The 55426-nt window shown below is 68.8% G+C and carries 57 protein-coding genes and 1 tRNA gene (2 of these 58 cut by a window edge); 28 read left to right on the top strand and 30 right to left on the bottom strand.

The features are described 5' to 3' along the window. A protein-coding gene (locus tag ACFFGH_RS19580) for a response regulator transcription factor (RefSeq protein ID WP_386671434.1) crosses the window boundary here: on the top strand, window positions 1–323 show its final stretch. The gene continues 394 nt to the left of window position 1, outside the view; 323 of the gene's 717 nt are visible here — the last part of the coding sequence; its start codon lies off the left edge, out of view; it ends in the stop codon at window positions 321–323. A 69-nt stretch (window positions 324–392) separates the two neighbouring features. Here the strand turns inward: ACFFGH_RS19580 and ACFFGH_RS19585 are convergent, their stop codons facing one another. Beyond that, window positions 393–1409, bottom strand: a complete 1017-nt coding sequence (locus tag ACFFGH_RS19585) for a PHP domain-containing protein (RefSeq protein WP_386671436.1) — start codon at window positions 1407–1409, stop codon at window positions 393–395. 302 nt (window positions 1410–1711) lie between these two features. Here ACFFGH_RS19585 and ACFFGH_RS19590 point away from each other — a divergent pair, with 302 nt between their 5' ends. Continuing rightward, window positions 1712–2275, top strand: a complete 564-nt coding sequence (locus tag ACFFGH_RS19590) for a universal stress protein (protein WP_386671438.1) — start codon at window positions 1712–1714, stop codon at window positions 2273–2275. 9 nt (window positions 2276–2284) lie between these two features. On the opposite strand, the gene ACFFGH_RS19595 is transcribed toward ACFFGH_RS19590, so the two are convergent. Continuing rightward, window positions 2285–3109 carry a PPK2 family polyphosphate kinase gene (locus ACFFGH_RS19595; protein ID WP_386671440.1) on the bottom strand — a complete coding sequence of 275 codons (825 nt, stop codon included), beginning with the start codon at window positions 3107–3109 and terminating at the stop codon, window positions 2285–2287. Between the two features lie 565 nt (window positions 3110–3674). Between ACFFGH_RS19595 and ACFFGH_RS19600 the strand changes: the two genes are divergently transcribed. Continuing rightward, entirely contained in the window at window positions 3675–3851 is a 177-nt protein-coding gene (locus ACFFGH_RS19600) for a hypothetical protein (protein WP_386671442.1), read from the top strand. 60 nt (window positions 3852–3911) lie between these two features. Here the strand turns inward: ACFFGH_RS19600 and ACFFGH_RS19605 are convergent, their stop codons facing one another. Continuing rightward, a complete protein-coding gene (locus ACFFGH_RS19605) occupies window positions 3912–4634 on the bottom strand; it encodes a ThuA domain-containing protein (protein WP_386671443.1) in 723 nt (240 codons plus the stop codon). Window positions 4635–4888: 254 nt separating this feature from the next. On the opposite strand from ACFFGH_RS19605, the gene ACFFGH_RS19610 reads away from it, so the two are divergent. The 6 genes from ACFFGH_RS19610 to ACFFGH_RS19635 all read left to right on the top strand — a co-directional run bounded on the left by ACFFGH_RS19610 (window position 4889) and on the right by ACFFGH_RS19635 (window position 11683). Beyond that, entirely contained in the window at window positions 4889–6502 is a 1614-nt protein-coding gene (locus ACFFGH_RS19610; protein WP_386671445.1) for an ABC-F family ATP-binding cassette domain-containing protein, read from the top strand. An 81-nt stretch (window positions 6503–6583) separates the two neighbouring features. After that, window positions 6584–6898, top strand: coding sequence for a cupin domain-containing protein (locus ACFFGH_RS19615; RefSeq protein WP_386672417.1), 315 nt, complete (start codon window positions 6584–6586; stop codon window positions 6896–6898). Between the two features lie 342 nt (window positions 6899–7240). Further along, window positions 7241–8365, top strand: coding sequence for a glycoside hydrolase family 183 protein (locus tag ACFFGH_RS19620; RefSeq protein WP_386671447.1), 1125 nt, complete (start codon window positions 7241–7243; stop codon window positions 8363–8365). 49 nt (window positions 8366–8414) lie between these two features. Beyond that, complete coding sequence (locus tag ACFFGH_RS19625; RefSeq protein WP_386671448.1) at window positions 8415–9758, top strand: ABC transporter substrate-binding protein; 1344 nt, start codon at window positions 8415–8417, stop codon at window positions 9756–9758. Between the two features lie 69 nt (window positions 9759–9827). Next, on the top strand, window positions 9828–10817 hold the full coding sequence (locus ACFFGH_RS19630; protein ID WP_386671450.1) for a carbohydrate ABC transporter permease: 990 nt from the start codon (window positions 9828–9830) through the stop codon (window positions 10815–10817). Further along, on the top strand, window positions 10817–11683 hold the full coding sequence (locus ACFFGH_RS19635; protein WP_386671453.1) for a carbohydrate ABC transporter permease: 867 nt from the start codon (window positions 10817–10819) through the stop codon (window positions 11681–11683). The genes ACFFGH_RS19630 and ACFFGH_RS19635 overlap by 1 nt, the downstream gene beginning before the upstream one ends. Before the next feature lie 104 nt (window positions 11684–11787). On the opposite strand, the gene ACFFGH_RS19640 is transcribed toward ACFFGH_RS19635, so the two are convergent. From ACFFGH_RS19640 to ACFFGH_RS19650, 3 genes are read right to left on the bottom strand one after another with little or no spacing between them, the layout of a single operon-like run. Beyond that, a complete protein-coding gene (locus tag ACFFGH_RS19640; protein ID WP_386671455.1) occupies window positions 11788–12927 on the bottom strand; it encodes a DUF4185 domain-containing protein in 1140 nt (379 codons plus the stop codon). 20 nt (window positions 12928–12947) lie between these two features. Beyond that, complete coding sequence (locus ACFFGH_RS19645) at window positions 12948–13433, bottom strand: GNAT family N-acetyltransferase (protein ID WP_386671457.1); 486 nt, start codon at window positions 13431–13433, stop codon at window positions 12948–12950. Between the two features lie 2 nt (window positions 13434–13435). Then, window positions 13436–14569 carry a glycoside hydrolase family 172 protein gene (locus tag ACFFGH_RS19650; protein ID WP_386671459.1) on the bottom strand — a complete coding sequence of 378 codons (1134 nt, stop codon included), beginning with the start codon at window positions 14567–14569 and terminating at the stop codon, window positions 13436–13438. 172 nt (window positions 14570–14741) lie between these two features. Between ACFFGH_RS19650 and ACFFGH_RS19655 the strand changes: the two genes are divergently transcribed. The 3 genes from ACFFGH_RS19655 to ACFFGH_RS19665 all read left to right on the top strand — a co-directional run bounded on the left by ACFFGH_RS19655 (window position 14742) and on the right by ACFFGH_RS19665 (window position 20012). Next, window positions 14742–15740, top strand: a complete 999-nt coding sequence (locus tag ACFFGH_RS19655) for a LacI family DNA-binding transcriptional regulator (RefSeq protein ID WP_386671460.1) — start codon at window positions 14742–14744, stop codon at window positions 15738–15740. Between the two features lie 141 nt (window positions 15741–15881). Next, window positions 15882–18362: a GH116 family glycosyl-hydrolase gene (locus ACFFGH_RS19660; RefSeq protein ID WP_386671462.1), complete on the top strand. Its 2481-nt coding sequence runs from the start codon at window positions 15882–15884 to the stop codon at window positions 18360–18362. Between the two features lie 12 nt (window positions 18363–18374). After that, window positions 18375–20012, top strand: a complete 1638-nt coding sequence (locus ACFFGH_RS19665) for a hypothetical protein (protein ID WP_386671464.1) — start codon at window positions 18375–18377, stop codon at window positions 20010–20012. Between the two features lie 3 nt (window positions 20013–20015). Here ACFFGH_RS19665 and ACFFGH_RS19670 read toward each other — a convergent pair whose 3' ends face one another. From ACFFGH_RS19670 to pdxR, 4 genes are all read right to left on the bottom strand, one after another. Continuing rightward, on the bottom strand, window positions 20016–21107 hold the full coding sequence (locus tag ACFFGH_RS19670) for a Gfo/Idh/MocA family protein (protein ID WP_386671466.1): 1092 nt from the start codon (window positions 21105–21107) through the stop codon (window positions 20016–20018). 43 nt (window positions 21108–21150) lie between these two features. Further along, the gene (locus ACFFGH_RS19675; protein ID WP_386671467.1) at window positions 21151–22161 is read right to left on the bottom strand and encodes a hypothetical protein; all 1011 of its coding nucleotides are present in this window, start codon (window positions 22159–22161) and stop codon (window positions 21151–21153) included. 98 nt (window positions 22162–22259) lie between these two features. Beyond that, the gene (locus tag ACFFGH_RS19680) at window positions 22260–23750 is read right to left on the bottom strand and encodes a mannitol dehydrogenase family protein (protein ID WP_386671469.1); all 1491 of its coding nucleotides are present in this window, start codon (window positions 23748–23750) and stop codon (window positions 22260–22262) included. 112 nt (window positions 23751–23862) lie between these two features. Continuing rightward, entirely contained in the window at window positions 23863–25290 is a 1428-nt protein-coding gene (gene pdxR / locus ACFFGH_RS19685) for a MocR-like pyridoxine biosynthesis transcription factor PdxR (protein ID WP_386671470.1), read from the bottom strand. Window positions 25291–25372: 82 nt separating this feature from the next. Between pdxR and ACFFGH_RS19690 the strand changes: the two genes are divergently transcribed. Next, the gene (locus ACFFGH_RS19690; RefSeq protein WP_386671472.1) at window positions 25373–25537 is read left to right on the top strand and encodes a hypothetical protein; all 165 of its coding nucleotides are present in this window, start codon (window positions 25373–25375) and stop codon (window positions 25535–25537) included. 96 nt (window positions 25538–25633) lie between these two features. Further along, complete coding sequence (locus tag ACFFGH_RS19695) at window positions 25634–26512, top strand: serine hydrolase domain-containing protein (protein WP_386671474.1); 879 nt, start codon at window positions 25634–25636, stop codon at window positions 26510–26512. Window positions 26513–26526: 14 nt separating this feature from the next. Here the strand turns inward: ACFFGH_RS19695 and ACFFGH_RS19700 are convergent, their stop codons facing one another. Further along, window positions 26527–27279, bottom strand: a complete 753-nt coding sequence (locus tag ACFFGH_RS19700) for a CPBP family intramembrane glutamic endopeptidase (RefSeq protein ID WP_386671476.1) — start codon at window positions 27277–27279, stop codon at window positions 26527–26529. Between the two features lie 92 nt (window positions 27280–27371). Here ACFFGH_RS19700 and ACFFGH_RS19705 point away from each other — a divergent pair, with 92 nt between their 5' ends. The 6 genes from ACFFGH_RS19705 to ACFFGH_RS19730 all read left to right on the top strand — a co-directional run bounded on the left by ACFFGH_RS19705 (window position 27372) and on the right by ACFFGH_RS19730 (window position 30395). Next, window positions 27372–28007: a hypothetical protein gene (locus ACFFGH_RS19705; RefSeq protein ID WP_386671478.1), complete on the top strand. Its 636-nt coding sequence runs from the start codon at window positions 27372–27374 to the stop codon at window positions 28005–28007. Further along, window positions 28004–28876: an LLM class flavin-dependent oxidoreductase gene (locus ACFFGH_RS19710; RefSeq protein WP_386671480.1), complete on the top strand. Its 873-nt coding sequence runs from the start codon at window positions 28004–28006 to the stop codon at window positions 28874–28876. The genes ACFFGH_RS19705 and ACFFGH_RS19710 overlap by 4 nt, the downstream gene beginning before the upstream one ends. A 64-nt stretch (window positions 28877–28940) precedes the next feature. After that, on the top strand, window positions 28941–29297 hold the full coding sequence (locus ACFFGH_RS19715; RefSeq protein WP_386671482.1) for a VOC family protein: 357 nt from the start codon (window positions 28941–28943) through the stop codon (window positions 29295–29297). Then, window positions 29294–29623 carry an ArsR/SmtB family transcription factor gene (locus ACFFGH_RS19720; protein WP_386671484.1) on the top strand — a complete coding sequence of 110 codons (330 nt, stop codon included), beginning with the start codon at window positions 29294–29296 and terminating at the stop codon, window positions 29621–29623. The genes ACFFGH_RS19715 and ACFFGH_RS19720 overlap by 4 nt, the downstream gene beginning before the upstream one ends. Further along, window positions 29620–30105, top strand: coding sequence for an SRPBCC domain-containing protein (locus tag ACFFGH_RS19725; protein WP_386671486.1), 486 nt, complete (start codon window positions 29620–29622; stop codon window positions 30103–30105). Before ACFFGH_RS19720 ends, ACFFGH_RS19725 begins: the two co-directional genes overlap by 4 nt. After that, a complete protein-coding gene (locus ACFFGH_RS19730; protein ID WP_386671488.1) occupies window positions 30102–30395 on the top strand; it encodes a YciI family protein in 294 nt (97 codons plus the stop codon). Before ACFFGH_RS19725 ends, ACFFGH_RS19730 begins: the two co-directional genes overlap by 4 nt. 74 nt (window positions 30396–30469) lie before the next feature. Here the strand turns inward: ACFFGH_RS19730 and ACFFGH_RS19735 are convergent, their stop codons facing one another. Next, on the bottom strand, window positions 30470–30844 hold the full coding sequence (locus ACFFGH_RS19735) for a MarR family winged helix-turn-helix transcriptional regulator (protein WP_386671490.1): 375 nt from the start codon (window positions 30842–30844) through the stop codon (window positions 30470–30472). A gap of 103 nt (window positions 30845–30947) precedes the next feature. Between ACFFGH_RS19735 and ACFFGH_RS19740 the strand changes: the two genes are divergently transcribed. Continuing rightward, window positions 30948–32405, top strand: coding sequence for an MFS transporter (locus ACFFGH_RS19740; RefSeq protein ID WP_386671492.1), 1458 nt, complete (start codon window positions 30948–30950; stop codon window positions 32403–32405). An 89-nt stretch (window positions 32406–32494) separates the two neighbouring features. On the opposite strand, the gene ACFFGH_RS19745 is transcribed toward ACFFGH_RS19740, so the two are convergent. Next, window positions 32495–32567: transfer RNA gene (locus ACFFGH_RS19745), tRNA-Arg, on the bottom strand. 162 nt (window positions 32568–32729) lie between these two features. On the opposite strand from ACFFGH_RS19745, the gene ACFFGH_RS19750 reads away from it, so the two are divergent. Continuing rightward, window positions 32730–33005, top strand: coding sequence for a hypothetical protein (locus ACFFGH_RS19750; RefSeq protein WP_386671494.1), 276 nt, complete (start codon window positions 32730–32732; stop codon window positions 33003–33005). 362 nt (window positions 33006–33367) lie between these two features. Here ACFFGH_RS19750 and ACFFGH_RS19755 read toward each other — a convergent pair whose 3' ends face one another. After that, complete coding sequence (locus ACFFGH_RS19755; protein ID WP_386671496.1) at window positions 33368–33520, bottom strand: hypothetical protein; 153 nt, start codon at window positions 33518–33520, stop codon at window positions 33368–33370. 233 nt (window positions 33521–33753) lie between these two features. Here ACFFGH_RS19755 and ACFFGH_RS19760 point away from each other — a divergent pair, with 233 nt between their 5' ends. Next, window positions 33754–33912, top strand: a complete 159-nt coding sequence (locus tag ACFFGH_RS19760; protein WP_386671497.1) for a hypothetical protein — start codon at window positions 33754–33756, stop codon at window positions 33910–33912. 16 nt (window positions 33913–33928) lie between these two features. Here ACFFGH_RS19760 and ACFFGH_RS19765 read toward each other — a convergent pair whose 3' ends face one another. The 11 genes from ACFFGH_RS19765 to ACFFGH_RS19815 all read right to left on the bottom strand — a co-directional run bounded on the left by ACFFGH_RS19765 (window position 33929) and on the right by ACFFGH_RS19815 (window position 43070). Further along, window positions 33929–34078: a hypothetical protein gene (locus tag ACFFGH_RS19765; protein ID WP_386671499.1), complete on the bottom strand. Its 150-nt coding sequence runs from the start codon at window positions 34076–34078 to the stop codon at window positions 33929–33931. A gap of 97 nt (window positions 34079–34175) precedes the next feature. Further along, window positions 34176–35489: an L-fuconate dehydratase gene (locus ACFFGH_RS19770; RefSeq protein WP_386671501.1), complete on the bottom strand. Its 1314-nt coding sequence runs from the start codon at window positions 35487–35489 to the stop codon at window positions 34176–34178. A 157-nt stretch (window positions 35490–35646) separates the two neighbouring features. Then, a complete protein-coding gene (locus ACFFGH_RS19775; protein ID WP_386671503.1) occupies window positions 35647–36261 on the bottom strand; it encodes a GNAT family N-acetyltransferase in 615 nt (204 codons plus the stop codon). A gap of 150 nt (window positions 36262–36411) precedes the next feature. Next, the gene (locus tag ACFFGH_RS19780; protein WP_386671505.1) at window positions 36412–37059 is read right to left on the bottom strand and encodes a response regulator; all 648 of its coding nucleotides are present in this window, start codon (window positions 37057–37059) and stop codon (window positions 36412–36414) included. After that, on the bottom strand, window positions 37056–38240 hold the full coding sequence (locus tag ACFFGH_RS19785) for a sensor histidine kinase (protein ID WP_386671507.1): 1185 nt from the start codon (window positions 38238–38240) through the stop codon (window positions 37056–37058). The genes ACFFGH_RS19780 and ACFFGH_RS19785 overlap by 4 nt, the downstream gene beginning before the upstream one ends. A gap of 89 nt (window positions 38241–38329) precedes the next feature. Beyond that, on the bottom strand, window positions 38330–39838 hold the full coding sequence (locus ACFFGH_RS19790) for a multicopper oxidase family protein (protein ID WP_386671509.1): 1509 nt from the start codon (window positions 39836–39838) through the stop codon (window positions 38330–38332). 1 nt (window position 39839) lies between these two features. Continuing rightward, window positions 39840–40280 carry a hypothetical protein gene (locus ACFFGH_RS19795; protein ID WP_386671511.1) on the bottom strand — a complete coding sequence of 147 codons (441 nt, stop codon included), beginning with the start codon at window positions 40278–40280 and terminating at the stop codon, window positions 39840–39842. Window positions 40281–40423: 143 nt separating this feature from the next. Further along, window positions 40424–41458, bottom strand: a complete 1035-nt coding sequence (locus tag ACFFGH_RS19800) for an FAD-dependent oxidoreductase (protein WP_386671513.1) — start codon at window positions 41456–41458, stop codon at window positions 40424–40426. 27 nt (window positions 41459–41485) lie between these two features. Further along, complete coding sequence (locus ACFFGH_RS19805; RefSeq protein ID WP_386671515.1) at window positions 41486–41929, bottom strand: hypothetical protein; 444 nt, start codon at window positions 41927–41929, stop codon at window positions 41486–41488. Between the two features lie 161 nt (window positions 41930–42090). Continuing rightward, window positions 42091–42606: an MGH1-like glycoside hydrolase domain-containing protein gene (locus tag ACFFGH_RS19810; protein WP_386671517.1), complete on the bottom strand. Its 516-nt coding sequence runs from the start codon at window positions 42604–42606 to the stop codon at window positions 42091–42093. After that, complete coding sequence (locus tag ACFFGH_RS19815) at window positions 42591–43070, bottom strand: Gfo/Idh/MocA family protein (protein ID WP_386671518.1); 480 nt, start codon at window positions 43068–43070, stop codon at window positions 42591–42593. Before ACFFGH_RS19815 ends, ACFFGH_RS19810 begins: the two co-directional genes overlap by 16 nt. 78 nt (window positions 43071–43148) lie before the next feature. Here ACFFGH_RS19815 and ACFFGH_RS19820 point away from each other — a divergent pair, with 78 nt between their 5' ends. Together ACFFGH_RS19820 and ACFFGH_RS19825 are read left to right on the top strand one after the other, a co-directional pair. Next, entirely contained in the window at window positions 43149–44000 is an 852-nt protein-coding gene (locus ACFFGH_RS19820) for a helix-turn-helix transcriptional regulator (protein ID WP_386671520.1), read from the top strand. Further along, window positions 43997–44869: an NAD-dependent epimerase/dehydratase family protein gene (locus ACFFGH_RS19825; protein WP_386671522.1), complete on the top strand. Its 873-nt coding sequence runs from the start codon at window positions 43997–43999 to the stop codon at window positions 44867–44869. Before ACFFGH_RS19820 ends, ACFFGH_RS19825 begins: the two co-directional genes overlap by 4 nt. Window positions 44870–44910: 41 nt before the next feature. On the opposite strand, the gene ACFFGH_RS19830 is transcribed toward ACFFGH_RS19825, so the two are convergent. The 3 genes from ACFFGH_RS19830 to ACFFGH_RS19840 form a co-directional block, all read right to left on the bottom strand. Further along, complete coding sequence (locus tag ACFFGH_RS19830) at window positions 44911–47436, bottom strand: glycoside hydrolase family 2 protein (RefSeq protein WP_386671524.1); 2526 nt, start codon at window positions 47434–47436, stop codon at window positions 44911–44913. Window positions 47437–47513: 77 nt separating this feature from the next. After that, on the bottom strand, window positions 47514–48503 hold the full coding sequence (locus ACFFGH_RS19835) for a class I mannose-6-phosphate isomerase (protein ID WP_386671526.1): 990 nt from the start codon (window positions 48501–48503) through the stop codon (window positions 47514–47516). A gap of 32 nt (window positions 48504–48535) precedes the next feature. Next, window positions 48536–49573: a carbohydrate kinase family protein gene (locus tag ACFFGH_RS19840; RefSeq protein ID WP_386671528.1), complete on the bottom strand. Its 1038-nt coding sequence runs from the start codon at window positions 49571–49573 to the stop codon at window positions 48536–48538. A gap of 145 nt (window positions 49574–49718) precedes the next feature. On the opposite strand from ACFFGH_RS19840, the gene ACFFGH_RS19845 reads away from it, so the two are divergent. Further along, a complete protein-coding gene (locus tag ACFFGH_RS19845; protein ID WP_386671530.1) occupies window positions 49719–50564 on the top strand; it encodes a class I fructose-bisphosphate aldolase in 846 nt (281 codons plus the stop codon). Continuing rightward, on the top strand, window positions 50561–51709 hold the full coding sequence (locus tag ACFFGH_RS19850) for a Gfo/Idh/MocA family protein (RefSeq protein ID WP_386671532.1): 1149 nt from the start codon (window positions 50561–50563) through the stop codon (window positions 51707–51709). Before ACFFGH_RS19845 ends, ACFFGH_RS19850 begins: the two co-directional genes overlap by 4 nt. Window positions 51710–51716: 7 nt before the next feature. Here the strand turns inward: ACFFGH_RS19850 and ACFFGH_RS19855 are convergent, their stop codons facing one another. Together ACFFGH_RS19855 and ACFFGH_RS19860 are read right to left on the bottom strand one after the other, a co-directional pair. Beyond that, window positions 51717–52709 (bottom strand): LacI family DNA-binding transcriptional regulator, encoded by a 993-nt coding sequence (locus tag ACFFGH_RS19855; RefSeq protein ID WP_386671534.1) that lies wholly within the window; start codon window positions 52707–52709, stop codon window positions 51717–51719. 187 nt (window positions 52710–52896) lie between these two features. Continuing rightward, the gene (locus tag ACFFGH_RS19860; RefSeq protein ID WP_386671536.1) at window positions 52897–54078 is read right to left on the bottom strand and encodes an MFS transporter; all 1182 of its coding nucleotides are present in this window, start codon (window positions 54076–54078) and stop codon (window positions 52897–52899) included. A gap of 237 nt (window positions 54079–54315) precedes the next feature. Between ACFFGH_RS19860 and ACFFGH_RS19865 the strand changes: the two genes are divergently transcribed. Beyond that, window positions 54316–55426: the 5' portion of a DUF4185 domain-containing protein gene (locus ACFFGH_RS19865; protein WP_386671538.1), read on the top strand. 29 nt of this gene lie beyond the right edge of the window; the window shows 1111 of its 1140 coding nt (coding positions 1–1111); its start codon is at window positions 54316–54318; the stop codon falls past the right edge of the window.

Consider the following 55426-nt stretch of genomic DNA (forward strand, 5'->3'; position numbering starts at 1 on the left):
CCGTCGTCGAGCCGCGCGTGACCAGGCGGCTGCTCGAGCTCTTCGGCACGCAGCTGCCGGTCGGGTCCGCGGCCGAGGCGGCACGCCCGGGTGGCCGCCTGGACAGCCGGCTGGCGCCGCTCACCGACCGGGAGCTGGAGGTGTTCACCGCCATCGCGCGGGGCTATTCGAATGCGGACATCGGCCGCGAGTTCCACCTGTCCGAGTCGACGGTCAAGACCCACGTGGGGCGCATCCTGCTGAAGCTCGACCTGCGCGACCGGGTGCACGCCGTGATCCTCGGCTACGAGACCGGCATCGTGGCGCCGGGCGACGCGGGCTGACCCGCTGAAGACGGGCCCGATCGGCAGATGCGGCGGCGGGCCCGCTCCCGAGTTCGCCGACGGGGGCGTTCAGCGCTTCGCGGTGGTCCACTCCAGCAGCCGGTCGACCGGCCAGGTGGTGACGATGCGGTCGGCCGGAACGCCGTTCGCCGCCGCGCGCTCAGCGCCGAGGGCCAGGAAGTCGAGCTGTCCCGGTGCGTGAGCGTCGGTGTCGATGCTGAACAGGCAGCCGGCCTCGAGGGCCATGGCGATCAGCCGGTCGGGTGGGTCCTGGCGCTCCGGACGAGAGTTGATCTCCACGGCCACGTCGTTGGCGGCGCAGGCGGCGAAGATCCGCTCGGCGTCGAACTCCGACTCCGGGCGGGTGCCCCGGGAGCCGGTGACCAGGCGGCCGGTGCAGTGGCCGAGCACGTTGGTGTGGCGGGCCTGGATGCCGCCCAGCATCCGCTCGGTCATCGTCGCGGAGTCCGCACGGAGCTTCGAGTGGACGCTCGCCACCACGACGTCCAGCCGGTCCAGCATCTCCGACGTCTGATCCAGCTCGCCCGTCTCGAGGATGTCGACCTCGATACCGGTGAGCAGCCGGAAGTCGTCGAAGCGGTCGTTGATCCCCGCGACGACCCCGAGCTGCTCGGTCAGCCGCTCGGCGCTCAGGCCATTGGCGACCGTGAGATTCGGCGAGTGATCCGTCAGGGCGAGATACTCCCGCCCGAGCGCTCGGGCCGCATCCACCATCAGCTCGATCGGCGTCGTCCCGTCCGACCACTCGCTGTGGCTGTGCAAGTCGCCCTTGAGCGCCGCGCGAAGTTCCGCGCCGCCCGGGGCGTTCGCCTCGGCCCGCTCCCGGAGATCGGCTAGATAGTCCGGAACCCCACCGTCGAGCGACTGCCGGATGACCTCGAACGTGCGGCCGCCGATCCCCTTCATCGCCTTGAGCCGGCCATCCGCGACACGCGCTGCCAGCTCCTCCCGAGACAGGTCCCCGATGGTCACGGCGGCCTTGCGGAATGCCTGGAACTTGAACGACGGAGCCAGCTCCCGCTCGAGGCGGAAGGCGATCTCGTTCAGCGCTGCGACGGGGTCCATTCCCCCATCTTGCCGCCGCCTCAGAACCGGGCGGGAGGCGTTCGGGACTTCGGAAGGCGCGTCGCCGCCGCCAGCGCCACCCCGCGGCGGCCGTCCGTGCGCCGTTCAGCCAGCAAACGAGACCCGCGCGGGACACACGGCAGCTCGAACTCCTCATGTGCTCTGGATGGGCAGGATGCGTTTCCTCCGCTCGCGTGCTCGCCACCGCAGCAGGCACCAAAACGGGGTGATTGCGGGATGAAGCGGTGACCGGGAGACTCTGAACTGACCCGTCGACCCGGTGAAGTGGCGAGGAGCGCACCATGAACAGCAGCGGCACCAAGTACGTGATTGTCGGGGTGCGCCCCGACGACGAGGTGAGCCTCGTATCCAGGGCGGCACGGTTCGCCGAGCGTTTCGACGCCGAACTGGTCTGCGCGAACGTCGACACCTCACGCCGTGTGGTGGAGGAACGGCCCGACGGCACGGTGGTGACCCTCCCCGATCCCGCACACGGCCTTGCGACGCCGGACGTCGTGTACGTCGCGGAGTACTCGGAGAGCGACCTGCGGGTTGAGGACTTCGACGAGGAGCTCCGCGCTCGCATCGCGGGCGAGCTCGATCCACTCCCGGTGCGCTGGAGCACCCGAGCGCTCGCCGGAGGGCACCCCGCCGATGCACTCGGCCGGCTCGCCGAGAAGCTCGACGCGGAGATGATCATCGTCGGCACCCGAAGGCCGAACTTCGCGGGCACCCTCCGCGAGTTCATCAACGGATCGGTGGCGACCCGGCTGGCGCACCGCCAGCATCGCCCGGTGGTGGTGCTGCCGCGCCGTCCGGTGCAGGACGGGGAGCGGCTGCCGTGGGAGAACGGAATGCCGGAGTGAGGTGCCGGCTCAGGTCGCGGCGAGCCGCCGGCGCTCCACGTCGACGTCGAAATCCGCCTTCGGCCAGTCCTGACCCAGCGATCGGAGCGCACCCAGCAGCAGCCGGTGCACGGCCAGCCGGGCGTACCACTTGCGGTCCGCCGGCACAACATGCCAGGGCGCCTCTTCGGTGCTGGTCCGCTCGATCGCGATCTGGTACGCGGTCATGTAGTCGTCCCAGCAGGCCCGCTCGGTGATGTCGCCGGGATTGAACTTCCAGTGCTTGTCGGGGCGCTTGAGCCGCTCGGCGAGGCGCTTCTTCTGCTCTTTGGGCGAGATGTGCAGCATCACTTTGATCAGCGTGGTGCCGGATGCGACGACTTCACGTTCGAAGTCGACGATCTGCCCATAGCGGGCATCGATCTCGTCGGGCTGCGAGAGTCCGTGCACGCGGTGGATCAGCACGTCCTCGTAGTGCGAACGGTCGAACACGCCGATCATGCCGGCCTCCGGAAGTCGCTTCCGAACCCGCCAGAGGAAGTCGTGCGCCTGCTCCTCCGCCGTCGGAGCCTTGAACGCGGCGATGTCGACCCCCTGCGGATCGACGGAGCCGACGACGTGCTTGAGGATCCCGCCCTTGCCCGCGGTGTCCATCGCCTGCAGCACCAGGAGCACGCGCCGCTCGTCGCCGAACCGGCCAGCGGCGAACAGCTTCTCCTGCAGCTCCGCCAGCTCGTCTCGCTCCTTGCTCAGGACCGTCTCCCCGGCCGCCTTGTCGCCCTGGAATCCAGGGGTCGACCGGGTGTCGAGCGAGCGCAGATCGATGCTCGATGCGACTCGCAGCTGTTGCTCCATGCGAAAGACCGTAGACCGCCGGGGGTCGCCTCGGGAGGTTTCATCCGTTCCTCTCAGACGTCGTCGCCGGGTCGGTGCCCCGTGTTCGTCCCAGGTTTGTCCCGAGTTCACTCGACTTGCGGAAAATCAGTTGCGACGCTGACGCCCGAGCCGATACTGTCTGGAGGCACGCCGAACACGAAAGGAGGCCGGACTCAACATGATCACCCCAATCACGGGCATCGCCCGCACCGCCGGCTTCGTCGGCGTCCTCCTCGCCTGACCTGGTGACTCTCCGTCACCCGTTCACGCGGTGACGACGCTGAAGAAGCCAGAGCCTGAGCGCACGACTGCGCCCGCGAGAGGCTCGCCCGTCCCGTTCACGACTCGTCGCCCGCCGACTTGGTCGAATCCCACCGCCGCCACGAGCGGCACCGAATTCGCACGCCCGGACGCAATCCCGTCCCGGCGCACATCCAGTGAGGTCACCACCATGTCCACCACTCTGTCGACTCGCCCGAGTCGTCAAGACCACCCGCCCAGACACCGGCACGTCGCGGAGCGGCCGGCTCGCCCGGTCCGCCGCGTGAGCCTGGTCGACCAGGCAGCGCTCCGTCTCGGTCTGCTCCTCGTCACCTGGGGCCGCCGCGCGAACCACTATTCGCGCGCGCAGCTCTCGGCACGGTACGAGCAGCAGGCCGCACGCGAACAGCGCGAGCTGCACGCTGAGCGGATGCTGCGCATGAGCACGCCACGGCTGTAGTCGTGGACGCTGCACGAAGGGCCTGGGATCGGATCCCAGGCCCTTCTTCCGTCTCAGCGGTCAGACCTCCGGGCCGGGCCCGGGAAGGCGCATGCACCAGCGGGCCGCGTTGACGAGAAAGTCGTGGACGATCGACTGCCGGAGGTCGGACGGGTGCCCCATGTTCGTGTACACGGTCCGTTGCCCGCTGCGCTCCCAGGTCCAGGCCACCGGGGAGGGCGCCGGCTCGTCCTCCGGGTCGACGGGCTCGCCCCAGAGGATCGGCGTGCAGCCGTCACTGAGCTTCTGCCGGTAGAGCCAGCCGCGCAGATGGAACGACCGCGGGACGCCGGAGAGGACCGGATGTCCGCCGTCGCTCGCCCAGCGGACGTCGGTGCTCGACGAGTGACCGTGGTGGCTGATCCAGGGTGACCCGAGCACATCCCTGCCGAACCCGTCGTTCCATGTCTCCCAGCGGCTGCCCTCCGGGTAGGAGAAGGCGTGGTTGGCGGTGCGGAGGCCGAGCACGCTGCCGCCCCGGTCGCAATAGTCCGCGATCTGCTGCATCTCGGCGTCCGGAAGACGGCGCCAGCGGGTGTAGACCACGAGCAGGTCCGCGTCGGCGAGCGCGGACAGGTCGCCGTAGCTTTGCTCCGGGAAGTGCGGCATGTCGTCGAGCACGTCAGGCGTCTTGTAGACCACCTCGGCGTCGAGCGCCGACTCCATCCGGTCGGCGACCGGCCGCATGGTGCGGTGCGACTCGTACTCGCCCTCGCCGACGAGGAACACGATTCTCGGGCTCACTGGCTCTCCCTGGGTATGGACGCTCGCGACCGAACGGCGCCGGCATCCATCGTCGCACCTGCAAGCGCAGCACACATCGGAACGGTTGCGCTCCCCCGGCCGGCTGTGGCACACTCTCCAGGTCCTCGTCCCCGACGATTGGTCTCCTCCGGTGAAGTTCTTCGACGGTTTCGCGCAGTCCGCGCGCTGATCTCCGTCGATTCGCCGCATCGCGGCTCCGGGTTCAGCGCATCAGCTGAATCACAAGGAGACGCATGTTCCACGTCAAGAACGCATCCATAACCCTGACCGACGTCGGCCTCGACTGGCCCGACGGCTCGACGGCCCTGCGCGACATCACCGGCACGTTCGGCGCCGGCCGCACCGGGCTCGTCGGCGCCAACGGCTCGGGCAAGTCGACGCTGCTGCGGCTGATCGCAGGCGAGCTCACGCCCACGTCCGGACGTGTCGGCGTGACCGGGAACGTCGACTACCTGCCCCAGTCGCTCACTCTCAGCGTCGACACCACGGTGGGCGATCTGCTCGGCATCGCCGGCAAGGTCGCCGCGCTCCGCGCGATCGAGCGCGGCGACGTTGCGGAGGAGCATTTCGAGATCCTCGGCGACGACTGGGACATCGAGACGCGCGCCGACGAGGCACTCCGCGGGATCGGACTCGACGCGGCGGACCTCGACCGACGGGTGAGCGAGGTGTCGGGCGGCGAGGCCATGCTGATCGCAATCGCCGGCATACGGCTGCGGCGAGCGCCGGTGACTCTGCTCGACGAGCCCACCAACAACCTCGACCGCGACGCCCGCGCACGGCTCGCGGACCTGGTCCGTTCCTGGCCGGGCGCGCTCGTCATCGTCAGCCACGACACCGCGCTGCTCGAGCTGATGGACGAGACGGCTGAGCTCTACGACGGTCGGCTCAGCTTCTTCGGCGGCCCGTACAGCGAATGGCGGGCGCATCTCGAGCAGGAGCAGACCGCGGCGGCTCACGCAGCGCGGGCCGCCGAGCAGGTGGTGCGGACCGAGAAGCGGCAGCGCATCGAGGCGGAGACCAAGATCGCGCGCAGGGAGCGCTCTGGTCTGAAGGCCCGGGAGAACAAGGTCGCTCCGAAGATCGTGATGAACCAGTGGCGCTCCGATTCGCAGGTCTCATCCGGGAAGATCCGCAGTTCGTTCGACGACAGGGTGCGGACGGCCAAGGCGGTGCTCGATCAGGCTGAGGCACGCGTCCGCGACGATGCGCACATCCACGTCGACCTGCCCGATCCGGATGTCGCGGCGGGGAGGCGGATCGCGGAGCTGCGGGGCACCGACCGGACTCATGTGATCCAGGGGCCGGAGCGCGTCGCGATCGTCGGGCCCAACGGAGTCGGCAAGACGACGCTGCTGGAGTCCCTGCTCGCCGGTCGCGATCCGGAGGAAGGCAGGGCAGGCGGAATACTGCTCACCGATCGGGTCGGCTATCTGCCGCAGCGGCTCGACGGGCTGGACGACGCGCTCTCCGTGCTGGAGAACGTGCGGGAATCGGCGCCGAATGTGCCCCCGGGCACGGTGCGGAACCGGCTCGCCCGGTTCCTGCTCCGCGGGGCGACGGTGGAGCGCCCGGTCGGATCGCTGTCCGGCGGCGAGCGGTTCCGGGTCGCGCTCGCGAGGCTGCTGCTCGCCGATCCACCGCCGCAGCTGCTGATCCTCGACGAGCCGACGAACAACCTCGACCTCACGAGCGTGGATCAGCTGGTGGACGCGTTGCGGGCCTACCGGGGTGCGCTGCTCGTGGTGAGCCACGACGACGGGTTCCTCGCGCGGCTGGACATCGACACCACCCTCCAGTTGGATGACATCGGATCGATTCCCGAGATCCGTACGGGGAGCCGATGATCGACGAGGACGGAGCGATGGCGGACGAGTCTGGGACAGCCGCGCGCGGCGGGCTGACGCGTGCGGGTGAGGTGACGGTCGATCCGCAATCGTGGGGGCGACTCGAGTGGATGGTGTCCGGAGCATTGGAGAACTCCGATGCGCTCACGGTCGGAAAGTGCCATCGATCCGGGGAACAACAACCCGCCCCACTCGCACCCGAACTGCGACGAGGTGCTGCATGTGATCCGCGGGACCATCCGGCACAGAGTCGGAGACGACTACGTCGAGATGGGGCCGGGCGACACGATCTCGATCCCGGCGGGCCAGGTGCACAACGCCACGAACACCGGAGACGAGGAGGCGGAATTCCTGATCACCTTCTCCACGGCCTACCGCGAGGTCGTCGGCGAGTGACCTGACGCCTCGCGGGACGCCGGTGCGAGCTCGGCGAGGTAGTCCAGCAGCCGAGCGCCGTGCTGCGGCAGCACCACATCGGGTCCGGCGAGCTCAGGGTGCCATGCGCAACGGGGCCCTCCGTCGCCTCGCCTGCCGTCTCGGGCGACGTGTCCGTCATGCCGCATCTCTGGCACGAGACCGGGCGCCACCGGTCAGTATTCGTGAAATTCCTTGTAATCGGTTTCATTCGCTAACGCGGCGGGTTCACGCCGACTTAACGCCCGGGTTCTGCAACGATTGACGGAATCGATTTCTTGCGGTGTACTAGGTGCCAGAGGTCTTCAACGAGGAAGGAGTCTGATGCGCGCTTCCCGTGCTGCCGCAGCGATCACCATCGTGTGCGCGACGCTCGCAGCCGCCGGCTGCGCCGCATCATCCGCGAACATGCTGACCCTTCCTCCCGAGACTCCGTTCGTGCTGACCGAGGTCACCGGAGTGGAGCCGCTCGGCCAGGTCACCGGCGCCGACGCGGCGAGCGCGACCGACAAGTACGCGGTGCACGGCACGGACCTCGGCTCCATGTTCCAGCACGACGGCAAGACGTGGTTCGTCTTCGGCGACACGTTCGGGGAGCGCCCGCCGGGCTTCACCGGTGGCGGTGGGTCCTTCTGGCGCTCCAACACCATGGGTTACACGACCGACACCGACCCGAGCGACGGGATCACCCTCGATGGGATGATCCTCGACGAGTTCGGCGCCGCGGCGGAGCTGCTGCCGTCGAAGAAGGTCGACAACGACGAGATGACGGTCATTCCGACCCACGGCTTCGCAGCGAACGGGGCGATGTACCTGCACTGGATGTCCGTGCGGCACTGGGGCGACCCCGGGGAGTGGGAGGTCAACGACGCCGGCCTCGCGAAGTCGACCGATGACGGGCAGTCCTGGAAGGTGCTCGACGAGCCTCGCTGGGACGGCGAGAGCCAGTTCGTCCAGGTCAGCCCCGCCCCGATCTCCGAGGGCGGCACCGACTGGACCTATTTCTGGGGCATCACCCACGGCCGCTTCGGCGGCGCCTCAGTGATGAAGGTGGAGACCTCCGAGCTCGAGCGCCAGGACGCGTACCACTACTTCACCGGCACCGACGCCGAGGGGCGGCCGAAGTGGGGCGACTCGGTCGACGAGGCGGCGATCGTCGTCGACGACACGGTGGGCGAGCTCTCCGTGGTCTGGAACGAGTACCTGGATCGTTGGATCATGACCTACCTCCGCGAAGGCACCGGCGTGGTGATGCGAGAGGGGATCACGCCGTGGGGTCCTTGGGGCGAGCCGCTCGACGTGGTGCCGGCTGCCGACCTGCCCGGACTGTACGCGCCGTACATGGCACCGCACTACACCGACGACGGCGGCAAGACGATCTACTTCGCACTGTCGGTGTGGGACCCATACAACGTCTTCTGGTACAAGGCCGAGCTGTCCAAGGACTGATCGGCGAACAGGCTGGCTCGAAGTCGAGTCACATCAAGAGAGGAACGAAATGCACAAGAGGCGCAACAGGATTGCGGCGGTCCTCGCCGCAAGCGTCAGCACCGCACTGGCGCTGACCGCATGCGGGGGTGGCGGCGGCGGAGGCGGCCAGACGGCCGACGGCAAGACCGAGGTCATCTTCTGGCAGCAGCAGTTCGAGGACTACCAGCAGGCCTGGTTCAAGGAGCACGTCGACGCGTTCAACAAGTCGCAGGACGAGGTGGTCGTCAAGCACCAGGTCGTTCCGGCCGACACGTGGGAGCAGAAGATGCAGACGGCTCAGGCCGCCGGCAAGCAGCCCGACGTCATGACGAGCAACTACGGCGACATCGTCCCCGGCTCGCGTGAGGGCCGCTTCCTGCCGCTCGACGAGTTCCTGCCGGAGGAGGCGTTCACCGACATCAAGGACAACGTCGCCGGCTTCGTCACGGTCGACGGCGAGCACATGGCCTACCCGATGCTGGTGGAGCCCTCGACCGTGCTTTACTACCGCACCGACCTGGTGGAGGCTGCGGGACTCGACCCCGACAGCCCCCCGACCGACTGGGACGGCCTGATCGAATGGGCGGAGAAGCTGACCGACGGGGACGTCAAGGGCTTCACGATCGCCTCCACCGCGCCGGACCTGGCGTGGTCGAGTTGGGGACTGCAGCAGAACGCCTGTGGCAGCTTCCCGGTGAACGACGACTGGTCGGAGGCCACCGCCACCGACCCCTGCTACGCGGAGCTCGCGAACTTCTACAAGACGCTCTTCGAGGAGGGCCTGATCCCGCAGCAGCCGAAGGTCGGCTACGCGGACGGCGCACCGTACGGTGACGGCGAGGTGGCCATGATGGCCGGCGGGTCGTGGGTCGTGGGCCAGCTGAAGAACGACTACCCCGACATGGTCGAGAAGACTCAGGTCGCACCATTCCCCTCCATCGACGGCGACCAGACGAAGACCACCGCCACGCTCGGCGGCTGGACCCTGACGCTCGACGCCAAGTCGAAGAACCCGGAGGCGGCGGCGTCGTTCATCGAGTATCTCCTCGCCGGGGACCCGGAGATCATGGCCGACTTCTTCAAGACGAGCGGCTTCTCGAAGTACACGGTCCGCACGTCGGTCGATGAGGCGCTCGCATCCGACCCGGAGGCGAGTGACGACCCGTTCATGGCGGTGATCTCGGAGAAGGTCGTGCCCTACGGCGAGGCGGAGCCCGCGTATCCGTGGGACATCTCCCTCGCGATGGGCACTGCGATCGAGTCGGCGATGAAGGGTGTCACCGATGTCGACTCAGCGCTGCAGACTGCGAATGATCAGATCAACGATGTGATCAAGAAGCAGAAGCTCGAAGGCAAGGCTCCCAGCAACTAGCACCACGCATGTGCCCGGGCGACGTTACGGCGTCGCCCGGGCATCGGCGCAGACAGAGGGGAAACGACGATGTCGATACTCGAAGCACCAGGCACGGCTCGCGGGCAGGCTCCGCAGGTCGGCTCCGTGATCGGCGGGGAGAAGCGGGCGAAACGGAGGCAGAAGCGGCTTCCCGCCTCCAAGCACCTCCGGGACAACCGGACCGCCTACCTGATGATCGCCCCGATGGTGATCCTGCTGTCGATCTTCGTGATCTGGCCGCTGCTCTACGCCTTCTACCTCAGCGGCTTCGAGATCAGCTTCTACCAGGATCCCGTCTTCGTCGGGGCCCAGTTCTACCAGTACGTGCTCGAGGACCCTCGATTCTGGCACTCGATCGGCGTCGGTCTCGCCTTCGCCGCGATGGTCGTGCCGACCGGCATGGTGATCTCGCTGCTCATCGCGAGCTTCATCAAGACGCTGAGTGCCAAGCTCGCCGGGTTCATGAAGACCACGATCTACGTCCCTGCCGTCGTCTCCACGGTGGTCGCATCCGTGCTCTTCCTCTTCATCTACCAGGACCAGGGGCTCGCCAACTGGTTCCTGTCCCTGCTGAACGCCGGCCCAATCGCGTGGCTCAACGACCCGGCGGTCGCGCTGCCCGCGATCGCCGTCCCCGCGATCTGGCTGGGCCTCGGGATCACGACCCTGATCATGCTGGCGGGACTGCTCGACATCCCGACCAGCTACTACGAGTCCGCTGAGCTCGACGGCGCGAACTTCCTACAGCGCACCTGGTACATCACCCTGCCGCTGCTGAAGAACATCCTGCTGTACCTGTTCGTCACGGGGTTCGTCGCCGCCCTCCAGGTGCTCGACCTGCCGCTGGTCATGACGAACGGCGGGCCGGTGAACAGCACCCTCGTGCCGAACCTGTTCATCTTCAATGCGTTCCGGGACGGAACGCCGTATTCGACGAGCTTCTCGCTCACGGCGGCACTGCTGCTGTTCGCCGTCATCGGATCGATCTCCGTGCTGGTGTTCAAGCTCATCAACTCAGACAAGGCGGTGGACGGCTGATGACCGACCAGACAGTGGTGGCGGAGAAGAGCAGGTACCGAGGACTGCGGCGAGGCGACCGCAACCGGCTCGTCAAGTACTTCCTCCTCGCCCTCATCTCGCTGACCGTGCTGTTCCCGCTGGCGTGGATGGTGATGGCGGGCTTCAAGGGCAAGACCGAGGTGCTGTCCAGCCCGTTCCAGTTCTTCCCGGAGATCTGGAATCCGCAGAACTACATCGACATCGCGCAGGATCCGGAGTTCGCGCAGGCGATGTTCATCACGTTCGTCGGAGCGGTGATCTTCACCGTGCTGAGCCTCGCGGTCAACTCGATGGCGGCGTACGCGCTCGCGCGGCTGGAGTTCTCGTTCAAGCGGTTCTGGTGGGTCTTCTGCATCCTGCCGATGTTCATCCCCACGATGGCCATCCTGCTGACGTCGTTCATGGTGGTCTCGGGCCTCGGCATGCTGGACACGCTGGCGGTGCTGATCATCCCCGGGGTTGCGTCCTCGATCCACATGTTCTTCCTGCGGCAGTTCTACCTGAACATCCCGATCGCAGTGGAGGAGGCCGCCCTGATCGACGGCGCCACCCGGTGGCAGATCTTCACCAAGATCTTCCTGCCGCAATCGGCCGCGGTGTTCGTCGTCGTCGGCATCGGGTCGTACATGGCCTACTGGAACGCCTACGTGTGGCCGATCCTGACGGTGTCGAACCCCGATCTGATCCAGATCATGCAGTTCCTCGGGACGTTCCGCTCCAACCGCGGCAACGAGTGGGGCCTGCTGATGGCGGGGTCGACGCTCGCGGCGCTGCCCACCATCGCACTCGTGCTCTTCTTCCAGCGCTACATCGTGGACGGGGTGCGGATCTCGGGCATCAAGTAGCCCGCACGACGGAAACCGCCGGGGACGAGCAGCCGCTCGTCCCCGGCGGTTCGTCGTCGTGCTCGCTCCCTAGCCGGTCGAAGGGACCGGAAGCTCCCACAGGGTCAGCGTTCGACGGTGAGCCGGCGCAGCGCGAAGTCGTAGACCGACATCCCGGCGGGCGCGCACGGGCAGACGTTCGCCTGCAGCCACATCTCCCGGCCGTCGTCGCTGATGAACTTCGAGGGGATCGTGGTGCCGTAGCCACCGTGCTTCTCGAGCGACCACGGGTACGGTCCGAAGTCCTTCGAGAGGAACAGCTCGAACGGCCCCCACGGCGTCGGCGCCTCGTAGAACTCGAAGGTCAGCTCGGTCCACGACGTGTAGATGTACCGGTCGAGCGGCGCGTTGTAGACCACGGAGCCCTGTGAGATCACGCTGAGATCCGCACCGCCGACGGTCGTGGCGTCCCCGCCGTCGCCTTCGGGGTACAGCAGCCGGTCGTCGTGCAGCACCGCCACGCGATCGTCGATGTCGGCGCTCCAGCGCGGATCCGCTCCCTCGGTCCCGGCGAAGAACTCCCAGCTGGACCGGTCCTGGACGCTGGACTTCGGCACGCGCGCCAAGTACAGGTCCACGGGGTCGGGCACGGAGTTGTCGAAGGAGTCACGCCAGTTGTTGTCGAGACCGTACGCGTAGACGTAGTCGTCGGGTGCCCGCTCGGAGTTCTTGCCGTAGTCGAGGAAGAACACCGTCGTGAAGACGTGGCCGTCGAACATCGGAGCGGACGGGTCCCAGGTCCACGTGCGGCCCTTGTCCTCGGACTTCGAGATGGATGCCGCCGGCGCCTCGTTGAAGTCGAGGCGCAGATCTTGCACCGCCAGGTACAGGTCGCCGTCGACGCACAGCATGCCGGTCGGTTTGCGGTTGAAGTTCTCGCCTGACCAGACCGTGCCGACGGCGTCTCCCGCGGCGAGCGTCTCGCCGGCGAGCGACTCCGGGTCGTCCCCGGTGATCACGTTGACGCCGATGTCGGCGAAATCGGCGCCGAACCCGCGCCCGTCACCGTGCGCGGCGTAGATGCTCCCGTCGTCGGCCCAGCAGTTCGGCCACAGGTCGCCGTCGCCGCCCGCGATGGCCTCGATCGATTCGGAGACGGCGGCCTCCCGGAAGAACGCGTTCGACTCGACGACCGCCGACGGTCCCGCCTGCGGAACGGGGGTCGACGTGCATCCGGCGAGCGCTGCTGCAGAAACCGTGGCCATCAGTACCGTCCTTGTCGTTCTCATTCTGCGAGCCGTCGATGGAACCGCGTGTACGTCTCGAAATGATCGATGCGCCGGAAGCCGGTTCGCTCCAGGACCGCGACGCTCTCGACGTTGCCGTGGGTGACGCCGGCGAACACGTCGGACGCCGAGAGCTCCCGCCGCGCGTAGTCGAGGAGGGTGCGGATCGCCGCCGAGGCGATGCCGAGGCCCGATGCCCGCTCGGCCAGCCAGAATCCGCATCCGTAGCGGGGTGGCTCCACCGGAATGAGCGAAACGGCACCGACGAGGCTTCCCTCGGTGAAGACCCCGAAGGCGTGCTCCGGTGACGTCTCAAGGTGCTGCGTCGTGGCATCCAGGTCTCGATCGACCAGCTCGGCGAAGTCCCCGTGCCTGGTGAGATGGGCGCGGTTCTTCTGGACCAGTGCCAATAGGACGCCGGCATCGGCCGGGACGAGTCTTCGTATGGTGACGCCGGGAAGCGAGGTCGCCAGCTCGACGGTCATCCCTATGCCGGCGGACGCTGCGGGCTCGCGCCGAGGTCCGGGACGGCGGACGTGCCCAAGTGGACCTCCAGGTCATCGGCCGATGGCGACTTCGGGCGGCGAGCGGTCGGCCGGTCGAGGTAGAAGAGCGAGGTGGACGCCACGTCGTCCCGGAGGGGGAGGTAGCGCCAGCCGCTCCGCCAGCCGAGCGCCTGGATGTCCACCCGCAGGCGCTTCCGGAAGAAGATCGGGTCGAGCAGATGCCAGCGGTACATGCCGAACCGCTGCTGGCTGACGTACAGGCCATCCGGCCGGATCACCTGCGGCATGCCGAGGTACGGGGTGGAGAACGCGGTGTAGCCCTTCCCGGGCACGTCGAAGTTCCAGGCGCCGCCGAAATAGTCCTCGGTTCCGGTCCCGGCGATGGTCGGATACTCCTCATCGGAGTCGAGGTAGAACTTGATCTCGCCCTCGCCCCACCAGCCGTTCGAGTTCACGCCCCAGGCGAGATACGTGCCGACGTAGTGGCCGCTCCCTTCGATTCCTTCGAGGAGGGTGTGCGGAACGGCGTACTCGGTGGGGTTGCTCCGGCGCCACTGGGCATGGAGGTAGGCCTCCTCCGAGTAATCGCCGCCGATCTCGTACGTGATCTGGTAGTAGACGCGCACGCCGACGGTGGACGTGTTCTCCAGGGTGAGATGGGCGCCCTCCCGGAACGGCATGGGCCAGTAGGAGTTGAAGCCGCCGTGCGGGTTCGCGGCGATGACCTGCGAGTTGACCTGCGCGAACACGCCCCAGCCGTTGCAGAAGAAGTCGCCGTACGGCACCTCGATCGCGGGCTCCTCAGCACCATCCCAGTAGGCGCGCAGCAGCAGGGTGCGCCAGTTGTCGGTGTGGGTGGTGATCCAGATGTGGGTGATCTTGCCCGGTCCCTGGATGCGGGCGAGGTCGAAGGTCTCCCCCGCCGCGATGTCGACGCTGGGGCTGATCTTCCAGCCCGGGCCGAGATCCCGGGCGCTCGCCGCCCCGGTGCCCTCGGTCGCTCGACCCCCGCCGCCGACCGAGCCGTCGAAGTTCTCCGGGCTGATCGACCGCGTCTGGACGGACCGCAGTCTGGAGATGCTGCTCAGGTCGGGGTTGATCACAGCCGGACTCACCTGCCACTTCTTCGTGCGCTGAGCGTTTCGGCCCGCGGCGATGTAAAATCGATTTCAACAATCTATGGCGGGCCTCCGTGGCCTGTCAACACGACGGACCGGCGACCGGATACTCTACGGAAAACGCGCCGCACGGGCGCCGTGTGAGAGCGACCGAGAGGCGAGGACCGGCATGGCGACGATCTATGAGGTCGCGACCCTCGCGGGCGTGTCGCCCGCCACGGTCAGCCGGGTCATGAATGGCCTCCGGGTCTCCCCCGAGAAGGCGGAACTGGTGCGCTCCGCCGCAGCGAAGCTGAAGTTCACGCCGAACCGCACCGCACGCACGCTGCGCCGGCAGAACTCCGAGGTCATCGCACTGCTGCTTCCCGACATCGAGAACCCCTACTTCACCTCGATGGCGCGCGGCGTCGAGGACGCGGCACAGGCGGCCGGCTTTTCGCTCGTGATGTGCAACACCGACGAGGACCCGTCGAAGGAAGCGCGATACCTCGACATCGCCGTCTCGGAGAACATGGCCGGGGTCATTATCGCGCCCGCGTCGGACCACACGGAGCTGACGCAGCTGCTGGAGCGCGGGCGGCCGGTTGTGGCGGTCGACCGGAGCACCCGGTACGACGTCGACGCCGTCATGATGAGCAATCGGCCCGCAGGCCGTGACGCCGCGCAGTCCCTGGTCGACTCGGGCTACCGCAGGATCGCCTGTATCACGGGCCCCGAGGACATCGAGACCGCGATGGAGCGTGCGATCGGGTGGCGCACCGCGGTGGAAGCCGCGGGCGGTTCAGCGACCAGCGACCTGCTTCGCTTCTCGACGTTCCGAGTGGACGGCGGCCGCGCCGCCATGGAGGATCTCCTCGCGTCGGCGGAGCCGCCGGACGCGGTGGTCGCCACGAACAACCTGATGGGCGTCGGTGCGCTCCAGGTGCTCACGGAGCGGGGTCTCACTCCGCCGAGGTTCGGCGTCGCGGTGGTCGGCGACCTGCCGTTCACGACCCTCTCCCCCGCGGCCATCACGATCGTCCGGCTGCCGGCGCGTCACATGGGCACCACTGCGGCTCGCATGCTGCTCGCCAGGATCGAGGGGGACGCCGAGCCCGCCCATACCGTCGTGCTGCGGAACGAAGTCGTGCCTGCGTCGCTGATTTCCGGCGCCACCGCAGGCCGCTGAGCCCTCGGACGCGAGAGCATGTTCCGGAAGCGTTGCGGCGGGCTTGTGTCTGAAATCGATTTCTGTAACAGTAGTCCCAACTGATCGAGGAGGATTCGTGACGCTGCCGCATCGCCGGTGCGTGGCCCGGGACGCCCGCTCGTGACCGGGGATCTCGGCCCGGATGCGAGTGCCGTGGCATTCCCCCTCGGCGGCATCGGCACGGGCAACGTGTCACTCGGCGCACGCGGTGAGCTCAGGGACTGGGAGCTCACCGGGGAACCGGCGAAGGACCGCACCCTCCCATTCAGCTTCTTCGCGATCTGCGCCGACACGGGCGACGGCGCCCCGATCGCACGCGTGCTCCAATCCCGGCTGCAGCCGCCGCACACCGGCGACCAGGGCTACTATGCAGGCGAGCTGGCCGGCCTGCCTCGGCTCGCCTCATCCACCATGCGCGGTGAATACCCGTTCGCGCACATCTCCTTCCGCGACGAGTCGCTCCCCGTGACCGTCGCACTGCGGGCATTCACCCCGCTGGTGCCCCTCGACGCGGACGCCTCGGCATTCCCGGCCACCGTGCTCCGCTACCTGGTCGTCAACCCGACCGCCGAGCCGGTCGAGGTCTCCATCGCCGGGTCGCTCGCCAATCCGGTCGGGATCGCCGGGTACGACCTGTTCCACTTCCCGACCTACGAGGGGCGTCCGCGCAACACCTACCGCGACGCGGGCGTCGTGCGGGGCATCCACTTCGACAGCGACCTTCCCACCGACTCGCTTCTGTTCGGCAGCGCGAGCCTCACGACGCCGGATGCGCAGTCGAGCGCCAAGCCCCAGTGGGTGTACGGGTTCTGGCAGGACGGAGCCCAGCTGTTCTGGGACGAGTTCCGCACGAGCGGCCGCCTGACGGCGGAGGAGCGGGAAACCCTCGAGCCCGGCGTGGGCCCGGAGCGGCTGACGAAGCTGCGGGTCGGATCCCTGGCGGTGACGCACCGGATCGACCCCGGCGAGACATCCGTCTTCGAGTTCCGGCTGTCCTGGTACTTTCCCAACCGGCCGAAGGGCTGGCTCGGCAACATCGTCCATGCCGATCCCAACGCGGGCAGTGTCGTCCGCAAGCACTACGCGACCAGATTCGCCGACGCGTGGGACGTCGCCGTGCGGTTCGACGCGGAGCTGGATCGGCTGGAGACCGCGACGGCGCAGTTCCATGAGGCGCTCTTCGAATCATCCCTGCCCGAGGAGGTGGTCGACGCGGTGAGCTCCACGCTCACCGTCGCCCGCAGCACGACCTGCTTCCGGCTCGAGGACGGCACGTTCGCGGCCTGGGAGGGCTCCTTCGATTCGCACGGCAGCTGCGAAGGCACCTGCACGCACGTCTGGAACTATGCCCAATCGCTCGCGTACCTCTTTCCCGAGCTGGAGCGGGACGCCCGGCGGACGGAGTTCCTGCTGGAGACCCGCCCCGACGGGCACATGAGTTTCCGAACCAACCGGATCTTCGGCGGCCCGCAATGGGACTTCCATCCCGCCGTCGACGGACAGCTGGGCACCGTGATCCGGCTCTACCGGGAGTGGCGCTTCAGCGGCGACGACGCCTTCCTCGCAGAGGTGTGGGAGGGGGCATCCGCCGCGCTCGAGTTCGCGTTCACGCATTGGGACTCCGACGGCGACAACGTGCTCGACAGCCAGAAGCACAACACCTACGACATCGAGTTCCACGGCGCCGACTCGCTCAGCAACTCGGTCTTCTTCGCCGCGCTCCTCGCCGGCGCGGAGATGGCGGAGCGCCTCGGCCACGCCTGCACCGCAGCGCGCTGGCGCGACGCCGCACGCACCGGCGCCGAGCGGATGGATGCACTCCTGTTCAACGGCGAGTATTACGAGCAGCGGCTGGACGGCGCGCCGGACGGCGGCGCGGGGCTGCGTTACCAGTACGGGACCGGCGTGCTCAGCGATCAGCTCCTCGGCCAGTTCCTCGCGCACGTGGTGGGGCTCGGCCACGTGCTGCCCCGCGACCACGTCCGGTCTGCGATCCGAGCGGTGTTCCAGCACAATTTCCGCACCTCGCTCGCGGACCACCACAGCGTCCAGCGAACGTATGCGCTGAACGACGAAGCGGGGCTGCTGCTGTGCTCCTGGCCTCGAGGTGGTCGCCCTCGCATCCCGTTCGTCTACTCCGACGAGGTCTGGACGGGCATCGAGTATCAGGTGGCGAGCCATCTGATCTACGAGGGCCTCGTCGATGAGGGCCTCACCATCGTGCGGGCGGTGCGGGACCGGCACGACGGGCACAACCGCAACCCATGGAACGAAGTGGAATGCGGCAACCACTACGCCCGCTCGCTTGCCAGCTGGGGGCTCCTGCTGGCGCTGAGCGGCTTCCGCTACGACGCGGTGAGCCGGCAGCTGGAGTTCGCGCCGGCACAGCCGGGCCCGTTCAGCTGCTTCTTCAGCACCGGCAGCGCGTGGGGACGCGTCGCCATCGACGAGGAGGTCGTGGAGCTGTCCGTCGACCACGGCTCGCTCGTCCTCGACCGGCTGATCGTCGCCGGGCGCGACGCAGCCCCCACCGGCGCGACCCTGCCCGGTCTCGCCCTCGGGTCCGGCTCACGCTTCCGTTTCTCACTCGCCACGAACTAGGGAGTTCATGCAATGTCCAGCTACACAATCCCGGCCCCCCGGCCACAGCTCGCCGCCCCACCCAAGACGGCGTACCTCATCTCGAGCGGAGATCTGCGGGAGGGCCCGAACCGATCGGGCTGGCCGATCCAGCAGCGCATGGAGAACGCACTCGGCGACGTCTTCGCGGGGATGGGCTGGACGGTGCAGCGGGCGAATCCGGTGGATCCGGAGACCGGCCACGGTTTCATCAGCAGCCAGCGGATGGGACTCGAGGTGTTCAAGGACATCCCGGCCGACGCGCCGATCATCGTGGCTGAGGCGGTCTGGCAGTACAGCCACCACGTGCTCGCGGGCCTGCGCACCCATCGGGGCCCGATCCTGACCGTCGCGAACTTCGAGGGCGACGCGCCGGGCCTCGTCGGCCTCCTCGGCCTGAACGGCGGCCTCACGAAGATGGGCAAGCCCTACTCGACCATCTGGAGCGTCGACTTCACCGACGAGTGGTTCCTCGCCGGCATCCGCGAGTGGACCGAGAGCGGGACGATCACGCACGATGCCAGTCACGTCCGCCCGCTGCCCGAGCTCCCGGAGAGCGACGAGCGGCGGCTTGGCGTCGCCCTTGCGGAGCAGCTGCGCACCGACAAGGCGATCTTCGGGGTCTTCGACGAGGGCTGCATGGGGATGTACAACGCCATCATCGACGACGAGCTGATGAACCCGCTCGGCATCTTCAAGGAGCGGCTGTCGCAGTCGGGGCTCTGGGCGGAGATGCTGCGCACCCCCGACACGGAGGCGGAGGCGGTGCTCGCCTGGCTGGAGAACGCCGGCATGACCTTCCGGTTCGGCACCGACGAGGGGACGGAGCTCACCCGGAACCAGGTGCTGCAGCAGGCGAAGATGTACATCTCGCTGCTCCGGATCAGCGACGACTTCGGTCTCGACGCCGTCGGCATCCAGTATCAGCAGGGCCTCAAGGACATCTGCCCCGCCTCGGACCTCGCCGAGGGGCTGCTCAACAACGCGGAACGCCCGCCGGTGACCAGCCGGGACGGCTCCCGCGTGCTCTGGGATGGGCAGCCGCTGCCCCTCGCCAACGAGGCGGACGAGGGCGTCGGGATCGATGCGCTGGTCACGAACCGGGTGTGGACGGCGATGGGGCTCGACCCCGCCAACACCCTGCACGACATCCGCTGGGGTGAGGACTACGACGGTCGGTTCGTCTGGGTGTTCGAGATCTCCGGCTCCGTCCCGCCCTCCCACCTCGCCGGCGGATACTCCGGCGCCGAAGGATGGCGCCAGAACCCGATGTACTTCCCGCTCGGCGGGTCGACCATCCGCGGGGTTTCGAAGGCGGGGGAGATCGTGTGGTCCCGCGTCTACATCCAGGACGGCGCCCTCCACCTCGACATCGGACGGGGCTCGGCGATCGACCTGCCCATCGAAGAGACGGAGCGCCGCTGGAATGCCACGAACCCGGAGTGGCCGATCATGCACGCGGTGCTGCACGGCGTCAGCCGAGACCAGCTGATGGCGCGGCACAAGGCGAACCACGTGCAGGTCGCCTACGCGCCCGACGCAGGAACGGCCGACAAGGCACTGACCGCAAAGGCAGCGATGTTCGCCGAACTGGGCGTGACGGTCCACATCGCCGGGAACGTCAGCCTCTGACGGTCAGTCCAGGGTGACCGTCGGCAGGGAGACGGTCACCCCGGGCGGTGTGGTGCGATACGCGTCGTAGAGGACGATGATCCGCGCGGCGTCGGCGAGCGTGCCCTTCTGCGGGAAGGTGCCTGCCAGCGCGTTCGCGCAGAAGTGCAGGATCTCGGGCACGTAGCCGAGATAGAAGAGGTTCTTGTTGTACAGCTGGCCGAGCGAGAACTCGGGCTCCCAGAGCAGCGGCGCCACTGCGTCGTCCACGACGAACGAGCTCTCGCGGCCGTAGCCGCGGTCGGCGCCGGGGCGGTAGTAGACGACCCTGACTCCGTTCTCCACGACGACGTTGGCGCCCTGACCGACCACCTCGACGCGCTCCAGGGGGCTGGTGCCCGCCTGCCCGGCGGTCAAGTGCAGCGCTCCGACGGCACCCGACGCGAACAGGAGATTGGTGACGGTCGCGCCGGATCGAGGCTCCCACTCATAGGACATCCGCGTGATCGGCCCCCCGAGGAAGCCGAGGATCGCGGCAGGGTGGTAGATGTGGTCGAGGAACCACAGCATTCGCACCGGGTCGTTCCGCTCCTCGAGCGGCGGCAGGTCCTGCGGATAGCGCACGAAGAGCGAGGTCGGGAACCCGAACTCCTCCGAGGTGATGATCGACTTCACCTTCTCCATGGCCGGCGTGAACATCTTCTTGAGGCCCGTCATCACGAACCGTCCGGTCTCACGCTCCGCCGCGCGCAGCCGCTCGAGTCCGCCGAGACTCGACGCGGTCGGCTTCTCCATCCAGACGTTCAGCCCAGCCCGCAGGCACTGCTCGGCGATCGACGTGGCCTGCACGTCCCCGTCCTGGTCGTATGCGGTGACGAGAAAGACGGCGTCCAGCTCCTCGCTGCGGAGCATCTCGAGGTGGTCGGAGTAGACGGCTCCCGCGCCGAACATCCGCGCGTACTCGGCCGCTCGGCTTGCGTCGAGGTCGCACACCGCGCGCAGGTCGACGGGCGCGTAGAGCAGCGAAGGATAGATGTTCCGGAAGGAGTGGCCCCCGGCGCCCACGAACCCGCACCGCAGCCTCCGCTCGTGCTCGAACTGATAGCGGATCTGCACACTCGTCCCCTCGTCGCCGGTTCGCTGCGCCGACGCTCGGCAGTCAGCGCTCGGTCAGGAGGTCGAGGTCGACGTCGCTGAGGTGCGGTTCCACCCAGAAGACGAACTCCTGTCCATCGCGGAACGGCTCCAGCACCTCGAAGTTCTCGAACGAGACCCCGCCCGGAATCGGTGATGTGCTCGCCCAGTACGCCCAGCGGGCGTTCACGAGCACCTGGAGGTCGGGGCTGGGCTCCTCGACCCGCCAGCCCTGGACCGCGCGGTTGCCGACGTAGTGCCAGTGCACACTCGTGTCGTCCGAGTAGACGGCCTCGTGCGGTGCCTCCTCGTCGGTGGTGGCGAACACGACCACACTGCCGTTCTTTCGGACGAGGTCGTCCACCCCGAATCTCGCGTGCTCGGCGAAGTGGGGCCCCGTGAACTCCGGCCAGAGTTCCGTGGGAGTGACGACGCGGTCCCGCAGGTGCAGCCGGCGCAGGCGCGCGAAGTTCCCCATGGTCGCCGTCAGCACGCAGGTGTCGAGTTCCGCCGAACCCGGCCGGCGGAATCCGGCTACGGCGACCTCGTGCGGCCGGTCCGCCCGGAAGCGGACCCGCACACTGACCTCCGCGCCGTTCTCGAACCGTTCCGAGTGCACCCATACCGTGAGGTGCTCGACACCGTCGAGCTGCTCGAGCACGCCGGCTGCCGCGTCGGTGGGGTCGCGCGGGGCGTCGTCCTCGAAGTGATCCGAGCTCCAGAACCGTTTGCCGGGCGCGTCGTCGAGCGCGCTGTGCTCGAGCTCGGAGAGGCCGCGCCTGGTCTCACCCGCCCGGATGGGCTCCACTGCGACGAAGTTGAGCAGGCGGTCCCGCGGGTGGTCGAGATACGGCGTGTAGATCCTGAGGAGTCCGCGAGGTCCGCGCAGCGGGTGCAGCCCGACCTGGATCCCCTCCGGATGGCCCCACCTCGGCTCGGCGGGACGCTCCGCGGCCGGCCGAAGCCAGCCGCCCGACGCGACGGGCAGCGCGCCGGCTCCGGGCTCACCGGTTGCGGGCTGAACAGGGAGAGTCATGGCGTTTCCGCTCGTCGTCGATGGACCGCTGCGCGACCCACCCTACCGGCGGGCGAAATCGATTTCAAGGCCTGACGCGCACCGCCCCTCGGAGCGACTCAGCCCGTCGCGAGCTCCTGGACCGTTCGGTGCGCACCCACCACCCAGAGCCGCTCGAGCGCCGCGCGGTACGCATCGGTGAATGCCGGGTGCTCCGCGAGCCGCCCGAAGAGGGCGCGGTTGCGAAGGAACGCCAGCGGATCATCGCGCTGGGAGCGCGCGACGGGGATGAGCTGATCGGCGAGCCGGTCGACCACCGCGATCGGCTCGCCCGTTTCGTCGACACCCTCCGCATATCGCGCCCAGCTGGCCACGATCGCGGCGGAGAGCCGCACTGGACCGCCGGTCGCCAGGTTCTCCCGCACCACGGGCACCAGCCACTTCGGAATGCGGTCGGACGACTCCGCACAGAGCCGGGCGAGCGTGTCCCGGATCTCGGGGTTGGCGAATCGCTCGATCAGGGTCGTCTTGTACTCCTCCAGGTCGACGCCGGGCAGGGGCTTCAGAGTTGGCGTCGCCTCCTCGTCCATGTACCTCCGCAGGAAGCCGGCGATCGCCGGGTCCCCGGTCGCCTCGTGCGCGTACCGGTAGCCGCTCAGGTAGCCGAAGTAGCACATACCCTGGTGGCTGGCGTTGAGCAGCCGCAGCTTCATCAGCTCGTACGGTTCGACGTCGCTCACGACCTGAACGCCGGCCTCCTCGTACGGCGGCCGGCCGAGCGGGAAGTGGTCCTCGAGCACCCACTGGAAGAACGGCTCGCACACGACCGGCCAGCCGTCGGCGATCCCGAACCGCTCTGCGATCTCGGTGCGGTCGTCATCGGTGGTGACCGGGGTGATCCGGTCCACCATCGAGTTCGGGAATGCGACGTTCGCACGCATCCACTCGCCGAGGCCAGGCTCTTTCAGATCCGCAAAGGCGCAGAACATCGTTCTGGCGACGTCGCCGTTGCCCTGGATGTTGTCGCACGACATCACCGTGAACGGCGGGATGCCGCGTTCCCGCCGCCGCTGCAGGCCCTCCGCGACGAGGCCGAAGACGGTGCCAGGCACAGCCAGATCCTCCAGGTCCGCACGAACCGCACGGTCGGCCGCATCGAACTCCCCCGTCACCTGGTCGAAGTTGTAGCCGCCTTCGGTGATCGTGAGCGACACGATCCGCGTGGCGGGATCCGCCAGCTTCTCGAGAACCGTCTCGGGATCATCCGGGGCGTAGAGATACTCGAGGATGCTGCCGATCACCCGGGCCTCCCGGCTGCCATCCGGGTGCTTCTCGACGAGCGTGTACAGACAATCCTGTTCGCGCATCACGTCCCGCATCCTCGCGTCGACGGGCAGCACGCCGACGCCGCAGATCCCCCAGTCGAGCGCCAAGCCCGCGCGCATCAGGTCGTCGAGCACCATCGCCTGGTGCGCCCGATGGAAGCCGCCGACCCCGAAGTGCACGATTCCGGTCGAGGCCGCCGAGCGGTCATACGCCGGAAGCTCGACCCCCTCGATGCCGCCGGCGAGCGATTCGGAGTTCAGCGGATGGGGACCCGATGCTGGCATCTCGGCGCCTTTCTGACGGACGTTGTCGGTGCGATCCTAAGCCCGGAATCGATTGCAGGCGGGTCCGGCGGACGTCGAGCGGGCCAAGGAACGCTTGCCGGCCTGCACAGCCTCAGCCGCCGCCGAGGACGTCGTCCAACGCGCGTCTGACGATTCCCACACCCCGACGGATCATGTCCTCCTGCAGCTTGGCGTAGCCGAGGAGAAGACCACCGCGGTCTTCGGTGCCGTGCCGGTAGTCGTGGATTCCGGCGACCATCAGCCCCCGCCTCCGCGCCGCAGCGATCACCTCGACCTCCGGAAGGTCCGGTGGGAGCCAGGCGAAGATATGCAGGCCCGCGGCGATCCCCACCGGGTCGAGTTCGGGCACTTGCTCGTTCATGGCGTCGATGAGCACGTCACGACGGCGCCGGTAGATGGGCCGCATCCTGCGGAGGTGCCGGTCGAAGTCGCCGTTGCGGAGGAACTCCGCGAACGCGAGCTGGTCGATCACGGGGGAACCCCGGTCGACCTCGACCTTCAGCGCCGCGATGGCGTCCACGAGCCGGTCGGGCACCACCATCCATCCGAGCCGCAGCCCTGGTGCGAGCGTCTTGCTGGCGGTGCCGGCGTAGAGCACCCGGTCTGGCGCCAGACCGTGCAGCGCACCCACCGGCGTCTCGTCGTAGCGATACTCGGCGTCGTAATCGTCTTCGAGAATGAGGGCGTTCCGGTCGTTGGCCCACGCCAGCAGCCGCGTGCGCGCCTCCGAGGAGAGGACGCACCCGGTTGGGAACTGGTGTGCTGGGGTCACCAGGATGGCGTCCGCCTCCGAACGCGCCAGCGCGGCGACGTCGATCCCGTCCGGCGTGACCGGGATGCCGACAACCTCCAGACCGGCCGCCCGGGCGATGCGCACGGCGTCGCCGTCGGAGGGATCCTCCACCGCGAGCCGGCGGACTCCGTTGCTGGCGATCACCGGCATGATGAGCGCGACCGCCTGCGCGAAGCCGTTGCAGGCGACGACGTTATCGGGGGTCGCCCATGTTCCGCGAACCCGGTTCAGGTAGTCGGCGAGTGCAGCGCGCAACTCCGGAGCTCCGCGGCCGTCGAGGTAGTTCAGGCGGTCGTGCGGGCTCTCAGTGAGCACCTTCCGCAAGGATCTCAGCCATGCCGCCCGGGGGAACTGGGTGACGTCCGGCCTGCCGTAGCGGAAGTCGAGGAGATGCTTCTCCTCGGTCGAAGCTGGCTGCGCCGCTCCCTTGCCCGGCGAAGCTCCGGCACGGGTCACGCCGCTGGCGACCCGGGTGTACCCGCCGGCCTGACTGATCAGGTACCCCTCTGCGGTGAGCTGCTGATAGGCCTCCACGACGACCCCACGCGACAGGCCGAGGTCCTGCGCGAGCCGACGGGAGGATGGTACGACGCTCTCACCCTTCAGACGGCCGGTGCGGATCCCATCGCGGATGGCGACCTCGAGCTGCACGTGCGCCGGGATGGAGGACTCCCGGTCGAGCTCCACGAAGAGCCCCCAGCCGACCGTATTGGTCCTGCTTTCCATCATGGAATTGGATCTTATCGACAGGTCCAGCCGGGAGGACAGTGGTGGTCACCACCTCACCTCCACGGAAGGGAACCACATCATGATCGGTCTGCTCCTGCTGCTGGCCCTCGCGGCCACTGCGGTCGTGTCCACGTTCGTGGCCGCTGCGCGGGACGGCTACGGCGCCCGCCCCGCCGACATGGCGAACTCCATGCTCGTCCGCCCAGCGCCGGCCGCCCCGACGCTCACCGACCGGCTGGTCTGAGGCCGGCTGTGAGAACGCATCGTCCTGTCGACTCAGCCGCCATGCGGTCGTACACCGTCGAGGTCGAGTGAGTGCGCCACGGCTACCGTTGCAGGGATGGAACGTCCGGAGGTCGACTCGATATTCGCCGCGTGCGTCGCAGCGCTCGGGAACCGTGAGTTCGCGCACCTGCTCGGCGTCGGCATCGCGATCGGCGAGGAAGTGCGGCTGGGGGGACCGGCGCCCGGCGTGCCGACCGATGTCTTCTCGGTGAGCAAGGCGGTCGTCGCCCAAGGCGTCGGCGAAGCGATCCGGGCCGGCGTCTTCGTCAGCGCGGACGAAACGCTCACCGTGCCCGGCCCATTCGGCTGCCGCCCCACCGTGCGGGACCTGCTGTGGATGACCCAGCCGTGGCGTGCCGATCCGGACATGGACGACGTGGAACGCCTGCCCTACGATCCCCTGCCCGAGATCGTCGCGGCGCTGGCCTGCACTCCGGGCGGATCCGGCAGATATGTGAACGCCGGCATGCACCTCCTGATCCGGGAGCTGCACCATCGCACGGGGAATGCGCGAGCATTCATCGAACAGACCGTGCTCGCGCCGGCGGGTGTCAGCCTGTATGGGTGGGAGGCCGATCCGACCGGAGCGCCGTGGGGTCACGCCCACCTGCACCTGAGCGTGCGAGATGTTCTCCGAATCGGCACGCATTGGCTCGGCGAAGGCACACCCGGCGGGCGTCAGGACCGCCCCACTTCGCCGATGCCGCCGGAGTCCCTTCCCTACGCGGCGGGGATGTGGCTAGGCGAGGGATATGAGCTGGCCGCCGGCTGGGGTGGGCAGTGCCTGATGCTCGTGCCCGCTCGCGACGCCGTGCTGGTCGCCCTCGGCGACACCGGGTGGAATCGCGATACCAACAGCGACTCCCTGCCGCACGGATGGAGCTCCGGTCGCTCGCTGTTCGAGCGGCACGCCCTGCCTGCGCTGCTCCACTGAGCCGGTGGCACGGGTCACCGGGCGAGGATCCCGGAGAGCAAGGCGCTGAACATGCCAAGGTTCACCAGGCAATGGGCGGCCGCGCATGCCGCCGGGCTCGCCCCGAAGCGTGCACGCGCGATCGCGATGGGCAGCGAGAACAGGAAGACGGTGAGTCCTGCGTATGGCTGCCACAGGTGGTAGATCGCGAACAGACCGGCGCTGGCGACGGCTCTGCCCCACGGCCGTGCCGGGATGCGCGGAAGCAGCTCGCCGCGGAAGTACAGCTCCTCGGCGATCGGGCCGAGGAGAACGAGTCCGACGAACCACAGCACGAGGGTGACGATGGCCTCGCTTGCGTTGCTGCCGGCGAGCGAGCCCAGTCCGGTGCTCCACCATTGCGGCAGCCAGCCGAAGAGGTGCGCGCGGATCAGCGGCTCGAGCCACGCTGCGAGGCCGGGCAGGAGCACGGCGGCCACAAGCGACACCGCGAATACCGTCAGCCGCCTGCTTCGCCCCTGCGGTGGTGTCGTGCTCAGTGAGTGCAAGGAGGCCCGGTCGGTGAGCCGGGCACGGAGCAGGAGCAGCAGCGGGACCTGCACCGCGATCGCGCCGCCGAGGAGCGCCCACACCGCCGGCAGCCCCACGGCGTGAAGCAGGGCGCCGCCTGCGATTGCGACGGTGGTCAGGGCTGCACCCGGAAGCAGATGCCAGGCAAGAGCCTGTGGCCACGTCATCCGGACGTCGATCGTGCGGGCGTGGACGGGAATGCGGCTTGATGCGGTCATGCGGGAAGAGTCGCCGGGAAGCTCCTTTCCGCGACAGCGGGAATGTGAAGGAGGTTCACCTCCACCATGAATGCGTGGCTAGCCTCGACCCCATGACGAACGCGGACATCCAGGTGCTTGCGGACGCCGCCGCCGCGCAGATCCTTCTCGACCCGGAAGATCGCCGCTACCTGGTGCCGTTTCTCGGTCAGGAGCGAAGCACCGCGCAGACGGCCGCGCTGCTCGGTGAGACGGTCGAACGCACCGCGTATCGCGTGCGCCGGCTCGCGTCGCGCGGGTTGCTCACCGCCGTCCGGCAGGAGCCGCGAAAGGGCCGGGCAGTGACGATCTATCGCGCCGCGGCCGAGATCCGCGCTCCGCTGGCGCAGCTGCCGATGAGCGACATCACCCGGCTGTTCGACGCCCTCGACACGAGCGGCCGCGAGGCCTTCCTCGCCGCACTGTCACGGCTGGCGGTCCGGTCCGGGGTGTTCGACTGGGCACTCCGGCTTCACCGCGCCGACGACGGCAGCCAGCGGTTCGACCTGACGTCGCACGTCACGGAGGGCGGTGCGCTGCAGGACGATCGTTCGCCGGCGATCGTCTTCAACTGGGTTCCGGCACGACTCGACGACGTCACCGCCAAGCAGCTGCAGCGCGACATGCTGGCGCTCGTTGCCGGGCTTCCCGTCTCCGACACCGCGCCGACGCACCTGGCCGGCTTCTTCCTCACCCCGGTGCGTCCATGAAGTTCGGCGTGCACCTGCCGAATTTCGGGGCGTTCGGTCACGCAGAGGTTCTCGCGGAGGTTGCCGTCGTCGCGGAGCGCGCGGGATGGGACGGAGTCTTCCTCTGGGATCATCTGCTCTTCTGCGAACTCGACCGGAACGATCACGTCGACCCGTGGATCGCGCTCACCGCCATAGCCGCGGCCACCACGACGATCACGCTCGGGACACTGGTCACCCCGATCGCCCGCCGGCGACCGTGGGAGCTCGCACGCCAGGCGGTGTCGCTGCAGAACTTCTCGCACGGACGGTTGATCCTCGGCGTCGGGCTGGGCGAACCGGCTGAGTGGGATTTCCGGTTCTTCGGCGATCCGACAGACCCAATGGTGCGAGCCGAGATGCTGGATGAGGGACTCGAAATTCTCGCCGGCCTCTGGTCCGGCAGACAGTTCGAGTTCGACGGCGCGCATTATCGCCTTGAGCCGATGACGTTCTTGCCGAAGCCCGCCGTTCCGATTCCGATCTGGGTGGGCGGCGCGTGGCCGCACCGTCGCCCGTTCCGGCGAGCGGCACGCCACCACGGCGTCGTTCCGATGGGTGGCGCGGCTGATGGTCCGCACGTGCTCCGTCAGGCCGTGGACTACGTGCGCGCCCATCGCGCAACCGAGGAGGACTTCGACGTCGTCGTGAGTGGGCGGTCCGAGCACGACCGGGAATCGGCAGACACCATCGCCGGGTTCGACGGCATCGCAACCTGGTGGCTCGAGGACATCAGTCCACTCCGGTTCGGGCTGGACTGGCCCGCTCTGGCCGACCCCTGGGACACCGCCGCACTCACCGAGCGAGTCCTTGCCGGGCCAGTCCTCCCGTCATCCCCACCGCGACGGTGAACGCGGTGTTGCGAAGTGTGTCAGCACACGCTAACGTTAGGAATCACTAACGGAAGGAATGGACATGGGACAGCCAGTCGCGATGTTCGAGATTCTCAGCGATGACCACGAAGCACTCGGCCGCTTCTACTCGGAGCTGTTCGGATGGTCGATCAATTCCGACCCCGCGTGGGGGCCCTATGGGCTGATCGACACCGGGTCGGGCGACGACGCGCTGGGCGGCGGGATCGGCCCTGCCGAGAATCCCGGCGAGAAGGGAGTGAAGATCTACGTCAGAGTCGACGACCTCGCCGCGGCCCTCGACCGCGCGGAGCAGCTCGGCGGGACCCGCCTGGTGGAGCCCACAGCCCTGCCCGAAGGATTCGGGACATTCGCGATGTTCGCGGACCCCGACGGCAACGCGGTGGGCCTGTGGGCATGAACGCGTCCGCTCTGACGCAGGACGAGCTCGATCTCCGCTTCCATGCGCTCTCCCAGGCGCGGCGCCGCAGCATCCTGCGCCTCGTCGGCGACCGGGAGGTGGCGGCCGGCGAGATCGCGGCAGCATTCGACGTGACCCGAACCGCCGTCAGTCAGCACTTGACCATCTTGAAGGAGGCGGGGCTCGTGACCGAGCGACGAGAAGGCACCCGACGTCTGTATCGGGCGCGCCGCGAGTCGCTGCCCCAGCTGCACGACGCTCTCGATGCCATCTGGGCCGGCGCCCTCGACCGCGGCAAGGCACTGGCCGAGGGGGAGACCCAGTGACCGCCGAGGTTCTTGCGTTCGGGCGTCCTCCCGTGCGGCAGTCGACCACGGTGGCGGCACCCCGAGCGCGCACGTTCGACACCTTCGCCGGTCGGCTCGCGGAATGGTGGCCGCTCGACCCGTTCTCCTTCGGCGGCGCTGCCCGGATCGCCACCGTCACGCTCGACGCCCGCATCGGCGGGGAAGTGCTCGAGCATTGGCACGACGGCACAACGCGTGCGTGGGGCACCCTGCTCACGTGGGACCCGCCGGCCGAGTTCTCCATGACCTGGAACGTCACGGGTGAACCCACCGAGGTCGAGTTGCGCTTCCTCGAACTCGGGGACCGCCTCACCCGGGTCGAACTCGAGCACCGCGGCTGGGAGCGCCTGACTCCAGAGCAGGTCGCGGCCGCGTGCGCCCTTCCCGGCGGCTACGCCGGCGGAGCGTTCAGGCAGGGGTGGCTCACCATCCTCACCGCATTCAAGGAGCACCTCGCATGACCTGGTACCTGCTTCGCCTTTTCGCAGCCCGGCCCGACTTCGCGTTCACGATGACCGAAGCCGAGCAGGCGACCATGGGCCGCCACGCCGACTACTGGCGCCGGCATCTCGATGACGGCACCGCGCTGATCTTCAGCCCCGTCGCCGACCCCGCCGGACCCTGGGGCTTGTGCATCGCACAGGCGCAGGACCGCGACGCCGCCCAGACGCTCACCGACGCCGACCCCGCGGTGACCGAGGGTGTCGGGCGGTACGAGATCCTGGAGCTGTTCTCACCCGTGCTGCGCTGACGATATTCCCAGCGCCCGTGCTGTTGAGCACGGAGTTCGGGTGATGGCCCAACGCGCCCCAGCCGGTCTATCCCTCAGAGCTCTGATCTCAGGACGCGCTCGTATGACTCCCGCGCTTGAGCGTGCACAGAGGCGCCTTTCGCCGTGAGACCGACGAACATGGCCCTCCGGTCGTCGAAGCACTCCTTGCGATCGACGAGACCGGCCTTCTGCAGCCGGTCCACCACTCGAGACAGTGCGCTCTGCGTCAGAGGAGCGAGCTCGACGAGGTCCCTCATGCGGCACTCGTTCTCACCGGTCTCGGAGACGAGATCGAGGATCTCGAACTCGCTCAGCCCCAGTTCGTGACGCTCCTCCAGCACCCGGTCGAGTGCTGCCGCGGTCGCGAGGTATCGATTCTGAAGTGAGCGCCACTCACTGATCGCTTCCCTGTTCACGGCCGTTCCCATAGCGGCATTCTACCTCATGCAGATTCATATATGTCCTCTGCACTTTATTCACCTTCAACTGATGACGTTGCACTCTATGACGCGACATCTATATGGTGGGCGAATGACCGATACGAAATCCCTGCCGACGGCGATCGCGCCGCGCACACTCAGAGAGCCGTGGCCGACCGGAAGCCGGATGCTTCTGCTCGTTGCGTGCATCGTCATCGCGCTCGACGGCCTGGACGTGTCGATCGTCGGCGTCGCGCTTCCCTCGATCGGCCTGGAGCTCGGGCTCGAGACGGGGGCGCTGCAGTGGCTGGTCTCCGCGTACGTGCTCGGGTACGGGAGTCTGCTGCTGCTGGGCGGCAGGCTCGCCGACCTGCTCGGCAGGCGCCGCATCCTCCTGGTCGCCCTCGGAGTGTTCGCGGCCGCATCGCTCGTCGGCGGCCTCGTCGACGATCCCGCGATCCTGATCGCCTCGCGCTTCCTCAAGGGCGCGGCCGCCGCGTTCACCGCACCGGCGGCGTTCTCGCTGATCACCACGAACTTCGCCGAGGGGGCGGCCCGCAACCGCGCCATCGCGATCTTCACCACCTTCGCGGCGAGTGGCTTCTCGATCGGGCTGGTGGTGGGCGGAGCGATGACCTCCGTGTCGTGGCGCTGGACCTTCCTCTTCTCGGTTCCCTTCGCCGTGGCCGCGATCGTGCTGGGGCTGTTCTTCGTGCCGCGGGACGGACGTCGGGAGCAGGGCGGTCATGATTTCTGGGGCGCGCTGACGCTGGCGGCCGGCATGCTGGGCCTGGTCTACACCGTCGTCTCTGCTCCGGAGTGGGGATGGGCGTCGGCACAGACACTCACCGGCCTGGGCGTCGCGGTGCTGCTGCTCACGGCGTTCGTCGCGATCGAGCGCCGCGTCGCACATCCGCTGATCCGGTTCCGCATCCTGCGGCAGGGCTCCGTCGCCCGAGCGAACATCAGCGCGATCGCACTGTTCGGCTCCTACGTCAGCTTCCAGTTCATCCTGACCATCTACCTGCAGTCGGTGCTTGGGTGGACGCCGCTCAGCATGGCGCTGTCCCTGCTTCCGGCGGGGCTCTTCGTCGTCGCCACCGCGCCGTTCGCCGACCGGCTCATCGCCCGATTCGGTTCCCAGAAGCTGATCGTCGTCGCGCTCGCAGCGCTGTCCCTCGGATACCTCCTGTTCCTCCGGGCGGGGCCCTCACCGAGTTACGTCGTCGACATCCTTCCTTCCGTGCTGCTGCTCGGCGTCGGGTTCGGTATCGGATTCCCGGCGGTGCAGGTGCAGGCGACGAGCGGGGTCGTGAACGCGGAGCAGGGGCTCGCCGCCGGCCTGGTGCAGACCAGTTCCCAGGTCGGCGCGGCCCTCGTGCTCGCCGTCACCACCGCGCTGATCGCAGGCGGCACCCCGGTCGACTCCGCGACGGCCGACCAGCTGCTGGATCAATTCCGGCCGGGCCTGATTCTCAGCACGGCCGTGGCGCTGGGCGGCTTCGCCGTCGCGGCGACCGGCGGCATGCGGCATGCGGCGAAGGGTGCTCTCGGAGAACTGAAGGAGTAGCTTCATCCTTCACGGACGAGCGAAGAGCGGGGAACAGGAAACGGCGCCACCTGAAGGTGGCGCCGTTTCCTGCTCTGTCTCAAGCAGAGTGCGCCCGGAGGGATTCGAACCCCCAACCTTCTGATCCGTAGTCAGATGCTCTATCCGTTGAGCTACGGGCGCGGACGACTCGAAAGCCGACCTAGGAACTATACCAGCGCCCGGGGACCGCCTCATCCGCTCGCCTGCCCAGCGGATTCCCCGGAAATCGGCATTGGCGTGTCGCTGGATCCCGTCATAGAGTGCCGGGTATCGAAAGTATGTTCGATTCTGAGGGTGTGCGAAATGACTCTGCTCAATGAACCGGTCGCGGTGTGGACGACCCCTGCCGGACAGCCCGAGCGCATCGTGTGGCGGAAGCGCCGCTTCCGGGTGAGCGATACGCCGACGCAGCTCAGCGGCGTGCCCGAGCTGTTCTGGGATCCGGCGCTCACGCACCCCCCGGCATGCCCCCCGGCGTGGCGCTTCCAGGGGACCACCGACGACGGCGAGACATGCGTGTTCGACATCCGGCACGACGACCGCCGCGGCGAGTGGCAGGTGCTCCGCACCTACGCCTGAACAGCGAAACCCCCTGAGGCGGGCCCATGCATGGAGGAATGGGGTGGGCCCGCCTACTCGGGGGTATCGGCTCGGGACTTCGGGTCTCCCTCGCCGATGTCCACACTATGGAGGACAGCGATGCCGGCAACAGCACCAGTTCGGGGGACATTCCTGTCCGCACAAGTGCGGACACGCCCGATGCGCCGCGGACAGAGAGAAGCGCCGGTGGGCGGAAGCGGAATGCTTCGGCCCACCGGCGCCGGCAGCCGAGGAGGGATGGGGGAACCGCTCGTCGACTTGATTCGGTCCCGCCGCCGAGGGGGCGTGTGCGGCGGGACCGGGGCCGTCCGGTTTCGGGGGGAGGAACCGGACGGAGCTGGTCAGCCGCTGACGAGGGTGAGGACCGCGTAGGTCCAGACCGTGACGGCGGCGAAGCCGAGCGCGATCTCCTCGACGTGGACGACGCGCTGCGCCGCGCGCTTGATGGTCTCGGGGTGGCGGGGGCGGAAGTGCTCGAGTGCTGGGCTGGTCATCGGGTAGTCCTCAGTCGCAACGGGTTCACCCGTTCCGGCGCTGTTTGGGTAAGCACGCCGTCTCGGGTGTGAAGGAATTCGGGGTTCCTTCGGTGTCCACAATATGGAGGACATGGGCATCGGGACAGCACCAATTCGGGGGGCGCGGGCCGACCCGGAACCTGCGGATTTCCTGTCTGTGTCTAGGGTGCCAGCGCTTGCGCCTACTACCCTCGCCCGCGGGCGGAGGACAAGTGGTTGACATCGAGAACGCCGCGCGCAACGGCCCGCGCTGCGACGAGTGCACTCGCTTCCTCGACATCGAGCTCTGGGTGTTCGACGGCCACGACGTCACACTCGTGCACGTCTGCCCCGATCACGGTCCCGTGGCGGTCAGCCGGCCGATGGACTGAATCGGCCGAGCCGCGCTCAGTCCCCGTCGTCGAACGGCAGACCGGCGGGTGGTGGGGGCTCCGAGGCATGCAGCGGCACTCCGGCTCGGGCTTCATCCGATGCGGGCAGGGATGCCCGTCGCAGTGCACGGTCGATCACAGCGTCGAGATCCTCGTCGTCGTCCATCCCGCGAACGTACCGCGTTCCACACCGCACCCGGGATCTGGATGCGATCTGCTCCGCCGACTCTTCGGTCCCTTCGCCAAGCTCAGGACCGACGCAGTCACGTCCGCTCGGCGATCCGCTGCGCCCAGTAGGTGCCGTCCGGATACGAGAACTCGGCCAGGGAGCTCTCGAACATCTCGGCGGAGTACCCGGGCTGGGCGGGCAGCCGGTAGGCGCCGTCCTCCACGATGCACGGGTCCACGAAATGCTCGTGGAGGTGGTCGACGAACTCGGTGACCCGGTTCTCCAGCGACCCTGAAACGGCGACATAGTCGAAGATCGACAGGTGCTGCACGAGCTCGCAGAGCCCGACACCGCCGGCGTGCGGACAGACCGGCACGTCGAACTTCTTCGCCAACAGGTACACGGCGAGGATCTCGTTGATGCTGGCGAGCCGCGCCGAGTCCAGCTGGCAGAAGTCGAGCGCCTCGGCCTGGAACATCTGCTTGAACAGCACGCGGTTCATGCCGTGCTCCCCCGAGGCGACACCGATGGGCGCGACGGCGCGGCGGATCGCGGCGTGCCCGAGGATGTCGTCGGGGCTCGTCGGCTCTTCGATCCAGAGCGGCTTGAACTCGGCCAGGGCGCCGACCCACTCGATCGCCTGGGGCACATCCCACACCTGGTTCGCGTCGATCATGAGGTGCGCATCGTCGCCGATGACCTCCCGGGCGATGCGGAGCCGGCGGATGTCCTCCTCCAGATCAGCTCCGACCTTCAGCTTGATGTGCCGGTATCCGGCGTCGACCGCTTCTTGACAGAGCCGGCGGAGCTTGTCGTCGGAGTAGCCGAGCCAGCCGGCGCTGGTCGTGTAGCAGGGGTAGCCCGTCTGCTCCAGCTCTGCGATCCGGGCTGCCCTCGTGGGCTCGAGCTCGGTGAGCATCGCGAGCGCCTCATCCCGGGTGATCGCGTCGCTGAGGTACTGCAGGTCCGCCACCTTCACGAGCTGCGTCGGCGTCATGTCGGCGAGCAACCGCCACAGCGGCTTGCCTGCCCGGCGGGCCGCCATGTCCCACACCGCGTTCATGACCGCGGCCATCGCCAGATGCTCGACCCCCTTCTCCGGTCCCAGCCAGCGCAGCTGCGAGTCGGACTTCAGGAACCGGTAGGTGGTGCCAAGGTCGTCCAGCAGCTCGTCCGTGTCGCGGCCGAGAAGCGGCTGGGCGCGCCGGTCCGCGGCGAGCGCGCAGATGTCGTTGCCGCGGCCGATCGTGAACGTGAACCCGTACCCGCTGAGCGCCGGGTCGTCGGTGCGGAGGATGACGTACGCGGCGGAATAGTCGACGTCCTTGTTCATGGCGTCGGAGCCGTCCGCCGTGAGGGACGTGGGAAAGCGGACGTCTACGACGTCGACTGAGGTGATGATGGCCATACTCGGGTCTCCTCGGGGATCGGATGGACTTGACCGCCGGACCACGATAGCCAGCAGGCTCCTGCAACGGCCCATCGTTCCCGCACCGTCAGGGCGCAAGCATGAGTTCACCACAACTCGGCGAGTCTGCTCCTGCGACGCCGCCGTGCCCCGCGGGTCAGGACGCGGCCGGCCGGCGCATGAACCAGCACGGCACGCCGAGCACATCCGCCTGCTCGACCACCACGTATCCGAATCGCTCGTAGAATCCCACAGCGCGGGGCCGGTCCGTCTCGAGGAATCCGACGGCTCCCACCGCGTCGAGCCGCCGGACATGCTCCCGCAGAAGCAGGCCCCCCAGCCCGTGACCACGCAGTCCGGCATCGACCGCGACCGGTCCGAGATGCATGTGCGGCTCCTCCGGATCGTGGCGGGCCCATCCGGCGTTCCACCGGACGAGCCGGGACGCGGTGGCCGGACCGAGGGAGACGGCGGCCGTGAGCAGGCGCAACCGCGCCTTCCCCGTCGGCTGACACGTTCCCGGCGGCGCGCTCCCGGCGACGGCGACGAGCGCGCCGGACCGGGCAGCGCCGAGCAGGTGAAGGCTCGGAGAGGCCGCGACCAACGCGCCGACGACCCGGCCGTGCGCCCGGCGCCGCCACGCCGCGTCGCCTCGATATGCCGCCAGATGGATCGGATTGTCCTCCATCCCGCGGGCGATCACCGCTACCGCCGCTGCTCGGTCCACATGGCCGAGGTCACGCACCTCGACTCCTCTCGAATCGGTCTGCACTCGTCGCTCCGTCTCTCGTCGCCGGGTCCCGGTGCACCCGCGCCGAGCCCGATGGTACGGAGGGGGCGGACCCCGCGACTGCCGGCCGAGGTCGACGATCCGGGTCGATTCTCTCCGGCATCCCGGTCGTCGACGCTCGACAGGGAGATGTCAGGCCAGCCCCGAGCGGTGGGCGAGAACCGCCAGTTCCGTCCTGTCTCGTGCACTGAGCTTCGTGAGGATACGGCTCACGTAGGTCCGCGCCGTCGCGGGACTGATGAAGAGCTTCGCCGCGATCTCGTCGTTGGTGTCCCCGTGGCCGATCCGCTCGAGCACCTCGCGCTCGCGCTCGCTCAGCACCGCCAGCCTTGGGTCCGGCGTCGGCGGGACGGGACTCGCCGCGAGCATCTCCATGACGCGACGTGTGATCGCCGGGGAGAGCAGATTCCCGCCGTCGCCGACGACGTGCACAGCAGCGCGCAGATCAGCGCCGGCCGTGTCCTTGAGGAGGTATCCCGCCGCCCCGACTCGCATCGCCTCCAGCACGTCGGCCTCATCGTCGAATGTGGTCAGGATGACCACACGCGTCTCGGTCAGGTGCGGATCGCCGGTGATCGCCCTCGTGGCTTCCAGCCCGTCCATTCCCGGCATCCGGATGTCCATGAGCACGACGTCTGGCTGGTGACGACGTGCGAGCTGAACACCGCGCCGCCCGTCGCCTGCCTCGTCGACGACCGTGATCGCCGGGTCGGCGGCGAGCAGGGCGCGGAGGCCGGCGCGGACGAGGTCCTGGTCATCCACCAGCAGCACGGTCGTCATGACACCCCTCCGAGCGGGAGGCTCGCGTGGACCTCGAACCCGTCCGCGCCGCGCGCCGCGGTGAGCGCACCGCCGAGCGCCTCGGCGCGCTCGCGCATGCCCGCGATGCCGTGCCCCGCCGCTCCGCCGCGCGGCTGTTGCCCCCCGGATCCTCCGTCGTCCGCCACGGTGACATGGAGGACGCCGTCGGCTTCGCGCACCTCGACGCGCGCGTGCTGCGCACCGGAATGACGCACCACATTGGTCATCGACTCCTGGACGATGCGATAGGCGGCGGCCGCGATGGAGGAGGGCACATCCTCGCCGACCGCCACGGCGGTCTCGACCTCGATGCCCGCCTGCCTGGCCGGCAGGACAGCGCTCTCCAGGTCCGTCAGGTCCGGCACGGCTCGCGGCCCGCGGTCCGGCTGCCGCAGCACGGATACGGTCCGCCGCACATCGGCCAGGGTGGTGGCGGTCGTGGAGGAGATGACGCGCAGGGCGTCCGCCGCGGCGGCGTCGTCCCGTCCCACCGCTTCCTGAGCGACCTGCACGTGCAGGGCGACGATCGTCATGGCGTGACCGACGGAGTCGTGCAGGTCACGGGCGATGGCGAGACGCTCGGCAGCGAGCCTCTCCGCGATCCGTCGTTCGTAGCGCTCGGCGACCAGAGCTGCGACCTCGGCCGCCTGCCGCCGGGCTTCACGCCGCGACCGGACGCTGTCACCGAGCGCGACCGCGGCGGCCAACAGGAGCAGATGGCCAGGAAGCTCGTACGCCAGGAGCAGCGCGGGGTCCTGCCCGACCGCCAGGCGGTACGCCACGGAGACGGCGACCACCGTCACAGCGCCGAGAACGGCCGCTGTCAGCCGCCCGAACTCTGCGGCAGAGAAGACCGCGGCGGCGACCGGAACCGCCACCCCGATCGGCGGATAGCCGACCGCGTAGTACGCGATGAGTCCGGCGACCGAGAGTGCGACGACGAGCACCGGGTACCGGCGCCGGACCAGCATGAGCCCGCCGAGGCCCGCCGCCCACAGATATGTCCCGCCATCAGCGCCGGACCCGTCCACGTCGGCGGCCGCAGCGAGCGTCAGGACCAGCGCCACACCGGCGGCCAGCAGTGCATCGTGGACCCACGGCTCCAGCTCCGGCGCCTGCCGGCTGCGTCCGGCTGTAACCCGCTCGCCGGCGTCGATCATGCCGATATGGTAGGCCCGCCCGGCCGGTCGGCGCAGTCTGCAGGAGGCGACCGCCCGCGTCGACACGGAGCGTACGAGCCGGCCCGGGCTCAATGCGAGCCATGCTCCCCAGCGGGCGGGTCGAACTGCCCTGGCTCCGGGTCGAGTCCGGATCTCGTCACGAGGAACTGCGCCATGAGGCCCTGGTCCTCGTGGAGCAGGAGGTGGCAGTGCATCATGTACGGATGGCGCTCGTCGGCGTAGTCCTCGAAGCGCATGATGAGGCGGTAGAGCCGGCGCGGCTCGAGGTAGACCGTGTCCTTCCGCCCGCCGAGCTCCGGCGGCGGCGGTTCACCATCGATGCTGAGCACCTCGAACTGCACGTCGTGGACGTGCCAGTTGTGCGGGAAGCCGTCCCGGTTGGTGACCTCCCAGATCTCGGTGGTCCCCAGTTCGATGACCTCATCGATCCGGTCCATCGCCATCCGTCGCCCGTTGATCTCCCGGTTCTGCACCTCGAAGGCCCGCGTCCGCGTCGCGTCGAACGAGTCGATGCCGAAGCTGTCGAACGCGTCAGCGACCTGCGCGGATGCTTGCAGGGCCGGTGCGGCCCGGAGGCGGAGCACCTCGAATTCATCCTGCCCCCCGTACGCGCCGGGCAGGAGCACGTCGCCGAGATCCGGCGGCCGGGAGATGAGCATCGCGTCGCTGCCCGGCTCCATGTCCACGACGATCTCGGCCCGTTCGCCTGGTGACAGCCGCACGTGGTCCGTGCGATGCGGCGCCTCCAGCAGCCCGCCGTCCGTCGCGACCAGCGCGACCTCCCGCCCGTCGTCGATCGCGAAGTCGTAGGTGCGAGCGGTGGAGCCGTTCAGCAGCCGAAGCCGCACCCGCTCGGTCGTGACCTCCTGCACCGCGCCGAACGCGCCGTTGGTGAGGATTGTGTCGCCCAGCAGGCCGATCTCGTTGCCCTGCGAGTCCTGCACGAGCCCGCCGTCGGCGTCGAAACGCTTGTCCTGCACGATGACGGGGATGTCGTCCACCCCGTAGCGGTCGGGCAGACCGAACGCGGGGGCCGCCGGGTCATCGAGGATGAACATCCCCGCGAGGCCGCGGTAGACGTGCTTCTCGGTCGCGCCGTGCGGGTGGGGGTGGTACCAGAGTGTTGCCGCCGGCTGATCGATGGTCCAGGCCGGGCGCCACGACGCCCCTGCCTGGATCGGCTGGTGAGGTCCGCCGTCCATCGCCGGGGGAAGGTGCATTCCGTGCCAGTGCACCGTGGTGGTCTCAGGAAGGCGATTCGTGACTTCGACCGCGACCGCTTCACCTCGCGCAGCACGTAGCGTCGGACCGAGATGGTCGCCGTTGAACCCCCAGGTCGGCGTCTGGATGCCGGGGAGGAGCTCCGCGCTGCCTTCCTGGGCGTCGAGTGAGAACACGCGGACACCGTCGACGAGCCGTGACTCCGCGAGCGGCGGAATCGGAAGGGGCGTGTCGAACGATCCCGGGTCCTTCACCGGGAGGGAACCGGGGAAGCGCAGGCCGAAGTCACTCCCACACCCGGTGGACGTGACGAGCGCGAGCACGGCGGCCGCCAGAACGGGGATGCGACGCCTCATGTCAGGCCCGCCGCGCACGCTGGAGCAGCATGGCGAGGACGCCCGCGAGCGCCCCGAGCGCAGCCGACCGGCCGATCTCGAGAGCCGCGCCGGCGATCATCAGCCCCCCGCTGACCTCCGGCCATTCGCCGAGCGCCTGTGACGAGATCACGAGCAGCGATCCGGCGATTCCGCCCGCAAGGGTGAGCGTGAGCACTGGTCGAGGCACGTTGCCGAAGCCGACGCCAAGGATCCAGGCGAGTCCGATCGCCGTGAGGACGAGCACGAGGCTCGCGAGGGGGCCGAGTGCATCCGCGAGGCCGGTAAGCGCGACGATGGGCCACAGCAGCGCCAGCGTCCCGAATCCCACCGTGGCGGGCCAGTTCAGTCTCCGTGGTTCGCCGCCTCGGCCGGTGTCGGGGCTCGCGGCCTCAGGCGCGAGGTGGTCGTGGTTCTCAGGCATGCCGCAACGGTACGAACGCTCCCGAATCGCCGCGACCTGCCCGGATCGTCTGTTCGTGTCGCTTCCGGCGGACGTGCCGGTACTTCCCATAGCGACGGTCGGGAAGCTGCCGCCGGCTGTCGCGTCGGTCCCCGAAGATCCGGTCAGCTGTCCGTCGAGAGCATCCCGGCGAGGCCGTCGCGCAGGCGTCGGCCGCGCTCGGCCGTCGCCACTCGGTTGAGCATCCGGGCGGCAGCGACGACACGCCGAGTGCGGCGGCGGCGGATCCGGTCGTACGCTCGCAGGCCACCGTCGACCGTGTCGGCATCGGTCACCGCACGCGCGAGGACCACCGCATCGATGAGGGACTCGCAGGCGCCACGGCCGAGATTCGGCGCCATGGCGTGTGCCGCGTCGCCCACCAGCGCGACCGAGCCGCGCACGTACGGGCCGCCGACGTGCACGTCGTGCAGCGTGCGCCGATCGATCTCCTCCGGGATTACGCTCTCGACGATCCGCCGCACTGCGGGGTGCCAGCTTCCGAAGCGGCGCCGGAGCAGGTGGGCGGAATCGTCAGCCCCATCAAGGTCGTCCGCGCTCACCCGCATGCAGGCGAACCAGTTCGTGAGGTCTCGGCCGGCCGGTGTGATCCCGAACAGGGCCCCCGGACCCCAGGTCTCGGTCACCGTGTCCACCCGGCCGGTCACCACGCCACGGTATGCGACGGTCCGGAGCGGACGCACGCCGGCCTCCGGCCAGAACCGCGCCCGGACGGCACTGTTGATCCCGTCGGCACCCACCACGAGGTCGGCGGCAGGCAGATCATCCGACGGGTCCAGCCGGACCCCCCAGCGGACGATGCCGGGTTCGACCGCGGAACGGAGGACGCTCAGCAGCTGCGCCCGGGAAATCAAGTGAGCGCTTCTGCGTTGACCGACGGACGCGATCTCCGTGCCGTCAGCGCGGAGAATCAGCGCTCCCCTGCACTCCACCGCCAGGTCTCTGACCGGGTCGCCGATCCCGAGCGAGTCGAGCGCGGCCATGGCCTCTGGCCACATGCCGAGAGCGGTGCCGCCTTCGGGAGGGGTCTCGGCGCGCTCCAGCACGGAGACGGACCAGCCGGCCCGGCTCAGGCCGGCCGCGGTCGCCAAGCCCGCGATTCCGCCGCCGATGATCACCGCGTCGCCGTTGTGTGGCATCGTTCGTCCTCCAACTCCGCGCGCCGACTACTGCTTCGCCCGGCGCAGGATGGCCTGCAGACCCCAGGCGAGCAGTCCACCGACGACGCCCATGATGACGCCCGTGAAGAGCCCGCTCGCCGCAGCGGCGATCTGCGGGATCACCTCGCTGCCGGCGACGACCGGCGGGTTTCCGCCGTACTTGACGTCCCAGAACAGCTGGTGGGTGATCACGAGCATCACCCCGAAGATCGAACCGACCGCCAGGACGGTCAGGAATGGGCTGGGCACCTTGGCTATCAACGCGGCCGCGACCGTTGCGGCAAGGGCCCCGAGCGCGAACACCCAGCTGAGCGGATGCGACTCGTCGATGATCCCGAGGTCGTGGAGCACGACGCGGGGCAGGCCCAGGGCGGCGAGGCCGAGAAGCGCCAGGAACGGGAGGCCGAATGGATTCCGCCGGCCGGTACGTGAGAGCTGCTGTTCAGTCATGCCCGAACGGTAGGCAGCGTGGGCGCGCCGGCGAATCCGGCCTGCGTCGCTGGTTCAGTCATCCGAAGGCGACAATCCGGAGTCGATCAGCGTCGCATCACGTCGCCCGCGGTTCCGCCACGCCGGCACCGTTGAGAAGGCCGAGTTCGTCGACGAAGTGCTTATAGATGATGAACGGGATGTTCAGCCTTCATGAACGAATGGAAGTACTCCGTTCCGAGATACCCGGGCATCCACTGCACCGCGCGCACAGTCCAGTTCAGGAACGTGGCGCCGGTCCACGCATTCCCCTTGGGCGCGTAGTGGGGATCCGACGCCGCGATCGAGGGCCACTGGAATGGAAGGCCGTAATGGGCGGGATTCCCGAGGTAGCGATCCCAGATGCGCTGGAACTGGCGGGGGCTGAGCATGCCCTCGGACACCATCGGCATCAGCTGCATCTCCTTGATCTTGCGGAGCGCTCCGAACGTGTCGCGATCGTAGAAGAACTCGTCTTCCGCTGAGTAGCACGCCTCGAAGGTGGCGAGCCGGAGGTCTTCCGCCGCCCCCGCCCAGCGGCGGGACTCCTGTGGCTTGTCCAACGCCTCCGCCATGGCCGCCAACGCGCGACGATTGCCGTAGATCACCGCCGACAGGTCGGGCGCGACCACCGGCCACCCGTTCACGTGCGTCGGCACCGACGCGTCCGCTCCTGGACAGGCTCCCCGCTCTGGTACACGCGTTTCGCATGGCGCATCCCGGGGGTGTCCATGAAGCGATTCCCGCATGAGTGCAGCATCAGTCCGGCCGCCTGAGCGGCCGTACGCATGCGCTCCGCCTGCTGAACCGTCATTGCGAACGGCTTCTCGCAGAGGACGTTCCGACCGCTGGCGAGCGCCAGCAGCGTCAGTTGCTCGTGGAACCGGGGCGGGGTGCAGATGATGGCGATGTCACCGGTCGACGAGGGTGACGCAAGCATGGCGTCGAGGCTGTCGTGTGTGACGACGCGGGAGTCGAGTGCCGCAAAGGCCCTCAGCGCATCCGCATTCGGGTCGGATGCATGGATCGCGGCGTCCGGCAGGAGCTCGTGCGCCGCCTGCAGATGATGGGCGGCGATGTGGCCTGCGCCGATGAAATACAGGCGAGAAGTGGGCGACGTCACCGTCCAATACCAGCGTCCGCCGCCTCCCCGTCATTGTCCTCAGTACGCCGATGCTTGTATTTTCCGAGCATGACGTTGATGGGAGATCTCCGATTCGGCATCTGGGGCCGCTCCCCGAACTGCGCAGTCGTCATCAACACCGAGTTGCCGTTCTATGCGCTGAACTTCGCCTACACCGGGGAGCTGTCCTACCGGGCCGGGAACGGTCCGCGCGTCACCCTGAGGGCGCCGGTCGCGTTCATCACCCGCCCTGGCCGGCACTACCGCTACCACGCCGTCAGCGGTGACCGCTGGGACCAAAGTTACGTGACGTTCGAAGGTGACCTCGCTGATGTGTGGGCACGACATGGCCTCATCCCGTCCGACACCGATTCCTGGCGTCATGTTCCCGATCCGATCCGGTTCCGCGGCAAGGTGGACCGGCTCTTCGGGCTGCTCGCGCTCAACGAGCGAGGCTGGGATGACGCGACCGTCCTGCTGCGGGAGCTGCTGCTTGAGACACGGCGAATGCACGAAGTGCCCCAACCCGCAACGGAAGTGGCTGAGGCCGTGCGCAGGTGGGCGCAGTCGGTCGAGCACAGTCCGGAAGGGGCGTTGCGGGTCTCTGAGGCCGCGCGTGCGCTCTCGGTGTCGGAGAGCACCTTCCGGCGAACGGTGCGTGCGCTCTTCGGGATAGCACCATCCGAGTTCCTCCTGAGAGCCCGCCTCGCGAACGCGGCGGTCGCGCTGCGCTCCACGTCGGACGCGGTCGGTGCGATCGCGACGCGCGCCGGCTTCTATGACGCAGCGCACTTCGCGCGCACCTTCCGCGGCACGTTCGGAGTCTCCCCTTCGGCGTACCGCGGCGATTCCGGCGACGACCTTCTTCGTTCCGGCCGGACATCCGCTCCGCGAAAACGCCGATCGGTTGAGAACGGAGTACGAGAGTGACGACGGGTGATCGAATGGCGGCGATGCCGGAGAACCGCAGGAACGCTTCCGGGGCCGAAGCCGAGGACGAGGGGGCGCCTACCGCTTCATCGACGCCGTCGAGATCGGTGCTGGTCACGGGCGGCAACGGATCCCTCGGCCGTGTGCTGCGCGGGGCACTTCCGACTCTCGGATGGCAGGTGCGGACGCTCGACCTCGGCGAACCTGCCGGCGCGGCATCCGACGCCGTCGTGGGCTCGATCACCGACCTCGACACCATGCGCCGTGCCAGTGCCGGAATGGACGCGGTGGTGCACCTCGGCGGCATCGCGTCGCCGGACGCTGGATGGGACGAAGCGCTCGAGGTCAACATTCACGGCACGAGGACCGTGCTCGAGGCGGCGCGTCTCGAGCGGGTCGAACGTGTGGTGCTCGCCAGCAGCAACCACGCCGTCGGGTACCAGGCGCGCGGAAGCGACGACCTGCCTGCGGATGTGCGGGTGCGTCCCGACAGCTTCTACGGGATCAGCAAGGCGGCGCTCGAAGCTCTCGGCTCCTTCTATGCCGACGAGTACGGTCTCGAGGTCACGGCGCTGCGCATCGGCCAGTGCCAGGAGCGACCGAGCGACCTCCGCGCGCTCGCGATCTGGCTGTCGTTTCCCGACTTCGTGCGACTCACTCACGCCGCGCTCGTCAGCCCCTGGTCCGGTTTCTCGACCGTCTGGGGGGTGTCGCGGAACACGCAACGGTGGTGGTCCCTCGACGCCGGTGAGCGGATCGGCTTCCACCCGGAGGACGATGCCGAGATCTACGCGTCGGATTTCACGGGCGACCAGCCGCGTCACGTCGGCGGCACAGCTCCGCCGTACGGTGCCGACCAGGCCGGGTGAGCTGTCGGAAGCCGTCGGCAGGGCCGGCCCCGGTGAGTTCCTCAGCCGTTGCCGGTGAACAGGATGACCGGCGGGGTGGGGTCTGACCACTGGATGCGATGCGGCATCCCCGGATACAGGTCGAAGAAGTCGTCGGCGAGGTCGTTGTCCCCCTCGAGGTCGAGCGCGACACCGAGCACGAAAACGTCGGACTCGAACACCGCCTCGCCCTCCCCTCCCGCGAGCGGCTCGACCCGGACGCGCACGTCGGCGCCGGCCAGTGGGAGGTCGGAGTAGCGACCCGGAAGCAGCCGGTTCCGGCTCACGACGCGGTCGCCATCGCGAAGCACTGCGACATAGGCGGAAGCGAGCGGGTCGCCGCTCGGCGGCGCGACGTGCGCCACTTCACGCACCGCGCGCGCCGGGACGGTCACCGCGCTCCGAGTGGTGTCGACCGGGCCGGCGAATGCCATCGTCCCAGCTTCGAGCTCGAGCGCGAGGTCCGACGGCGTGTCGTTGTGCACCCACACCGTGGCACCTGCCGCACCGCTCACGGCGGCGTCGACGATCCCGACCCGCACCGGCGCGAACGCGCGGCGCACCGGGTGGAAGGACGCGGTGCGGCGCGCCCGGTAGTCGACGATGGTCCAGCTGCGCACGGTCGGCCAGCAGTCGTTGTACATCCAGAACACCGCGGAACCGGTCGTCGTGGAGCGGCGCCGGAAGTTGTCGACGTACTCGGTGAGGGCTTCGCCGTGGAGCAGGCCGGACCAGTAGACCCACTCCTCGAGAGGGATCGAGGCGGCGTCGCGGCCGGTCCATTCCTTCAACAGCCCGTCGTAGCGGTTCGGCTGGTACCGCATGACCATCTCGTTCTCGTGGGTCTTCCACGCGAAGGAGTTGTAGAAGCGATGGCCCTCGGGCAGTGACTCCAGGATCGTCGGCATGGTGCTCGGGCCGAGCAGACCGCCCTCGTTGGGGAATCGGGCGTCGATGTCGCGGTACTTGCGGAAGTCGACATCGCCGAACCCGATGCTCCACGGGTGCTGATCGCCCTCGTGGCCGGCGTTGTGGTCCGGGCCGGTGGGCGACCACGGGGAGCTGGGCCAGAAGAGCCGGGTGGGGTCCTCCTCCGCGGCGAGGTCGATCGCCTCACGCTCGAACCACGCATGGTCGGCCTCGAACTCCTTGACGGGGATGCCGTCGATCAGCGGCACGAGTGGGCCAGGTGGGACCGAGTCCTGTCCGATCCACGCGTTCTCGTTGTCACCCGCCCAGATGGCGAGGCTCGGGTGCTTCGCCAGCCGGCGCACCTGGTGGCGCACCTCCGCCTCGACGAGCTTCCGGAACCAGTCCACGCGCATCGGATAGCGGGCGCACGCGAAGATCAGGTCCTGCCAGACGACGATGCCGAGCTCGTCGCAGCGGTCGTAGAACTCCTCGGTCTCATAGTCGCCGCCACCCCAGACCCGCAGCATGGTGAAGTTCGCTTCGACCGCGCGGGCCAGCTGCGCATCCAGCAGGTCGACCGGCACCGGGTTCGGGGTGAGCGAGATCGGCACCCAGTTGCCGCCCTTCGCGAAGAACGGCACCCCGTTCACGACGATTCGGAACAGGGTGCCGCGATCGGGCGCCGCCGACTGGTCCACCACCATGGAGCGCAGGCCGATGCGCAACTCCCGTCGCTCCGCGGACCCCGCGCCGTCGCCCGCCACCTCGACGACGAGCGGATGCAGCGGCTGCGCGCCCATCCCTCGCGGCCACCACAGCTCGGGCCGTTCCACCCTGGTCACCACGTCGACGCGGGACTCCCCCGGCTCCACCATCACCTCGACGCGCTGCTGCTGCCCATCGAGCTCGACTCGCACGGTCGTCGCGACCGGCGCGTTCGAGTCGTTGGCGAGGAACACCCGCGTGGTGACCGTTGCGATCGCATGGTCGTCGGCGACCTCGACGACGGGCACGACTTCGGCGAGCCGCAGGGCCAGGTCCCGGAGCTCGAGTCGCACCGGCCCGGTGATTCCAATCGTGAGGAGGCGCGGTGACCAGTCCCATCCGAACTGGGATTGCCCGGTCCGGAGCCACTGCCGCTTGTCCGGCCCCTGCAGGACCGAGCGCCGGTACCCGACCGCCGGCAGCTCGGTCACCGCATGCTGACCCGCATCCAGTTCCACGCGCAAGCGGTTCGATCCGATGTGGAGGTGCTCCGCGACCTCGACGCGCATCGGCAGGAACGCCGTGACCTGCGTGCCGACCAGGACGCCGTTGAGGTACACCGTTGCACCGAGCTCGAGCCGCTCGAAGACGAGCTGTGCGCTCGCCGGCACGGCGTGGATTTCGACGTCCCGGACGAAGATCCAGGTGGCGCGGTCGACCCACTGTGCCGCGAGTGCGCCAAGGCCGAGCTCGATCGGCTCGAGTATGCCCTGCCGTTCAAGGTCTCGATGCACTTCGCCGGGGACGACGGCCTCGAGCCAGTCGAGCTGCTCATCCGCCGGCGACTCCGCATAGGCCAGATCGCCGCGCCGTGGGTCCTGCCAGCCGAGCCGCCACCTGCCGGCGAGGTCGAGGATGGACGCTTCACTCATGTTCGAGCCTCCTGATCGTGCGGGCCGGGATTGCATGGGGATCTCCTCCTCGTTGCTTGGTGGCGTCGGTGCGGTGTTCACTGCGTGGCGGGCGGCCGGGCCACCAGCACCGAGCCGTCTGTCTCGATGCGCATCGGACCGGCTGCGAACGGCACCAAGGTCGTGCTCCCGGCCGGCAGGCGGCGAACGGGTCTCTCCTCCAGGGTGAGCAGGGACTCGCCTGCGACGGCGAGCACGATCGCAAAGCCCGCCGGGAAGTCCAGGGGTCCGGAAACCCGGTCGAGCCGGAAGTACGGCGCCGCGTCCGGCACGAGGGCCGGACCGTCGGACACCCCCCGTCGGACCAGTTCGAGGATCTGGTTCCGGGAGCGCCCGCGGCGGTCGACCGCCTCCAGTGCGACGTCGAATCCGAGACCGAGGTGGCCGTCCGCCTCGCCATCGAGGTCGAATCCGTTCCATTCGAGCAGGATCGACAGGTCCTCCGGCTCCTGCACCTCGGCGAGCAGAATGCCCGACCCGATGGCGTGCAGCACCCCGGGCGGCACATACACGGTGTCGTGTGGCTGCACGTCGAACTGATGCAGCAGGCCGAGCAGGGTGTCGGTGTGCTGCCCGGCGACCAGCTCGCCGAGTTCGCGACCTGAGACGTCGCGGCTCAATCCGAGATGAACCACTCCGGCCGACAGGATGTACCAGGCCTCGGCCTTGCCGTGCGCAGCCGAGACATGCCGGGAGGCGAATCCGCCGTCCGGGTGGGCGTGGACGGGCAGGCGCTGCCCGGCGTCGAGGAGCTTCACCAGCAGTCTGGTGTCCGAGCCGAACGCCGCGACGTGGTCTGGTCCGAGGTAGGCGAGGGGGTCCGCCTCGATCGCGTCGGCGAGGAGGTGGCCGTTCTCCAGCCGGGTCATCCCCTCGGGGGCTTTGCCGCGGACGCTGGTCGTGGAGCCGACCCAGTCCTCCGGGGTGTTCGGCGGGGCCGGCGGGTCGTGCCGGAAGGCGGAGATCGCCGCACCGCCCCGGTAGAAGCGGGCGGGCGGCTGATTGGCCGGGAGCAGGATTGGTTCCATTCGGGTTCCTCCACGCTGAGGGGTGTCTGGGGTCATCGGCCGGCCGCCAGGAGACCGCCGAGCCCGGGCGTGAGCGTGGCGATCGTCGCGGGCGTCGCGCGGCGGCCCTGGATCACCGCCGCGGAGCAGGCCGCCGAGATCCTTCCGGCCTCCTCGAGGCTCGCCCCGATCGCGATCGCGAACAGCAGGCCCGCGCTCGCAGCATCTCCCGCACCATTCGTGGTCACCACGTCGTCGACGGCCACCGGGGGCACGTCGAGGCTGCGTTCCGCCCAGTGGGCGACGCCGGCGAGCGCGCGGCCGGACGATCGGAACCTCGCCGCCGTCCCGGTCCGGATGAACAGCCCGTGCGGGCCGGCCGAAATGGCGACCACCGCGACGCCTGCGGTGAGGAACCGGGCGGCCAGCCGGTCGACCAGGGCGACCGAGAACCCCTCCTCGATCCGCAGTGCGGACGTCAGGTCGTCGAGGCTGGGGCTCAGCACGTCGGTGTGGGCGCACATCGCGTTGAGGATGGCGTCCCAGTCCGCGGCACCCGCCGCCGAGTCGGGATCCACCACGGAGAGGTCGACCGATGTCGTTCCCCCTGCCGCGTGTGACCGGGCGAGCAGCCCGGCGAGCGGCGCGCCGCCACCGGCAACGAGCGCCGGGAGCAGGGGCGGGTACCCGACGTGCAGGATGTCGGAGGATCCGGAGTCGACATCCGCCCCGTCGAACAGGATGTTTGCGCCGGTGTGATGCCAGAAGGTGCGATCCTGCCCCGGTCGTTCGACGACGACGCTGTACGAGGTCGCTCCCTCCGGTGACACCACGACGTGGCTCGTGTCGAGGCCACGGCCTTGCAGCTCGCCGGTGAGCAGCGCGCCGAGTCCATCTGCGCCGATCGTCGTGTAGGGAGTCACCTCGGCGCCCAGGTCGGCAAGCACAAGACCGGTGTTCGCAACGCTGCCGCCCACCCGGATGGACAGCGGTCCCACTTCCACCAGCTGACCTGGGGCCGGCTCGCCGCCGGCATGGAGTTCAGGCGTCAGATCGACGCAGATGTGGCCCGCCACAGCGATCGAATACACGGCGCGTCCCTTCGGCAGTCGGCGGGTCGGTGCGGGCGTGCCCACGGGCTAGACAACGTTATCTCGTCGGACCTACTCTGGCACAGTCCCACCGCGAGCAGAAGCAGCGGCGGGCGACCGCATCCGGAACGGAAGACGAGCAGGCATGTCCCAGTACCGTCTCAACAGGCTCTTTCACGCGACATCGGGGAGGGCGCTTGATGTCGCGGTCGACCACGGTTTCTTCGGGGAGGCGTCGTTCCTTCCCGGGATCGAGAACATGGCCGAGGTGGTGCGCACCCTCGTCTCGGCCGGCCCGGACGCCGTGCAGCTGACCCTCGGCCACGCGCGGCTGCTCCAGTCCATCCCTGGCAGACAGAAGCCGGCTCTCGTGCTGCGTGCGGACGTCGCCAACGTGTACGGCGATCCGCTCGACGAGCACCTCTTCAGCCACCACGTGCCGAACGCGATCGAGGAGGCCGTCCGTCTCGACGCCGTCGCAGTGTGCGCGAACCTGATGCAGCTGCCTGGCCGCCCCGACATCCGCGAGGCGAACATCGTCTCGATCATGGCCCTTCGCGAGCAGGCCACGAGATACGGGATGCCGCTCATGATCGAACCGCTCGTCATGCAGGACAACGCCGCGGCAGGGGGCGGCTACACCGTCGACGGCGATGTGACGAAGATCGTGACCCTCGTCCGCCAGGCGCGAGAGCTCGGCGCCGATCTCATCAAGGCGGACCCCACCGACGACGTGGCCGACTACTCCAGGGTGATCGAGGTGGCGGGCGACGTCCCCGTGCTGGTGCGCGGGGGCGGACGGGTGGACGATCGCACCCTGCTGGAGCGGACGGTCCGCTTGCTCGCTCAGGGGGCACGGGGAATCGTCTACGGCCGCAACGTCATCCAGCATGAGAGACCTGCCGGAATCACGTCCGCGCTTCTGGCGGTGCTGCACCGATCCGCGAGCGTCGACGAGGCGCTCGCCATCGTGGACGGGGCGGACGCATGACCGCTCGCGAGGTCAACATCGGCATCATCGGAGGCGGCCTGATGGGCCGGGAGATCGCCGCGGCGCTCCAGCGGTGGCCCGCGCTGATCGATCACCCGGTCCGACCGCGCCTGACCGCCGTATGCGACATCGATCCCGCCGCCCTCGACTGGTTCGATGAGATCGACACCGTGACCACCAAGGCGACCGACTACCGCGATCTGCTCTCCGACAGCAGCATCGATGTGGTCTACGTGGCGGTCCGACACGATCTGCACCAGGGGATCTACACCGACGTGATCGCCTCGGGCAAAGCGCTGCTCGCAGAGAAGCCGTTCGGCATCGACGCCGCCGCTGCGGGCGCGATTCTTGAGGAGATCGCCGCCGAACCCGGAAGCTTCGTCCGGTGCTCCAGCGAGATGCCGTTCTTCCCCGGGGCGCAATGGGCCATCGACTATGTGCGCAGCGGTGCCCTGGGCACCATCGTGGAAGCGCGCAGCAGCTTCCTGCACTCCAGCGATGTCGACGTCACCAAGCCGATCAGCTGGAAGCGGCAGGCCCGGTTCTGCGGCGAAGCGGGCGTACTCAACGACCTGGGGCTCCACACCTGGCACATCCCGCTCCGGCTGGGCTGGACGCCGGACCAGATCTACGCCGTGCTGCAGAACATCGTCCCGGAACGGCCGGGCCCGGACGGCGTCCTGGTCCCCTGCGACACCTGGGACAACGCGGTGCTGCACTGCTGGGCGACGCACGAGGGGGTCCGGTTTCCGCTGACCGTCGCGACCAAGCGCATCGACCCCGGCGAGAAGAACACCTGGGAATTCGAGGCCGTCGGTCTCGGAGGCGGGGTGCGATTCAGCACGAAAAACCCCAAGCGCGTCGAGGTGTTCACGATGGCCGACATCCCCGGCATCGGCCGTGAGCAGGCCTGGCAGCGGCTCGATGCGGGCAGCCGATCCGTGTGGCCGACCGTGACGGGCCCCAACTTCGAGTTCGGGTTCTCCGACTCGATCCTGCAGATGTGGGCTGTCTTCCTCGCTGAGCGGGAAGGCCTGCTCGGCCACCGATTCGGCACTGCGCGCCCGGAGGAAGCCGTGATCACCCACGAGATCTACCGCGCGGCGCTCCGCTCGCACGCGGACGGCGCGGCGGTCAGGCTCTGACGCCGGCCTAGATCCGTTCCGACCCGCGCAGCACGAGCCGGGTGGGCAGCACGATGGTGGCGGGCTCCCGGTCGGAGCCGGCCAGCCGGTCGAGGGTCAGCTCGGCTGCTCGCCGGCCCATCTCGACGATGTCGTGGCTCACCACCGACACTCCTGGGGAGCTCACCAGCGCGGCCTCGAAGTCGTCGAACCCGATCAGCGGCAGCCGGCGGCCGGCATCCCGGAACGCGAGCAGAGCACCGACCGATGCCCGGTTGTTCGCGGCGAACACGGCATCGATGTCCGTCTTTGCCAGCAGCTCCGCCACAGCCACGGCGGCCTGCCGGCTGCTGTGGGCATCGGTGCGGACGATCGTCTCATCCGCCGCGATCCCGACATCCTCGAGGGCCGCACGGTAACCGGCGTGGCGTTCGCGCATCGTGGAGATGCCGAGCGCGTCGCCGACGAACGCGACCCTCCTCCGCCCGTGGGCGAGCAGCTCAGCGGTGGCGGCCCGGGCCCCGCCGGCATTGTCGGCGAGAATCACGTCGGCCTGAGGGAAATCCGCGGGGCGGTCCACGAACACGAGCGGCGGGATGGGCGGTGTCACCGCGCTCCACGGCCGGCCCGGGTCCCTCGGCGGCACCACGATCAGACCGTCGACGCGCTGCTCCATCAGCCGGTCCACGAGGCGATCGTGCTGAGTGCCCAGCTCGTCGGAGCTCGAGCTGATGACCAGGTATCCGCGCTCCCGCGCGAAGGACTCGATCGCGCTCGTCAGTGCCGAATAGTACGGATTCGCGAGGTCGCTGATGATCAGCCCGATCGTCTTGCTGGTCCAGCCCGGCCGGATGCTCGCCGCGGCAAGGTTGCGGCGGTACCCGAGGGTCGAGATGGCGTCGGCGATCCGCCCCGCGAGCACCGGGTTGATGTTCGTCTCACCGTTGACGAAGCGCGACACCGTCTTCAGGGCGACGCCTGCCTCTCGGGCCACGTCGTTCATCGTCGGGTTGCCGGTCATCGTTCCTCCGGTGGCAAGTCTCCCACCGGGCGCGTACTCCCTCGCCTCGGCGGGATCGGCCGACGTCGTGGATGAGCGCACCGTTCGGTTCGGCCCGAGCCTGGTGGAGGCCGAGCGGGACCTGCTGGCCGGTCTGCACAGTTCCAACGTCGTCGGCGGAAGGCGGCTCCGTCGACACCAGTTCCGACTACGCCGCCTTCCCCGTGGAGGGGGAAAGGCCGCTCACCGGTCCGGCCAGACGGGCGACGCCCGGGCTCGCCGCAGCTGCGACAGCCAGGATGGCTGCCGCCAGGTAGGCCCCCGCAGGACCGTGCACGTCACTGAGGACGCCACCCAGCGCGGTCCCCGCCGCCGCGCCGACGAGCGCGGCGGTCGTCAGCCAGCCGAACACCTCGGTGGCCGCGCTTCCGGCGACGACAGCCGAGACCATGGAGTACATCGCGGCCAGCGCCGGTGCGAAGCCGACGCCGGACAAGAACATGGCGAGAAGCAGCAGCGGGAAGGCGTCGGCGACCCCAGCCAGGCCGGTGCCCAGGGCAACCACTCCCAGAGCCGCCGCCAAGCCGGGAACCGCCATCCGCCTGTGCCCAAGAGCGATGCCACCGACAAGGGATCCGGCGCTCGCGGCTGCGAGCGCGATGCCCGCGAAGAGCTCCGCGCCGTCGAACCGCGCGATGATGCCGACCTCGAGCGACATGAACGACGCCATCAGGAGGAAGCTCGCCACCATCGCGAGCGCCACCGTGCCGTGCAGCAGGGAGCGGCCGAATGCGAGCGGATTGACCGGAGGACGGAATCCGCGCACCTGCGGGCTGGCGACGAACCAGAGCGTCCCGGCCAAGGTGATCACGGCGCACGCGATCAGGACCGATCCAGGCGATGCGGTGGCGGCAAGGCCGGCCGCCACGACCGGCCCCATGATCCAGATCAACTCCTGCGCCGTGACGTCGAGCGCGAAAAGGACGGGAACCCGTTCCTGCGGCACGAGCCGGGGATACAGGGCCCGCACCACGGGCATCAGCGGCGGCTCCGACCCGCCGATCAGCAGCCCGAGACCCAGCAGGAGCGGCAGCGCCGGCGGGGCCGCAACCAATGCCACCATCGCGGCGGCGTTCACGGCTGCCGCCACGACGAGAGTGCGCGAAACGCCGAAGTGAGCGGTCAGTCTGCTCGTCACGGGCACGACCACGGCCTTGCCGAGACTCACCAGTGCCACAACGCCCCCGGCGACCGCGTACGAGCCCGCTTGCATCTCGACGTGGAGCAGTATCGCGAGGCTGAGCATGCCGAGGGGCACCCGCGCGGCGAGCTGTGCCGCGGTGATGCGCAGAATTCCTGGCAGGCGCAGCAGCTCCAGATAGGGCCGCATTCTGATCGCTCCTCACGAGCCGCCACGGTCGACGTGGCGGGGTCGGCGCCGCTCCGGGACCGGTTCGCAGCGAGCGCGACCGGCCGCGGCCTCGCCCGCGCCACGCTGAGAGCCACGCTGACGAGGGTAATCGTACGTTCCGACGAAAACTTCGTGGAATGATCCGGCGCACTCGTTGAACCTCGTACGACCGTACGGTAAGTTGTGCCTGACGCCGTTTCGGGAAGGAACCGTTCAATGACCGAGCACCAGCCCACGACACAGCGCTTCCCGCGGAGCCGCCTCTTCTCGGGGCTGGAGTGGACGTCGGAGTCGAGCCGCTATCCCGGCACCAACAGCGACATGCACTGGAACACGTGGACGGCGGACGGCACGATCTACACCGTCGACGACGACGGCGCCAACTTCGGCAGCCCCGTGAACTTCGCGCAGCTCATGCGCGTGGAGGGCACTCCCCCGAATCACACGGTCAGTCTGGTCACGCAGTTCCCCGAGCTCGTCCGCCCTGCGGGGATGCGGTGCCGACGGTACGTGGACGGCGCACTGGGGATCGGGGACCGCATCTACGTCGCGGCGTACGACTACGACTTCGACGCGCCCGGATTTGAGAACGACTTCAAGATCGCGAACCTGATCTCCGCCCACGGAGGCGTTGTCGCGCTGATGTACTCCGATGACCAGGGGAAGACCTGGCAGAACGTGCCGTCCCCGGAGGACGGACCGGAGACCTACTTCCTCGGGGAGCGTTTCGCCGGGCTGGCGTTCGTCGCCTTCGGGCCCGGCTATTCGGGTGTCCCCGAGCGGTTCGGCGAGTTCGTGTACGCGATCTCCAACGACCGGAATTGGGAGACCGGGGACAACATCTTCCTGGCCCGCGCCCCGATCGCGAGCGTTCAGGACCGCTCCACGTGGGAGTTCTTCGCGTCGAACGGCGAGGGCGCCGGCGCTCTCGATACCCCCGAATGGTCGAAGGACGAGGCAAGGGCACGGCCGATTCTCCGCGACCCCGGCCGCATCGGCCACCCGACCATGACGTACAGCGCGCCCATCGACCGCTTCCTGCTCACCTACGGCACGGATTCCGTTCCGCACACGTTCAGCACCCCGAGAGACATCGCGATCGAGACCTGGGACAAGCGCGCCGAGCTGATGGTGCTCGAGGGCCCGACGCCGTGGGGACCGTGGGGCCTGGTGCACCACGACCCGAGCTGGGAGTACCCGCACACGCCCTATCTCCCGCAGGTTCCGCCGACATGGCTCGACGCCGACGGGGCCGGCGGGTGGATGATCTTCTCCGGCGACTACGTGGTAGGGAAGGGTCAGGGCGAGTACTACGGATTCATGACCC

This window comes from Lysobacter korlensis (assembly GCF_042434515.1).

Coding starts and splice junctions, on each gene's coding strand:
- ACFFGH_RS19585 (WP_386671436.1), bottom strand. CDS start 1,409: ATGGACCCCGTCGCAGCGCTGAACGAGATCGCCTTCCGCCTCGAGCGG.
- ACFFGH_RS19590 (WP_386671438.1), top strand. CDS start 1,712: ATGAACAGCAGCGGCACCAAGTACGTGATTGTCGGGGTGCGCCCCGAC.
- ACFFGH_RS19595 (WP_386671440.1), bottom strand. CDS start 3,109: ATGGAGCAACAGCTGCGAGTCGCATCGAGCATCGATCTGCGCTCGCTC.
- ACFFGH_RS19610 (WP_386671445.1), top strand. CDS start 4,889: ATGTTCCACGTCAAGAACGCATCCATAACCCTGACCGACGTCGGCCTC.
- ACFFGH_RS19620 (WP_386671447.1), top strand. CDS start 7,241: ATGCGCGCTTCCCGTGCTGCCGCAGCGATCACCATCGTGTGCGCGACG.
- ACFFGH_RS19625 (WP_386671448.1), top strand. CDS start 8,415: ATGCACAAGAGGCGCAACAGGATTGCGGCGGTCCTCGCCGCAAGCGTC.
- ACFFGH_RS19630 (WP_386671450.1), top strand. CDS start 9,828: ATGTCGATACTCGAAGCACCAGGCACGGCTCGCGGGCAGGCTCCGCAG.
- ACFFGH_RS19635 (WP_386671453.1), top strand. CDS start 10,817: ATGACCGACCAGACAGTGGTGGCGGAGAAGAGCAGGTACCGAGGACTG.
- ACFFGH_RS19640 (WP_386671455.1), bottom strand. CDS start 12,927: ATGGCCACGGTTTCTGCAGCAGCGCTCGCCGGATGCACGTCGACCCCC.
- ACFFGH_RS19645 (WP_386671457.1), bottom strand. CDS start 13,433: ATGACCGTCGAGCTGGCGACCTCGCTTCCCGGCGTCACCATACGAAGA.
- ACFFGH_RS19655 (WP_386671460.1), top strand. CDS start 14,742: ATGGCGACGATCTATGAGGTCGCGACCCTCGCGGGCGTGTCGCCCGCC.
- ACFFGH_RS19665 (WP_386671464.1), top strand. CDS start 18,375: ATGTCCAGCTACACAATCCCGGCCCCCCGGCCACAGCTCGCCGCCCCA.
- ACFFGH_RS19675 (WP_386671467.1), bottom strand. CDS start 22,161: ATGACTCTCCCTGTTCAGCCCGCAACCGGTGAGCCCGGAGCCGGCGCG.
- ACFFGH_RS19680 (WP_386671469.1), bottom strand. CDS start 23,750: ATGCCAGCATCGGGTCCCCATCCGCTGAACTCCGAATCGCTCGCCGGC.
- pdxR (WP_386671470.1), bottom strand. CDS start 25,290: ATGGAAAGCAGGACCAATACGGTCGGCTGGGGGCTCTTCGTGGAGCTC.
- ACFFGH_RS19690 (WP_386671472.1), top strand. CDS start 25,373: ATGATCGGTCTGCTCCTGCTGCTGGCCCTCGCGGCCACTGCGGTCGTG.
- ACFFGH_RS19695 (WP_386671474.1), top strand. CDS start 25,634: ATGGAACGTCCGGAGGTCGACTCGATATTCGCCGCGTGCGTCGCAGCG.
- ACFFGH_RS19700 (WP_386671476.1), bottom strand. CDS start 27,279: ATGACCGCATCAAGCCGCATTCCCGTCCACGCCCGCACGATCGACGTC.
- ACFFGH_RS19705 (WP_386671478.1), top strand. CDS start 27,372: ATGACGAACGCGGACATCCAGGTGCTTGCGGACGCCGCCGCCGCGCAG.
- ACFFGH_RS19710 (WP_386671480.1), top strand. CDS start 28,004: ATGAAGTTCGGCGTGCACCTGCCGAATTTCGGGGCGTTCGGTCACGCA.
- ACFFGH_RS19715 (WP_386671482.1), top strand. CDS start 28,941: ATGGGACAGCCAGTCGCGATGTTCGAGATTCTCAGCGATGACCACGAA.
- ACFFGH_RS19720 (WP_386671484.1), top strand. CDS start 29,294: ATGAACGCGTCCGCTCTGACGCAGGACGAGCTCGATCTCCGCTTCCAT.
- ACFFGH_RS19730 (WP_386671488.1), top strand. CDS start 30,102: ATGACCTGGTACCTGCTTCGCCTTTTCGCAGCCCGGCCCGACTTCGCG.
- ACFFGH_RS19735 (WP_386671490.1), bottom strand. CDS start 30,844: ATGGGAACGGCCGTGAACAGGGAAGCGATCAGTGAGTGGCGCTCACTT.
- ACFFGH_RS19740 (WP_386671492.1), top strand. CDS start 30,948: ATGACCGATACGAAATCCCTGCCGACGGCGATCGCGCCGCGCACACTC.
- ACFFGH_RS19750 (WP_386671494.1), top strand. CDS start 32,730: ATGACTCTGCTCAATGAACCGGTCGCGGTGTGGACGACCCCTGCCGGA.
- ACFFGH_RS19755 (WP_386671496.1), bottom strand. CDS start 33,520: ATGACCAGCCCAGCACTCGAGCACTTCCGCCCCCGCCACCCCGAGACC.
- ACFFGH_RS19765 (WP_386671499.1), bottom strand. CDS start 34,078: ATGGACGACGACGAGGATCTCGACGCTGTGATCGACCGTGCACTGCGA.
- ACFFGH_RS19770 (WP_386671501.1), bottom strand. CDS start 35,489: ATGGCCATCATCACCTCAGTCGACGTCGTAGACGTCCGCTTTCCCACG.
- ACFFGH_RS19780 (WP_386671505.1), bottom strand. CDS start 37,059: ATGACGACCGTGCTGCTGGTGGATGACCAGGACCTCGTCCGCGCCGGC.
- ACFFGH_RS19785 (WP_386671507.1), bottom strand. CDS start 38,240: ATGATCGACGCCGGCGAGCGGGTTACAGCCGGACGCAGCCGGCAGGCG.
- ACFFGH_RS19790 (WP_386671509.1), bottom strand. CDS start 39,838: ATGAGGCGTCGCATCCCCGTTCTGGCGGCCGCCGTGCTCGCGCTCGTC.
- ACFFGH_RS19795 (WP_386671511.1), bottom strand. CDS start 40,280: ATGCCTGAGAACCACGACCACCTCGCGCCTGAGGCCGCGAGCCCCGAC.
- ACFFGH_RS19800 (WP_386671513.1), bottom strand. CDS start 41,458: ATGCCACACAACGGCGACGCGGTGATCATCGGCGGCGGAATCGCGGGC.
- ACFFGH_RS19805 (WP_386671515.1), bottom strand. CDS start 41,929: ATGACTGAACAGCAGCTCTCACGTACCGGCCGGCGGAATCCATTCGGC.
- ACFFGH_RS19820 (WP_386671520.1), top strand. CDS start 43,149: ATGGGAGATCTCCGATTCGGCATCTGGGGCCGCTCCCCGAACTGCGCA.
- ACFFGH_RS19830 (WP_386671524.1), bottom strand. CDS start 47,436: ATGAGTGAAGCGTCCATCCTCGACCTCGCCGGCAGGTGGCGGCTCGGC.
- ACFFGH_RS19835 (WP_386671526.1), bottom strand. CDS start 48,503: ATGGAACCAATCCTGCTCCCGGCCAATCAGCCGCCCGCCCGCTTCTAC.
- ACFFGH_RS19845 (WP_386671530.1), top strand. CDS start 49,719: ATGTCCCAGTACCGTCTCAACAGGCTCTTTCACGCGACATCGGGGAGG.
- ACFFGH_RS19850 (WP_386671532.1), top strand. CDS start 50,561: ATGACCGCTCGCGAGGTCAACATCGGCATCATCGGAGGCGGCCTGATG.
- ACFFGH_RS19855 (WP_386671534.1), bottom strand. CDS start 52,709: ATGACCGGCAACCCGACGATGAACGACGTGGCCCGAGAGGCAGGCGTC.
- ACFFGH_RS19860 (WP_386671536.1), bottom strand. CDS start 54,078: ATGCGGCCCTATCTGGAGCTGCTGCGCCTGCCAGGAATTCTGCGCATC.